The following is a 43,768-nucleotide window of genomic DNA, read 5'->3' as shown; positions in this document are numbered from 1 at the left end:
GTCGGAATCGAAAGATTCCTCCTACTCGATTGATAACCAAGTCTACTATGCATTAAATAATAGCTTTTTATTCGTTGTTGGATGAGGAATTTGAGCTATCTTCTAATAAGCTTTCACCAACACGCTTTAGTTTATTGGCTAAATTCATAATATCGATCACCAGGTCATAGCTGTAGTCTTCTCCTAGTACAGCTGTTGTACTCGCATCCTCAAATAGGCCTTCTTCTTCCATCTTTAAATGTTTAAACCAGTTCTCACTGCCATAGTAGTTAAGAAACAGTTGGAGGTTTGGTAGATATTTTTCAAAATTTTCGAGGGAATCAGACATGACCTCAATTTCTTTAGAAATCCTCAAAAAATTTTCTTCCATCTCATAAAAATTATCAGTATTTTTCAAGTTATCCCCAACTTTCTTAAAGCTTGTCAATTTGACGATTATTTTATTGCACTAATGATGGTGGTTAATATCGGAATGATTGATACGGTACTATAAATTCGGGCAAGAGAAGCAATGGGTTCCTCCCATGAAGGTGGTGCAATTAAAGCAATGCCGTAGAGCATAATAATAAAAATAAGATTTGTTAAAATCCTAGATAAAGCCTCACGCCAGCTTAAATGCTGTTTAAAATTAAATGCTTGCTGCCAAAAATGGATAAGTGATCTCATAATAAAGCGCCTTTCTATAAATGAATAAATAACTAAAAAAATCATAAACTAAAAGTAAATAGGAAGCAACAATATTTTTATGATCACTTATTCACAATGTATTTGCATTTAAATATATAAGGAGTAGAATGATAGATAAGGAGGGATTATGATGACTGACAATAAATTTCTAACTGGTAATGTAGATAACGACAAAAAGCCGTATATTTTAGATATTGAAAAAGAAACGTTAGAGAATACAAATTTTCGTACAACGATGTGGACAGGTAACAAGTTGCAGTTAACTGTTATGGAAATTCCTGTAGGCGGTGATATTGGTTTAGAAGTACATCATGAAAGTGATCAATTTATCCGTATCGAGCAAGGTGAGGGTCTTTGCCAGATGGGCCCTGCTGAGGACGATTTATCCTTTGAACAAAAAGTTGGAGAAGATGAAGCAGTCTTTGTGCCATTAGGTTTATGGCATAATATCACTAATCGGGGGAGCGTACCATTAAAACTTTACACTATTTATGCTAGTCCTGACCATGTACCTGGTACTGTTCATGCCACTCAAGAAGATGCCGAAAGCGATCCAAATGAATAAAATCTATTAAAGTATAAATAATAGTTAAATCAAGAAAACCGATGACCTTAAAGGCGTTATCGGTTTTTTTATGCTAGAAATCAATAAATATATATAAAAAGTTATGCTTTATGATAAATAGTATAGGTGGACAATTCTTAGGAATTTCTGTTAGCACTATTTTGTTATACAAGAAGGTCATGAAATCCTAAAATAAAGTAAATCACCACAATATACTTGAAAGAAGGAAATTTCATGACCTATTCAACTATTATAAAACAACTTTTCGATATTAGCGATAAAAAATATTAGAATCAGTGAGTTACTTGATGAGGAAACTTAAGATTGATCGGCTTAAATTCCTATTCTTTACTAATCTTCAAGAAAGTTTCTTCCATTTCATAAAAATTAAATTTATTATCCAATTTAGCATTAACTTCCATAAAATTTATTACCCATAGCATAGCCGTCTATTCAAGATAAATTAGATAATATCTAATTTAAGTTGAACAGCATATGCTATTGATTACTTTATTACTGCAATTCTTGGATATTGATAGCTTATTACTAAAGCATTCAAAGTAATTTACTCACTTATATAGACATGTTAACATACATTTAGAAAACGCTTTATTTATATAGACTAAATGAATGGAGTGTAAATGATGGATGTCACCCCCTATGATATTAAGTTAGTTGTTGTTGATATGGATGGCACCTTTATGCGGACAGATTATACTGATGATGTGGTAGCGCTTATGCTATGGAAAATGCGTCTGAAGAAGTCAAAGCAGTGACCGATGAATCTGTCCGTCAAATGATAACGATGGGGTTCTTGTTGCTTTAGACTAGCTATTTACTGTAGTTTAGGCTTATATAAAATGACTATTACTGTCGATACTAGGTTTTCTTAGAAAGGGTTGATTGCTGGTGAAAGATGTAAAAATGATATTCTTTGATATTGATGGTACTTTGATTGATATGGAGAAGAAACAAATTTCAGAGCGAATGCTAGAGACGCTAAAAGCGTTAAAAGAGCAGAATATTTTACTTTGCTTAGCAACCGGAAGAAGTCCAATTGCTTTACCGCAATTTGAAGATATTGATTTTGATGCTTACTTAACTTTCAATGGTTCATATTGTTTTAATCAAACAGAAAGTATTCATAAGCATCCAATTCCCACATCAGATATTAAGCAAATTATTGAAAATGCGCAGACTTTGAACCGGCCAGTTGCTATTGCCGCGAAAGATAAAACGATTGCGAATGGGAAAGATGAGGATTTAATTGATTACTTTTCTTTTGCTCACCAAGAAGTCATCGTATCGGAAGCATTTGATGAAACAATTGAAAATGAAAGTATCTATCAGTTGATGCTTGGTTCAACTAAAGAACACTATGATGTCATCATGAATAATACCACTGATTCAAAGATTACGGCCTGGTGGGACCGGGCTGTGGATATTATCCCAGCTTCTGCTGGAAAAGGCGCGGGAATTCGTAAAATACTTGATTATTATGGACTAGACAAGTCTCAAGCCATTGCCTTTGGCGACGGGAATAATGATATTGAGATGCTGGAAGCTGTTGGTTTTGGACTAGCTATGGAAAATGGTTCTGACCAATTAAAAGCAGTAGCTGACGAGGTAATCGGACATGTAGCTGAAGACGGTATTTACCACTTCTGTGTTGAACACGAATTAATTTAATAATAGCTATATTTTGTAATAGGGCACTTCTTATTTATTCTTTATAGAAGTGTCTTTTTGATTAAAAATAAAATATTTTTGATCAGTATTAAATTTAAAGTATTTTATTAGCATTTTAATCATTTTTTCATATATAATCATGTTATGAATCAGATAGGGAGTGTGTTATATGCCATTAGTGAGAATCGATCTTTTAGAAGGTAAGACAGCCGCATTTAAAACACAACTAGGTGAGTTAGTTTATGAAGCTATGCTTGAAACAATTGGCATTCCTGAAGAAGACAAGTTCGTAGTTGTGAATGATTTAAAAGCTGAAGAACTGATATTTTCTACCAATTACCTAGGTGTTGACCGTACAGATGGTATCGTGATCATTCAAATCACCATGAATGAAGGGCGTACAACTGAAGTAAAGAAAGCTTTATACAAGACGATTGCGGATAAATTAAATAGTCAATTAGAAATTCGCAAAGAAGATGTTTTCATCAATTTAATTGAAGTAAATAAAGAGAACTGGTCCTTTGGTAATGGCATTGCCCAATACGCAGAGTAAGCAGTATTACTACAAGTACATAAAAGCCATACCCTAGCTATCCCCATTTTTTTGAGATAGCTAGGGTATCTGTCATCTTAACCCAGGAGGGATTACCATATATTACAAATCATCTTATACCTCACCACTCGGACAAATCACTATCGTGAGCGACGAACAAACTATTAAAGGCCTGTGGTTTGCTGACCAAAAACATTTCGGTAGTCAATACGACTTGCAAACGATGACAGCAGCCGAAACACCGGTGATAATGCAAGTCAAAAATTGGTTGGATGCTTATTTTGCTGGTGAGAACCCTATCCTTGACCCGACTATTCTAGCACCAGAAGCAACACCTTACCGTCAGCAGATTCTGAACGCGTTGATGAATGTCCCTTACGGCCAAACAACTAGTTATAAAGAATTAGCGGATAAAGTTGCGTCAAATACTCCGGGAAAAAGAGGTTCAGCTCGTGCAGCTGGCGGTGCGGTTGGCCACAATCCCATTTCAATTCTAATTCCATGTCACCGGGTTGTAGCTACCAATGGCGCACTTACAGGTTATGCAGGTGGTATCGACCGCAAAATAGCTTTACTGGCTTTGGAAGGCTTTGATCAATCTAAACTAGATAACCATCAAGTATAAGTGGGACGGTCAGGGAAACTGATTCCTTGTTAAATGAAAATAAAAAGAAAAATATTACATATCGGCAAAATAATTTAGGGTGAGATAATGGATAAATTAGCAATTAGGAAATTATACGATACCTTATTGAATGAAATGGGCCCACAAGGTTGGTGGCCTGCTGAATCTAAGGTAGAAATCATCTTGGGGGCAATTCTTGTTCAAAATACCAATTGGCGTAACGTCGATAAGTCCCTAAATAATTTGAAATCAGCAACCGCCTTTTTGCCTGAAGAAATTTTAAGATTACCTGTAGCAAAATTGGAAGAATTGATTCGACCTAGTGGTTTCTACCGCAACAAGGCGCGTGCAATTCAAGCTAGTTTCCAATGGTTTGACCACCATAACTGGGATTATCAAGCTATACAGAATGCATACGGAAAACAGTTACGAAGTGAACTCTTGAAATTGCCTGGTGTAGGGTTTGAAACAGCTGATGTATTTCGCGTATTTATATTTGACCAACCAGCCTTCATCGCTGATGCCTACGCTAGGCGATTATTCAGTTGGTTGACAGACAAATCCTATGCAACCTATCAAAGCCTTTATCAAGATATCGTCTTACCGGATGATTTCACTTATGAAGAAGCCCAAGAATTTCATGGCTTAATTGACGAATTTGGCAAACTATATTTGAACAAAAATGGACAAGTAAAAGAAAATTTTTTATCTAAGATAGAACTACATTAGCGCTGGAAAATTGTAAAGCTAATGTAGTTTTTTTAGGCACAATTTTTAAAGAATAAAGAATCAGGTACTACTAGTTTCGAAAGGATATTTATATATTTTTTTTTAAGTTTTCGTATACCTAATTTTTTTAAAAGATACTAAAAAAACATTAGGTATTAAAGAGAATTTGAATGTTCTATAATGAAAACGGATACAAGAAGGTGGTGATTATCATAGACAGACATCAAATGAGATTGTTGAAAATCATTAAGGAAAAAGAGATTGTTACATATAACGAGCTAATTTCCATTCTTGGATGGACAAGATATATGATAAAGAAATATATTTCAGTAATTAATAAGCAATTTACAGAGGAACAAATTGATTTAAAAATCAATTATGAATCACGCATAGGAATTTATTTAACTGGTGAGGATATTGATGTTGTGTTTAATTCAAATCAAGGCTTAGATATCTTTTTAGACGATGATCGTCAGTTAGAGTTTATATCAATATTAATTAATTCTAATGGATACATTACAATTCAAGAAATTGCAGACAAAATGTTTTTAAGTAGATCATCAGTTGAAAACCTATTGAAAGAGACACGAACCATTTTACAAAAAAATGGACTAGAAGTGATAGGAACTAAAAATGGTATCAAGATAGATATAGATGAAATGGATAAACGAAAGTTAATTTCAAAAATTGTTAATTCATTTAAAAGTAAAATTGTTGCTTCACAAAGCACTAAAAACAAATTTAAGATGTCAATTAAATTTTCATCAGATGCTAAACAATTTATTGATATGGCTACATTGGATAAAGTCGCAGATGTTTTAAATGAATTTATTCATATAACTAATTTATATTTAACGGACTACGAATTTAACTCCTTGGCTATTCATTTAAGTATTTCTATAGAGAGAATTATTAAAGAATTTAAAGTTAAAGAGGTTAAATCTACTTCAGCACTTGAAAAAAATACAATTCGACTGAAGCAATTGATTGAAAAAGAGTTTGGAATCGTCGTTCCTTACTATGAACAAGAGTTTATGAATATCCATATAACTACTATACAGCAGAACCCTTATAATAAATCACATTATAAGGAGGATGTTATGGATATTGAAAGCGAAGGACTAAGCTATTTTACTGAATTAACACAGGGTTTGGTTAAGGATATTTCTGCAGATAGTATTTTAATTCATGATCTTTCTATCCATCTACGTAGTGCAGTTAATAGATTGAAAAATAATTTAGCAATTCGTAATCCTTATTTGGTTCAGATAAAAACTAATTTTATCGAAGCGTTTGAATACAGTAAGAAATTTGTTTCGGAGATAGAAAAAATTTTTAAGATTTCTTTTGATGAAGATGAGATAGCTTATGTTGCAATTCATATTCAATCATTTTTTGAGAGAATCCAAAGACGTAAAAATGTGGAGGCCTATATTGTCTGTAGTAGTGGTTTTGGAACATCCAAACTTTTGGAGCAACGCTTAAATAGTCTATTTGGGAATCAAATTAAGATAATCGGAACTGTTGGAATAAGAGAGATTGATGAAATAGAAATTTTAAACAAGTTGGTTATTACTACGGTTCCAATGACCAATACTCATGGAAATATAGTTTATGTTAGTCCTTTGCTACTTGAGAAAGATATTGAAAATATAAATAATAAAATTTCAGCTTTTAATGTAGATGATAATTCTTTTATCGAATTACTTTCTGAAAGTACCTTCTATCACAGTGAGGATACTTTAGCTACTAGAGATGATGTGATGAATATGATGATTGATGAGTTAGTTTCTCACCAATATGTAGAAGCAGAGATTCGAGAAAGTATATTTAATAGAGAAAAAATGTCTTCAACAGCATTGGGAGATTTTGCGATGCCCCATGGGGATTATCAATATGTAAAAAGATCTAGTATTTCAATCTACATTAATAAGAATGGTGTTGAATGGGGAGAAGAGAGTGTAAAAATTATATTTATGTTTCTATTGTCAAAGGAATTGAAACCAAAACTAAATGATATTTACAGTTTTTTCAATAAGGTCATAAGCTCTGAAAGAACGCTGCAGTTATTAATTCAAGCCGATACCTATCAAGAGTTTATAAAAGTATTACAAAATGAGGTGTATTGATGGAAGATGAACAAATTATTATTGACAAGCAAAATATTATTTTTAATTCAGATGCGAATAGTACAGCAGAAGTAATTCGAGAGTTAGCAGATACTTTATTCGAATGTGGACATATTACTGATATAGAGAAATTTATGGACTCAGTATTTGAGAGAGAGCGTGAGATTCCTACGAGTATAGGAAATGGAATAGCAATACCTCATGGAAAAAGTGATGTTGTTTTGACATCCAAGATATCTCTAGCAGTATTGAAAAAACCTATTGTATGGGATGGTAGTGATGATGAAGTTAAGTATATTTTCTTATTGGCAATTAAGGATGGAGACCAGGGTGATAATCACTTAAGGACATTAGCTAATTTAGCTAGTCGTTTGATGGATGATGAATTTGTAGAAATGCTAAAAGGAGCTACTAATATAAATGAACTTTCCTTTCAATAATTATTAATAAAAACAAAAGGTACTAAAGGGTTTGATAGTGTATTTTTAAGGAGAAGAAAATGAGTAAAAAAACAGTACATATGATTCCGCACACCCATTGGGATAGGGAGTGGTATTTTAATACTTCTAGATCAACGGTTTATTTGCTGAAACACGTAAAAGAAGTTATTGAAGTTTTAGAAAATGATCCAGAATTTAAAACATATATTCTGGATGCACAAAGTTCTTTAGTTGAAGACTATTTATCCTATCACCCAGAGGATGAGAATAGAATTAAGAAATTGGTAGCAGATAAAAGATTATACATAGGTCCCTGGTATACACAAAGTGACCAACTTGTTATTTCACAAGAATCGATAGTTCGCAATCTCTTATACGGATCAAAGAAAGCTAAACAGTTAGGACATTCGATGAGTATAGGATATGTACCTGATGCATTCGGACAAGGGGGTAATATGCCTCAAGTATATAGAAGTTTTGGAATTAAGAATGCAGTGTTTTGGCGCGGTGTTGCGGATTCAACATTTCCAGATACTCAATTTATTTGGAAGGGTACCGATGGTAGTGAAGTAACTGCAAATATTATGAGACATGGTTATAATTTTGGTGGAGAATTTGGTATACCTGAAAATATAGAAGAACAGACTTCTTATATAGAGAATTTTATTGAAACTTTAGAAAAAGAAAGTAATACTGACAATATTTATTTTCCATATGGCCATGACCAAGCACCAATTAGAGAGAACTTACCAGCACTTATAAAAGATTTTAATGAATTAGATTTATATAGAGAATATATTATGGGTGACCCCGAGAACTTTTTTAAAGAATTGAATAACAATTATTCAAAACTTAAAGTACTTGAAGGTGAATTTACTCAAGGAAAGCATAGTAGAATCCATAAAACTATTTTTTCAACCAGAGCAGATTTAAAACAATTGAATAATGAAATTGAGAATTTTATAGTCAATACCCTAGAGCCGGTATTGGTTATTGCAAATGAGTTAGGTATTGACTATCCTCATAGCACAGTTGAAAAAATTTGGAAACTAATGTTTGAAAATGCTGCACACGATAGTATTGGAGGTTGTAACAGCGATTCAACTAATAAGGATATTCTACAACGATATAAGGAAGCAAAGGATATTTCAAGTAATTTATTAGAGATAACTATGCGTAGCATTACGAATAAAATTCAATTTGATAAAGAGTTAAATATTACTACATTTAATCCGTTCCCTTATAAATATACTGGTGTAATTGAGGTTCAAGCGTATGTTCCCAATTTAGAATTTAGTATTTTCGATAGCCTTTCTCATCAGGAAATAGATTACGTAATAGAGGACTATCAAGAGCTAACAGAATATGTATTAAAACAAACAATAAAAATTGATTCAAGCAAACCGATTTATACACCAGATAAAGTATATCTGGTGAAATTGAAAGTTTGGGTAAGTGAATTACCAAGCCTAGGGTATCGTTCATTTTATATTAATCCAGATAATAAACCACAGCTGAATAATATTATGGAAGACACAGATAGTGATTTAATCGAAAATAATAAATATCAAATTAGTTTGAATAAAAATAATACCGTTAGAATAGTAGATAAGGAATCGAAAAAAGTATATGAAAATCAATTATTGTTGATTGATTCTGGAGATGACGGTGATTCTTATAACTTTTCACCACCTAGACAAGATTTAAAGATATCTTCAGAAGATGCAGAAAGAGTTTCGTATAAAATTGAAAAACACGCTAACCTAGAAAGGCTACAATATCATTTGTTAATGGCACTACCTTTCGATCTAGAAGAACGTGCTGAGAAAGTGCAGTCAACAAAGATGCCAATTACTGTAACTATTGATTTATTGAAAGATACCGAAACTATTAATGTAAATGTATCTGTGGAGAATAACGTTTTAAGTCACAAGTTAGTAGTTCAATTAGATACACAAATTCAAAGTGCATTTTCTTATGCGGACCAAATTTTCGGACCAATTCAAAGACCTGTTGAATTACCAGAAATGAACATATGGGAAAAAGAAGGATGGGATGAGACACCTATTTCTATTGAACCGATGCAAAGTTATGTTGCATTGACAAATGAAACAACCAGTTATGCAGTAATTACTGAAGGTGTTCGTGAATATGAAATTGTTGGAGAAAAATTCGAAAAAATTCAGTTAACTTTATTCAGAACATTTAGTCATATGGGAAAAGAGGATCTGCTATTCAGACCAGGGCGTGCTTCCGGAGAAACTATAGTAGAGACACCGGATGCTCAACTATTAGGGAAAATTAATTGCACCTTTGGAATTAATATTATCAATGAAAATTTAAACCAAGTAAACTTATCAAAAATTTCTAAAGAATATCTAACGATTATACCGTCATATCAAAATTCTGAATTCTTAAACGGTAGAATGATCTTCAGTCAAAAAAGACAAGAAAAATGCTTACCAAAAGCGTATTCGGAATTTGAATTGGATGATACAGATTTAGGTATCAGTGCGATAAAGGTTTCAGAATATTCTGGGGAAAAAGTGCTTCGAATTTTTAATCCGTACTATGATAAAAATATTAAAATTCCAGAAATATTAAGAAACAAGCCACAAGTTGAATTGGATGAAACAACGATAATTGAAGCGAAAAATGAATTAACACGGAATAAATTTATCACCATAAAATTAACAAATTAGAAATGGAGAGGATCACTATGAAAATTGTTGCAGTAACAGCCTGTATAGCAGGATTAGCTCACACGTATATGGCAAAATCAAATTTAGAAAAATCTGCGAAAGCAAAAGGGTATGAAATTAAGGTAGAAACGCAAGGAGCAATGGGAGTAGAAAATAGAATTACCCAAGAAGAGGTAGATTCAGCTGATGTAGTAATATTTGCTGTTGATACAAATGTGACAGACCGAGATCGATTTGAAGGGAAAAAGATTATCACAGTAGGTACTAAAGAAGCTATTCGTGATGGGGAATCTGTTATTGCTAAAGCTGAAGATGAAATTTAGAAGGAGATAGTAACATGACAGAAAGAAAAATTGGTAAAGAGATAGTAAATCATTTTCAAAGTGGTGTTTCCTATATTATTCCCTTGGTAACAGCTTCGGGTTTACTTACCTCAATTGCGGTTATTTTTGGTGGGACAGATGTATGGGACCATACGGATACTTTCTGGGGAGTAGTCCGTATGATTGGACAATCAGGATTAGGTTTTATCGTTCCTATGATTTCAGCATACATTGCATATTCAGTAGCTGATCGACCAGGACTTGCGCCTGGATTTATTACCGGATTAGTTGCTAGTTCCATGGGAACTGGATTTTTAGGGGGAATGATTACAGGTTTAGCAACTGGATATTTTGTTCAGTGGTTGAAAAAAATACCAGTCCATCAAAGTATTCAATCTCTTAAATCTATTATTATCATTCCATTTATAGCAACTGCTGTTGTTGGTGTGGCAATGTGGTATGTGGTGGGGCCACCAATCACTGCGCTAACCGTTGCTTTGACAACATGGTTAAATGGTATGACAGGTGCTAATGCGGTATTACTCTCTGCATTACTTGGTGCTATGATGGCGGTAGATATGGGGGGACCTATCAACAAGATTGCTTATGCTTTTGGTACTGCTGCATTTACTTCGGGCAGTTATATTGCTAGTACCGCAATGTTAATCGGTATTGGTCTACCAAACTTTGGTATGTGGTTAGCTACTATGCTAAATAAAGATTTATATAGTGATGCTGAGAGAGATAACGGTAAGACGGCATTAGTAATGGGATTAGTTGGAATCACTGAAGGTACAATACCATTCGCAGTGGCAGACCCAGCTAGAGTTATACCTAGTATCGTGGTGGGGACAGCTGTAGGTGCAGGTTTAAATGGTTTCTTCGGCTCAACACACCCTACGATGTTATCTACGTTTATGGCAATTCCGTTCACAAGTAATATTATCGGATATGTTATATCAGTTTTAGTGGGTGGTGTGGTCATTGCAGTGATGGTTAATTTCTTGAAATCTAGGGATAAGAAAGCAAAATAAAATTAATAATTAAATATTGTAATTATAGAAAAGTAGGTAGTTAAAATACTATCTACTTTTTATTTATGAAATATCAGTTAAATATTGTGTAAAATACTAATAAGCTGGAGTAAAATATTTTATTTTTTGATAAAGATAAAATAGTCTTCTAAAAAACAAGATATAAGATAGATGAGTACATTTTTATTAGAAATAGAAGTTAAAATCATATGTAGAAAATAATTTTTTTATGTGGAGGTATATATTGAAGAAGCATGATATTCAAAATTTATACGATACTTTGTTTGATACAGCATTTCTCATTAGGTATGGCTATTATGACGTTAATATGAGAAAGATTGAATCCAATAATATAAATGATAGATTATTAGAGGAGCATTACGGAAAATCAGAAAATTTTTATCTAAGAATTTTTAATTTACAAGATTTATCAAATTTGGTTAAGAAAAAAGATTTACGTTGTTTTTTTGATTTTGATGAAACTAATAAAAATGCAGATACAGAACCAATTTTATTTAATATTCCCAAGAATAAGTACACTAGAAGGGAATATAAAATGATTAATATTTTTAGTTATTTACAGCTATGTTATTTCATAGAAAAGAATAAGCAGGAATTTATTAATATTTTTATAGATAACAAGTTTTCGACTTCAAAGTATTTTAATCAGTTAGATTTTAACTTTAAATTTACAAAGCAAATTGAACAAAGATTGTTATATGTAGGTAATCGAATGCTAACTCTCGATTTGTCGAACTTTTATCATACACTATATACTCACAGTATTCCTTGGGTAATTACTGGGAAACAACAATCAAAAGCAAAACGTAGAGGAGGATTTGCGAATGATTTGGATACTTTAATTCAGAAGTGTCAATATACGGAAACACATGGGATACCAGTGGGAAATATAATTTCACGTATCATTGCAGAATTATACATGTGTCATATAGATAGATTAATGGAGGATAGAGGATATGTGTATTCAAGATATGTTGATGATATAAAATTTGTTTTTACTACTGATGCAGAAAAAGAAGCTTTTTTAACAGATTTTCATTCCCTCTGTAGAGACTTTAATCTCATACTAAATGATAATAAAACTAAAGAATATATTTTTCCTTTTGAAAATAATATTCAAAAAATAGATATATTTAATTACTTTGATGATTTTAATCAGAAAACAAAGGTTGAAAGTTGGAAAAATAGAATAAATAATTTTATAGATTTCTGTCTAATAGAAGAAGGAAAAGAAAATAAGGGAGCTATAAAGTGTATATTTTCTGTAATTATAAATAAAATGAAAGATTTAAAATTAACAGGAAGTTATATTCAAGAAATTTTACTAACGAGAGAAAATGTAACTCATCAAAATTTATATGAGAGAATTTTAGATATATCTCTAAAAGACTCTAGTTTATCTAATAAATTTCTAAATTTGACTGAAAACTTAGTAGAACTTGGAATTGACAAGAAACAAATAAAGCAGATTGTTAAAGAATATGTTTTAGAGAATGAAAAGAACTTAATTCAAAAATTAGATGATTCAGTTATTAATGGCTGGAATCAAGAAGTTTATCAATTACTTCTATATTCAGTAATATTTGATTTATCTGCTATAGCGACAGAAGAAAAATTAATTGATATTCTTTCTAAGGATCTCGATGATTACTCTAAATGTTTATGTGTAATTCTTTGGTTAAAAGAAAAGTATGAAGTTGAAAAACTTTTATCTATATTAGAGAATGTTCTGTCAGAAATTCACTTGAATTATGATGAAGGTAGCATTAGAATGCAAGAAAGATATTGGTTATTAAGATATTTCATGTATCATTTGATTCAGAATAATCTAATACCAAATCAACAACTAAATAATCATTTTTCAAAATGTAACACTAACAAAAAAAGCCAACTAGTAGAATCAGAGTTGAATAAGGACTATGTTCTCGATATTAACACTAGTATGAAGAAAAGCAAAAGAATGATTAATCAGTTTTATAAACTCTTATTAGATGAAAATGTTGCTCTAGTTGAACTAAGAACTATTGATGATGTGTTATTTGAGTTTATATAATAATTCCAAATATTAACTAACATTAAATACCCTATAATGTATATTTTCTATTCAAAATACATTTAAGGGTTTACATTTTCATTTTATTGCCGTAAGATATCACCATAAACAGTCAAATAAAATCTTCAGGGCAGGGTGTAATTCCCGACCGGCGGTAAAGTCCGCGACCTCCTTTAGTTAGGGGCTGACTCGGTGTAATTCCGAGACCGACAGTAGAGTCTGGATGGAAGAAGAGTAGAAACAAAATAAACGAATACTATTGCTATATAGTTTATTTGTGTGCCCTAGGAATCTAATTTCTAGGGCTTTTTTTCGTCACTCTGACTAGATTTTTTGTTGTTTAGAGAAAGGATGAGTGAATGAAAGACTATATGCAAGAAGCACTTGACTTAGCCAAATTAGGCCAAGGTTGGACAAGGTCTAATCCTATGGTTGGTGCAGTTATCGTGAAAGATGATCAAGTCATCGGCCGAGGTTACCATCAGCAGTATGGTGGTTTACATGCGGAAAGAGAAGCATTAAAGGATGCTAGCGAAAAAGGATATGATGTAAAAGGGGCAACCATGTATGTCACCCTTGAACCTTGTTGTCATTTCGGCAAAACACCGCCTTGTACACAAGCTATTATTGAAGCGGGTATTGAAAAAGTGGTGATTGCTGCAACTGACCCTAACCCACTAGTTGCTGGAAAAGGGATTCAGGAATTAAGAAAGCACAATATTAAAGTAGAAACGGGTCTTTTGGCTGAAGAAAGCGAAGACTTGAACCGTAAATTCAATTATTTTATGACCCACCAACAGCCCTATGTCACCATGAAATATGCCATGACCCTAGATGGGCGGACAGCTGCCTATACTGGGGATTCTAAGTGGATAACGGACAAAACTGCACGAGAGCATGTGCATTATCAACGCCACAGTAATCAAGCCATCATGATTGGTATAGGGACAGCGCTTGCTGATGATCCAATGTTAACTGTTCGAATTGATGACTTTGAAGGCATTAACCCTATCCGTATTGTTTGTGATACTAGCTTGAAGCTGCCCTTAACCAGCCAATTAGTGAAAACTGCTAAGGAAACACCAACAATTGTTGCAACAACCAATCAAAATCCACAAGATCACCAATCCTATCAAGAAGCTGGTTGTCAGTTATTAGTTGTAAAAGCAAAGAATGGCAAGGTAGATTTACTTGATTTAATCACCCAACTGGGCCAGCAAGGTATTCAAAGTATTTATGTTGAAGGTGGCTCAAAACTAAACGCGTCGCTACTTGAAGCTGGTTTAATACAAGAAATCCACACTTATATTGGACCTAAAGTTATTGGTGGTTTTAATCAGTATAGTCCTATCAGTGGTTTTGGTTTTCCAAAGATCAATCGAGCACTCACAAGTGATATCCAAGCAATTACGCCATTAGGTAAAGACCTTTTGATAGAAAGTAGGGTGGATTAAATGTTTACAGGAATTATTGAAGACATTGGCCGTATTGAAAGTATCAAGGCTATCAACAATCGTGCAGGACTTTTTTTGACCATTGCTTCTGAAAAAATAGTAGCCGATGTCAATCTAGGTGACTCTATTAGTGTGAACGGCATTTGTCTGACCGTGATGAATTACACCGATACCAATTTCCAAGTGGAAGTGATGCCAGAAACGATTGCGAAAACGTCTTTAGAAGGCATTACGCGCAATAGCCAAGTGAATCTGGAACGGGCGATGAAGGCAAACGCGAGATTTGGTGGTCATCTTGTAAGTGGCCATATTGATGGTATTGGTAAAATCACCGCAATTGAGGCAGATGGTATCGCTAATTGGTACACGATTCAAACAAGTAAAGACCTAATGCGCTATATCATTATGAAAGGGTCTATTGCGATTGATGGTACAAGTTTAACGGTTGCTGGAGCTGAAGGAGATAGTTTCAAAGTTTCCATTATCCCTCACACGAGTGAACAAACCATTTTTTCAACCTATCAAGTAGGCACTATCGTGAATTTAGAAAATGATATTGTCGGTAAATATATTGAGCAATTTACAGTGAAGGAGCGAGTTTAGATGGAATTTTCAACAGTCGAAGACGCATTAACAGCTTTACAAGCAGGTCAAATTATTATGGTTTTGGATGATGAGAATAGAGAAAATGAAGGGGACTTAATTTGTGCAGCAGAGTTTGCCACAACAGCGAATATCAATTTTATGGCAACTCATGCTAAAGGGTTGATCTGTCAGCCAATGAGCCGAGAAACTGCTGATAGATTAAACTTGTCGCCAATGGTGAATGATAATACAGACCCACATACGACCGCATTTACGGTATCCATTGATCATAAAGAGACGAGTACAGGTGTATCCGCAGTAGAACGCGGGTTAACCATGCGTGAAGTAGCAAATCCGGCTAGTCAGCCTAGTGACTTTAACCGCCCGGGACATGTTTTCCCATTAGTGGCGAAAGAGAATGGTGTGCTGGAGCGAAACGGTCATACAGAAGCAACGGTTGATTTGATGAAATTGGCTGGACTAAATCCAGTGGGAGTTTGTGTAGAAATTATGCGCGAAGACGGTACGATGATGCGCCAAGCCGAATTACTTGAGCAAGCAGAGAAATGGCAGATGCCAGTCATCACCATTAAAGGGTTACAAGATTACAGGATGAAAACTGAGCGTCATACCCACCATGTATCACAAGCTAAAATGCCGACAAAATTTGGTGAATTTACTATCCATACTTTTATCAACGACATAGATAATCAAGAACATGTGGCTTTGGTAAAAGGGGATATTTCAGGTAAGGGACAGGTCTTAACGCGTCTGCATTCTGAATGCTTAACGGGCGATGTGTTGGGATCCAACCGGTGTGACTGCGGAGAACAATTACATGAAGCTTTACGAAAAATCAACGAAGCTGGCCAAGGCGTTCTCTTATATTTAAGACAGGAAGGTCGCGGTATTGGCTTAATCAATAAGATAAAAGCCTACCAATTACAGGAAGAGGGACTGGATACTGTAGAAGCCAACCATGCTTTAGGCTTCCCCGATGATTTAAGGGAATACCATACGGCTGCACAAATGTTGGAAGAACTGGGTGTGACATCTATTGACCTGATGACCAACAACCCTGATAAGATCGCACAATTAGAGGCATCTGGCATCCAAGTAGCGAACCGCGTGAGTATTGAAATGGCTGCTAATCCGGATGATGAAAACTACTTAATCACTAAAAAAGTAAAAATGGGTCACTTATTAGACTTATAAAATACGGAGGAAAAGAAAATGAACATTATTCAAGGAAAATTGTACAACGGAGAAGATATTAAAATTGGGATTGTAATTGCGCGATTCAATGATTTTCTAACGAAGAGTTTACTAAGTGGTTGTGAAGATGGCCTTACACGTTCAGGCGTTTTGACAGAAAATATCGATGTTGCTTGGGTACCAGGTGCCTATGAAATTCCACTCACTGCAGCGACGATGGCAGAGACTGGAAAATATGATGCAATTATTACGCTTGGTGCTGTGATTAGAGGGGCTACAAGTCACTTTGATGTGGTGGTTAATCAAGCGTCAAGTGGGGTATCTCAAGTGGGTCTAACGCATAAATTACCGGTTATCTTTGGTGTTTTAACGGTCGAAAATATTGAACAAGCCATTGAACGTTCTGGTACTAAAGCTGGTAACCTTGGCTTTACCTATGCAACGAATGCTATTGAAATGATTAATTTATTCAAGGAAATTAAACAAAAATAAGTTATTAAGCCATATGAAAACATCTCTAACACCATAAGGCTAGCTTTAATTTTCAATCATGGTAAGATGGGAGTTGGGAAAATAAAGCGCATTCAAGTAATACCCAAGCTTTTTGTTCATTTGCGCAAAAAAATTAAGGAGACTTCATATGACGATTCAATTTAAACAAACATTAGCGCCAACCAAGGATAATTCTGGAAAACCTATCATTTTAAGTGACGCTACCTTCGCTCAACGTAAAGAAAAAGTGCTTCAATTGATGCGAAAATATGACTTCTCATCATTGATGATTTACGCAGACAAGGAACACGGCAGTAACTTTGAATATTTAACTGGTTTTATTCCACGATTTGAAGAAGCTGTGCAAGTAATCAACCAAGACGGGACGTCAACATTGATTTTAGGTAATGAGAATTTCAATAAGACGAGTATGTCACGTACAAAAAGTGAAGGCATTCTTTGCCCATTCTTCTCTTTACCAAACCAACCTATGGATTTTACGAAAACTTTCGCAGACTATCTTAAAGACGCTGAAGTAGATGCTTCTAAACGAATTGGTTTAGTAGATTGGAAGCTTTTATCGAATGATATGAATAACTTCCACGACCATCATTCAGTACCTGCATTTATTGTGGACGGCATACATGAGGTTTTTGGTGCTGATAAAGTTGTGAATGCAACGCAACTATATATGCATCCAAAAGAGGGTGCTCGTGTGACAAACAATGCAGAGGAAATCGCTCGTTATGAATATGGTGCTTCCCTTGCTTCTGATGCTGTTCTTGAAGCAATGAACCAGCTAACTATTGGTCAAAGCGAGTTAGAAGCTGGAAATCACTTAAATCGTGATGGACAATATCCTTCTGTTGTGACCATTGCAGCCTTTGGCGATCGCTTTAAGGGCGCGAACCTTTATCCAACTTATAATACACTAAGTGATGGTGATAAAGTTGCATTAACTGTAGCCTATAAAGGGGGCTTGTCTAGCCGGTCTGGCTATGCAGTGAAAGACGAAAGTCAGCTCGCAGAACGTGATCCAGGATACTTAGAAGAAGTGGTTTACCCATATTTCAAAGCGTATAAGTGGTGGTTAGATCATTTAACTATTGGTACAAAGGGTGGCGACTTCTACCAAGCATTTAGTGAGTTCTATCCGCAAGCGACCTATGGCTGGAACTTGTGCCCAGGGCATTTAGTAGCTGACGAAGAATGGTTAAGCTCACCATTCTATCAAGACTCTGATGCAGTCATTCAAAGTGGCTACATCTTCCAATTAGACTTTATTCCTTCACAAGCAGGGCACAATGGTGTATCGGCTGAATCAACGATTGCGGTTGCGGACGCAGCACTACGCGAAGAGATTAAGATTAAACAACCAGAACTTTGGTCGAGAATCTCTAAACGGAAGGATTATCTAAAAGAAGCATTAGGTTTAGCGTTACCAGAACATTTACTACCTTTAGCGAGTACCTTTGCCTACTATAGACCATTCTTATTAGACAAAAAAACTGCTATCTACTTTGGATAAAAAAATCCCCCTCAAGATTGGTTAACCGGACTTGAGGGGTTTTTGTCTATTTCTAAGTGAATAATGACGGACTATCCTAACGGAATTGCCATAAAGATGTTAATATATGTATAATATTATAAATAAATTGGAGGGTTATGCTCTTGGACGAACAGATTGAATTATTATTTACCATCGATGAAGGCTATTTGAATCCCTTAAAAGTGGCTTTAACATCGATTCGTCAAAACAATCCAGGCCAAGCCATCCGCATCTGGTTGATTCATGAATCAATTGCAACGCATACTATTCGCGAATTGCAGAAGTTAACGGATTATTTACAGTTTGGTTTTGAAGCGATTAAAATTGATGGTAGCCGATGGAATAGCGCTAAAACTGAAGATAGGTACCCAAAAGAGATGTACTTCCGCCTACTTGCGGGTGAAATATTACCTAAAGAAATGAAACATGTGATTTATTTAGATCCAGATATTTTAGTGGTTAATCCCTTATTAGAGCTGTGGCAAACAGATTTAGAAGGTCATATGCTAGCAGCCGCTACACATGTTGGTTTGACGGACGTTTCTACCCGAGTAAACCAAATGCGACTTGACGTTGACCATGCATACTATAATTCTGGTGTGATGGTGATTGATTTAGATAAAGCTAGAGAAATTGTCAAATGGTCAGATATTGCGCGAATGATTGAAAAATATAATCTGTTACTATTCTTACCTGACCAAGATATTCTCAACCATTTGTATGGCAAATATACGAAGGAAATTCCCGAAGAAATTTGGAATTATGATACGCGTAAATATATACGCTATTTTACCAAAAGTTTTACTCAGCATGATATTCACTGGGTGATGTCGCATACTGTAATCCTCCATTTCTGTGGAGGCCCCAAACCGTGGGACGATAAACATGACAACCGCTTTACCAGTCTTTATCTTAATTATCAAAACCAATTGAAGCGTATTGAGGATTTGATAAAGTAGATTGAAATAAGTTTTTTTCATTACCTATGGTGGTTAAATTCTTATTTACTATCGTCAAATCAGTCATAGACACTTTGAAATCTAATAAAAAATCCCTAGAAGTAAACATATACATGCATACTTCTAGGGATTCTTTTTTATAGGATAAATAATCCAATTAATCGACTGATTTTAATGCTTCTAGCATATCGACGTGTTGTAGACGTTTATAAATGATATAGGCTAGAACAGCTGTAATTGATCCGATAATAGCAGCTGGAACAATAAAGCTTGTCGCTGCTAGTGCAGGGTTAAACATTACATCAGCAGGTGGAACGATTCGAATAATATATTGGTGGAGCATTTCACCAATACCGAAACCTACTAGTATACCTAGTGCAGTTAAAACGATCGTTTCACGGTAAATATATAAGGTAACTTCATTATCAAAGAAACCAAGTACTTTGATAGTGGATAATTCACGCATCCGTTCAGAAACATTAATATTCGTTAGGTTATATAGGATAACGATACCTAGTAAACCAGCAACAACAATTAGAACAGTCATGATTTTATCCAATGAATGAACAATTGTATCGATTTGATTCATTAGGGTAGTGTTTTGTACTACACCGGCAACACCGTCTAATTCAATGAATTTTGCAGCTTGATTTTCTGTGTTCTTAATTGAATCATCTTTTAAGTTGACTAGATAAGCATTAGATTGGTAATCCTCACCGTAAATTGATTCATAAACTTGTGGACTAGCGAAGACAAAGTGACCAATATACATTTCTGTAATTCCTGATACTTTCATTTCACGGTCTTTACCGTTCGTATCTTGAAGTGTAATTGTATCACCCACTTCAGCGTCTACTAGGGTAGCTAGTCGTTCAGAAATTACTACACCATCATCAGGTAAGTTTAGCGTTTCATCAGAACCACGTTCAGTTAATTGAATATAGTCTGAAAATTCATCTAAGTTTTCTGGGGAAATTAAAGTGATATCTTGTGTATCATTTTGTTTTCCACCGACAGTTGTTAGCTCTTGATATGCTACTTCACCGAATTGATCAATGTCTTGAGAAGATAAAGTATCCTTAATCTCATCATTTTGTTGATCAGAGACATAGTCATTTTCTGCTACAATCATATCGTAATGGATTAATTCACCAAATTGACGTTGGTTAATTTCACCGATAGATGATTGTACGCTAAGCCCTGAGAATAATAAGGCAGTAGCACCGGCAACACCAAAGATTGTCATTAGCATCCGTTGTTTATAACGGAAGATGTTTCTTGCTGTTACTTTGTGGGTGAAGGACATCCGGTTCCAAATTGGTGTAATTCGTTCTAATAAAATCTTAGATCCAGCACTAGGTGCTTTTGGTAAAAGCAGTTGCGCAGGTTGTTCTTGTAATTCTCTCTTCGCTACTAAATAGGCTGGTAAAACAGCTGCTAATAAGGCTAAAAGAATGGCAACCAAGGAAATTGCCCAGTGGAAGTGTAATTCAATGGCTGGCAAGGTATAGCTTGCACTATAAGCATTGTAAACAATATAAGGGAGTAGGGTGTGTCCTAAGATAATCCCTAAAATAGTACCAGATAAGCTGGCGGTTAAACCGTAGAAAGTAAATTTCTTAATAACGTCTTGGTCATCATAACCTAGGGCTTTCAAGGTACCTGATTTAGTCCGTTCTTCGTCTACAAAGCGTGTCATGGTAGTAAAGGTAACGAGTGCAGCAACGAAGTATAAGAAGATTGGGAAGATATTTGCTAGGGAATCTACAATATTTGAAATGGTACTGTAGATTTTATACCCATCGCTACCTGGAATCTCCCGACGACTATTTACGGAATAAGTTGGTAAGGATAAATTATCCACCATTTCTTGTGCTTCGGCTAGTTCATCTTCTTTTTCTGCTATCTCATCTTCAGCATCCGCTTTAGTTTTAGCGAATTCAGCGGCTTTATCTTCGTATTCTGCCTGACCCTCAGCAAGACTTTCTTTGGCATCTGCAATTTGGGCTTCAGCATTCGCAGATTCAGTTGCTAATTGGTCTTCTGCTTGGGCTAATTCCGCTTCTTTATCAGCTAATGCCGCTTTTGCTTGGGCTAACTTATCTACATTCGCTTGGTATTCCGCTGATTTCTTATCTAATGTCTCTACACCAGCAGTCCATTGTGCTAGACCCTCATAGTAAGTATTTAAACCGTCATTATAAGATTGGATACCGGCATTATATTTGGATAAGCCATCTTGGTATGCCGCTTCTTTTTCTTGTAAGAGGGCTTCATTCTCGCTTAAGCTAGAAGTTGCTGCTTCAATTTGAGCTTTACCATCATTAATTTTGGCTTGATTGCTAGATAATGCTGCGTTACCATCACTTAATTGTTTGTTAGCAGTATCTAATTGTGCTTTAGCACTATTTAATTGTTCTTGGCCAGCATTTAGTTGACTTTTAGCACTTTCTAATGCTGATTTCTGTTGATTTAACTCAGCTTGACTAGCCTCTATTTTTGCCATTCCAGGAGTGTATGTTGAATTCATGAAGGATTCATATTCACTTTGGCTAGCATCTAATTTTTCTTGTAGGTCAGCAATTTGTGCTTGTAGCTCAGCAGTATCAGCTTCATTTAAATCGCCTGCATCTAATTTATTTTGTAGGCTAGTGATTTGTTCGGTTAAAGCTTGAATACCTTTTTCATAATTTGCTTTTCCATTTGCCAATTCTTGACTGTTTTGATCAAGTTGATTTTGTGCGTTTGCTACTTGACTGGCTTTTGCTTCATAGTCAGCTTGTTTTTCCTCAAAAGCATTTAAGTTTTTCGTGTATTCACTATACTTATTGTCATACTCAGCTTGTTTGTTATTGAGCGTTTCTTTGCCTTTGGCAATTTCTGCTTCGGCGCTATTTATTTGGGCTTTCTTCTCAGCTAATTGACTATAGCCATTAGCAATCGCCGTTTGCCCTTGATCTAATTGGCTTCTTGCGGCAGTTAACTGATTTTGACTATCATTTAACTGTTTCTTTGCTTGGTTTAATTTAGCTTTACCATCTTGTAGTTGGTTCCACTTTTCGTCCAATGTAGCTTGCCCATTAGCTAACTGCGCTTTAGCAGCATCTAATTGTGCTTGACTATCATCAATTGTAGCATGGGCATTCGCAATTTGATTGGCACCATCATTAATTTGTGCAGTGGCGTCAGCTACTTTAGTGTCTAATTGATTTTGTGCATCTTCAATTTCAGCTTGACCATCAATTAATTGTTGTTTGGCATCATCTAGTTGTGCTTGTCCATCTGCCAATTTCTTCTTGGCATCATCAATTTGTTTTTGGCCATCATCAATTTCCGATTGATAATCATTTTTAATTGTTTCAAGACGATTTTCTGGTTGGTTTGCTAAGGCATCATCTAAATCATCTTTGTGATCTTGAAGTCTTTCAGTGTAAGTATCTGAATAAGGATCGATATTGATTAAATCATCGAATCTTAATCGAGCCAGCATATAGACATCTGAATCAAACGCAGATTCAGGTACAATCGCGTAACCTTTTAAGGCACCGGTTCCGGCTGTAGAAGCACCTTGGTTTAGATTGGATAAAATTTCACCAGAATAAATAAAACCAACAATTTCATAGGTGTCTTCTTTTAGAACGGTATCACCAGAGGCATCTGCCTGTTCTGACAGGTCAATTTTATCACCTATTTGATATTGATCATCAAAGCTTGCAACTATCGCTATTTCATTACTTGCTTTAGGTAATTGACCTTCCACTAATTCATAATCAGAGATATCTTCTCCCATTGAGAATACACGAATAGCTGTATGGCTATCATCAATAGTGACATCCTTTAAATAGCCATATTCAATATCTGCCAAGCCCGAGGTTTTATCCAAGATTTTAACATCATCATCATCAATACCCATTGAACCAATCACAGTGATATCAGAAACGTTTAACTCGTCAAAATAATGCTCACCAGTTGCTCGCATATCTGGTCCGGTCACTTTTAAACCAATTAAGGCAAAAGAACCTATCAACATTAACCCCATGATAGAGAAAAATCTACCTTTAGATTTAGTGATTGATTTTCGAATATCCTTCCATAACATTTTCTTTTTCATGTTTATTTGTCACCTACCATTCGATATCTGAGATATTTTCAGGTGCATCATTTACTTCAATAGATTCCACTGTAGCGTTACGCATGTGAATAACTCTATCAGCAATAGGTGCAATGGCTGCATTATGTGTCACGATAACTACAGTGGCACCATTCTTGCGACTCATATCTTGTAAAATTTGTAGGACTTGTTTACCTGTTTCAAAGTCTAAAGCACCTGTTGGCTCATCACATAGTAAGATTTTTGGTTTTTTAGCAACCGCTCTAGCAATTGATACCCGTTGTTGTTCACCACCAGATAATTGGGCAGGGAAGTTGTTAATTCTATGTCCTAAACCTACACCCTCTAATACTTCGATAGGATCACTTGCATCTTTTACAATTTCAGAAGCTAATTCCACATTTTCCTTAGATGTTAGATTAGAGACTAAATTATAAAATTGGAAAACAAAGCCCACATCTTCCCGGCGATATTTGGTTAATTGTTTTTTGCTGTAAGTGGCGATATCATTACCGTCAATGATTACTTGTCCTTCATCATTGGTATCCATACCGCCAAGAATATTTAACATAGTGGATTTTCCGGCACCGGATGAACCTAAAATAATAGCTAGTTCGCCTTCCTCAACTGAAAAATTCACTTCATTATTTGCGGTAATCACATTTTCACCCATGTGATAATATTTAGAACTATTAATGACCTCTATATAACTCATTTTCATTTCCTTCCTTATAAATATAAATTAACATGTCCAAACTAATGAACAACGTGTTGATTTATTTACTTAGAGAGTATATGATTAATGTGCAAGAAAATCAATAAACAAAACTCAAAAAAGTGTTGATTTCTCAACGCTTTTAAGAAATCTGTCTATTTTAAGAAAGTAGGAGAATAGATGAATCGAAAGACGGAAACCAAGGAGAAAATAAAAGCAGCCTTTATCGAACTAGTGCACGAAAAGGGTTTTGAAGCGATGACAGTGAGTGATATCGCACGTCGTTGTGATATTAATCGTGGTACCTTTTATTTACATTATGTAGATAAGTATGACTTAATGAATAAACTGGAAGAAGAAGTGATGTATGATTTAGAGGCCATCATTTTAAAAGATCCGGATCAAGATCAAGTGGGAGAAGTCCCACAATTGATTCCTTATGAAGAGATTTTAGAAGCTTTAGTCTATGTAAAAGCTGAATTTAAATTTGTAAAAGCGATTGCCAGCCCAGGTGGAGACCCCAATTTTATGCAAACCCTAAAGTCGATTATCGGGCAACTTATTGATATCAAAATAAAACAATCCAATCGATTAAAATTTGAGAAAATAGATTTACCGGAAGACTATGCGATTGAAATTCTCTTATCATCCATAGTAGGCATTATTACCCTATGGATTAAAAAAGATGGCAAAGAATCACTAGAAGAAATTGCGCACATGATTACTAAAGCGAAACTATTATCGCCATATGAATTGTTATTATAGAGAAATATACCGGATAAAGAATTGAGCATCGTTTTTAATAAATACATATTTTTTCCGATGATAGAAAAGCCAGTAAACTATGATGAACATGATTACTGGCTTTATATGGTTTTTCTAATGCATATGTTTTCTAAAGAAGTCAAGTTGGTCAAGGTTGCATTCCTTAGCAATAGCTGACTTTTGGTCGATATGGAAGACGTGGTTTAATTCAGCCCCGTCTGTATTAGCGTAGATTTTAAAGTAGACTTCATTCCCTTTAGCGATTAAAAACTGGGCAAATTTGATACCAGCTTCTTTAAGGAAATCATGACTTGAAGTCATGACAAAAGCAGGCGGAAAATTGCTAGTAATATATTGTTCCACAGGTAACTGCGCTTTTAGTTGATCAGTCATTTTTTCATCGAGGTAATATGGAAAGTCATCAGCAGAACCGATATTATTGCCAATGTAGTAGGCACCACAATTTAAGCCAACAGCGTTAAATTGGACTTTTGCTACTTCAAAATCGAACAATTTTTGATAATCGGCATTTGAAACTATCGTAGCATACTGCTGCGTCAGTTGACCTCCTGCAGAGTCGCCTAATAAAAATAAATTGTCTAAATCAAATAATATGCTTCGTTGTTTTTAATCACCCATTGTAATACTTGATTGATATCTTCAAGTGGTGCTGGGTAAATATGGTCTGGTGCGAGACGGTAATTGAAATTAATGACTGTAAAGCCTTGGGTAGCTAAAAACATGGTGTAGAACCGATAAAGTTCCTTATCGCCGTAAAAGAAGCCACCACCATGAATATGAATTAAGGTTGGTAATTTTTGACTTGTGCCAATTGGATAGTAAACATCCAAACTATTCTCAATACCATGAGGACCATAAGAAATGTCACGAAACTTCTCAATGGATGTAGGTTCAACTAGACCTGCATCTCTTTTGGCATCGCCTTCTTTAAATTCTTTGCGCATTTTTTCAACATCAATTTTCATGAGGCAGCACTCCTTTTACTTTCATTTCTTTTCGTTTGATCGAAACTGCTTTAATTGTAAGTAAGATGAATAATAATAGAAAACCTGAACCAGCAATTATCATACTAAAAGCGGGAGATATATGTAAAAAGTCTATAAAAATATTACCGATATCATAACGTATCTATCATCTATTGTATAGTTTTAAAGATGACATTTCACTTTCTAAGGGCACATTGAAAGTATACGTTACTTGACAAATTGTTAGGGTACAATGTATGAGTGAAGTGATAAGATGTTAGCAAAAGAAGATTTACCTGTATGTCCAGTGGCGACAACCGTCGATTTGATTGGGAATAAATGGAAGGTCTTAATTATTCGTGAGTTATTAAAGGGGACTTATCGTTTTAATGAATTGCACCGATCGATTGAAGGTATTAATCAAAAAGTATTGACGGAGAACTTGCGTAAACTAGAAGCAGATGGGATTTTTATAAATCACCCTGCATCAAGAGAAGAGATTACTTGGATGGCTGGATTCGCAGTGATTAAATAGTTAAACTTTATAGAAATAATAAATAAGCCGTGATTCCCGGGGTAGTGGGCGTCACGGCTTTTTTGGAGGTAGATATAGTTTTTTTGTTGGTTAGTTTATGACTTTATCTGGATCAAAGTCTGTATAAGTATTTACTGTTTCAGTAGCTTTTTTCTCGTTGTAATTATCTAATAAGGACATGGCAATTGTCGTTAAAATACCGATTACGGCAGCGTCATCCACAAAGCCTAAAGGTCCGAAAATATCTGGTAATATATCAGCAGGGAAGATGGTATAAGCGAGAGCCAATCCAGTAATTGCCTTAATATAAGTCGGTGTTTCCTTATTAAACAAGGCTTTGGCGAACTTGCCTAAGGTCATTTTTGACGTTTGTTTCATTACATACATCATCCTTTCTCATGACTATATATTAATCGGAAAAAGGGTTTATTGTATCCGTCCTAAGACCTAATTTAAACATTTGCTTTCGTTAAGTCTAGATACATTACATGCATATCAACATAGCGACCGTCTTTGACTTGGAATCCGCCTGGAATGGTGCCTACAATTTTAAAGCCAAATTTTTCATAAGTATGGATTGCAGCCTTATTTTCAACGACAACAGTATTGAATTGCATACCTCTAAAACCGTGTGCTTTAGCCTCCTCAATTGACTGTGCAACTAAATCTTTAGCTAAACCTTGACCGCGGAATCCTTTTGCGACTGCATAAGTCCCGTTTGCAACGTGACTAGCTCGGCCTTCATTATTCGGATTAATGAGATAATAGCCAGCGATTTGGCCGTCTACTAACAAGACTTCAACTTGGCTATAAGACGCAAGTTTATTCTCAAAATCTTCATTTGAATAGAGGTCTAATCCTGGGAAAGCAACACCGTCCGTCAATATATCGTTCCAGATTTCTGTTAATGTTTCAATATTGACTTGTGTGTAGTTTACAAATTCTTTCATATATAAGACCTCCTAAAATTTCATTAATTAAGCCTATTTATTCTACCTATACATAGCAAATGCATTCAATATCAGATTACTTTCTATTATAGGTTTTGTTGTATTGTAAGGGTTGACATTCCTTGGAAAGATTGTTTGAATAGAGGTATTCAAAGAGACATTTGGGGTGCTGTGACAGCTGAGATTATACCCATGGAACCTGATACAGTTAATACTGGCGAAGGAAAATGTAGTAAATATTGTCGAAATATGATTTTATTGGCTTTTATGCCTTTCAATTGTAGTTTTGGACGAACTATTTCCCCCCTTTTGTCGAATACTGACAGGAAAGGGGGATTTTTTGTTTTCCAAAAGCTTTCTAGCAAGCTTGTAATCAGCTAGGATTTCTAAACAATATTATTTGAAACATTGAAAGGATAATTGTAATGACAATTGATTTATACACTTTAAAGACTTTACCCAAATTACCCAACCCATTCCCGCTAATCAAGAACCCCTTGATTCAGTGCCTAACGAATACCGTGACAGTGGAATCAGTAGCCAATGCTTTATTGTATGTGGGGGCAGCACCGGTAATGGCAGATCAAGAGGCAGAAATGGCTGTCTTCTTCGACCAAAATGATGGTGCTTTATTAAATATAGGCAGTTTATCACCTGAAAAAATACGCAATATCTTACTTGCAGCAAGAACAGCTGACGAAACGAAGACGCCTTTTGTATTGGACTTAGTTGGGGTATCCGCTAGCCCAATGCGCAATGAGTTAGCCAAGGAAATTAGCAGGTCAAAACCAACTGTTATCAAAGGGAACCTATCTGAAATGCGGACTTTCTGTGGGCTAGGTTCATCAGGACGTGGCGTGGACGCAGGTGAAGCTGACCAAAATGAAACGGCCTTAGTGGAACTAGGACAAGCTATGCAAGCATGGGTAGCTAACCAGCAAGATACTTGCTTATTAGCGACTGGCCCAGTTGATATTGTTGTGGATAATTCTGGTATTTATTATTTAAAAAATGGCGTCGATGCACTTGGCCGCTTTACAGGAACAGGGGACATTGTCGGTGCCTTAGTGACAGCTATCATTGCGAGTGGACAACCGGTATTAGAATCAGTGATCTTGGCAGTTTCATATTTTAATTTATGTGGGGAAAAAGCAGACGTAAAAACGAAGGGTTTAGCTGATTTTAGACAAGCAACATTAAATAACCTTTCACTCTTGTTGGAATCAGATGATTGGCTAACAGCAATTAAAGGAGGTCAACTATGATAGATTATCGATTATACCTCGTGACCAATGCGTTTGATTACCATGAAGACGTTTTTTTACAAGTGGTTGAAGAAGCGATTAAAGCTGGTGTTACCCTAGTGCAATACCGTGATAAGACAGCGACAAGTCGTGATGCATATGCGCTGGCTTTAAAATTAAAGGCGATTACGGACCGATATGCCGTACCTTTAATTATTGATGACCGGGTAGATCTAGCATTGGCAGTGGATGCTGCTGGTGTTCATATTGGTGATGATGAATTACCTGTAGATGTTGTACGAAAACTGATCGGTTCAAATAAAATTTTAGGGGTTTCAGCCAAAACCATAGACAGGGCAAAAGAAGCTTATCAACAAGGGGCAGATTATTTAGGCGTTGGCGCTATATTCCCTACCACTACCAAAGATTCTTCTTTAGTGACCAAGGAAACTTTACGGACGATTACAAGCAAAGTGCCGATACCTATTGTGGCTATTGGAGGTATTCATTTAGACAACATGGATGAACTAAAAGACACAGGCATTGCAGGGATTTCAGTGGTTTCTGAAATTATGTTAGCGGATAGTGTGCCTGACCGAGTAAGGCAATTACGGGCTAATTTAACAGAAATCTTGGAGGTGAACTAAATGGTAAATACAACACCACAAGTGGTGACGATTGCAGGTTCTGATTCAGGTGGTGGAGCAGGCATTCAAGCGGATTTAAAGACCTTCCAAGCACGCAAAGCTTTTGGGATGTCCATTGTAGTCGCATTGACAGCGCAAAATACTTTAGGTGTTCAGTCATCTTTACCGGTACCATTGGACTTTATTGATGCACAATTTGCCTCACTTGTAGCAGATTTTAAGATTGGCGCTGTGAAGACAGGTATGTTATTTAACGGTGCATATGTAGAAAATGTCGTAAATAATTTAAAAAAGGTGGACTTTGGGCCATTAATTGTTGATCCTGTCATGGTAGCTAAGGGCGGACATCAGCTCTTAGACCAAGACGCCATAAATGCGATTCAAAACCAGTTACTATCTATAGCGACTTTGGTCACGCCAAATATTCCAGAAGCTGAGATCATCGCGGACATGTCTATAGAATCAGAAGCGGATATGTTAGTGGCTGGTTTAAAATTACAAGGATATGGCGCTAAAAACGTCATCATAAAAGGCGGTCACGCTAAAGACGCTAGAGCTCGGGATTTAGTGCTTATGGAAGATGGCGAAATTTTATGGTTATCTAGTCCTCGCGTTGAAACAGAAAATACTCACGGGACAGGCGATACATTATCTGCCGCTATTGCCGCTGAATTAGCTAAAGGCAGTGAATTGAAAGCAGCGATTGTGATTGCTAAGCAGTTTATTCAAGGCGCAATCGCAGATAGCATCGATGTCGGTCATGGGCACGGGCCAACCAACCACTGGGCTGATTTGTCAGATGATGTGTTAGTTGAAAGTGAATAATAAGAACAACGAAAGAGACCCACACTGTGTAAAATATATTTTTACGCGAGTGTGGGTCTTTATTATATTTTATGGATTTTCTGCTTGTTATTTCTTCAATTTACGTACTTTAATATCATAGACTGTATCTATGATGAGGAAAGTAATCACCAAGAGATTTGCAATTGTTTTCCAGAGGCTATCTTGAGTAAATAAAGCTGAAATTAAAATAGTGGTTACAATGATTCTGAAGACTACATTCCATATTGAGCTATTGGTAAAGCGACGAAGTTTCTTGTGTAAATGCAACAAATAACTTCCTTTCTAAATAGCGCGAACTTGTAACCGTACGATTAAGCCGTAATCTACCACAACAAAATAGTACTTTCAAGTTATTGAAATATTTATAAGATGCTGAATAAGGGGATTAAATGGAATCGCTGATTGGTCAAGTGCACAAAAATGTCTGTTTATACCCCTATAGTAAAATGCTTTCTTCTGTTCTAATATATATTCATGTAAGCGCAATCAAAGTGTGCATAAATATATATATATAGAGGAGTGACATAATGGAAATGGTAATTCCATGGTATTCAGCAATCATCGGTCTATCAATCGCTACAGCTGCCACTATTATTTACGGCATTTTATAATCAAGAATAAAAAGGAGAAGAAGGTATGAACAAGAAAATACTCGTAGCCCCTGACTCGTATAAAGGTAGTTTAACAGCTTTAGAGGCTTGTGAAGCAATTAGTACAGGGATTAAACGGGCTTTACCGGATGCAGAAATTGTCTCTTTACCAATGGCAGATGGCGGTGAAGGTACCGTACAATTTCTAGTTGATGCCACTGAAGGTACCCTCCACCAACTAGAAGTAGTTGGACCTTTGGGGATACCAGTTACTGTTAGCTATGGCATTTTAGGGGATGGTAGAACAGCTGTCATCGAGATGGCTGAAGCTTCTGGTATCGGCTATGTTAATGAACAAACAAAGAATCCTTTAGTAACAACAACCTATGGTACAGGTCAACTTATTCTAGCTTGTATTGAACAAGGTATAGAAGAAATTATCTTAGGGATTGGCGGATCAGCAACAAATGACGGCGGTGCTGGTATGGCACAAGCTTTAGGCTATCAATTATTAGATAGTGATGGCAATGAAATTCCATACGGTGGTGGTAGTTTAAATCAATTAGCCAGCATTCAAATGAGTCAAGTCCATCCAGCTCTAAAAAAGGTGAAACTAATCGTTGCATCAGACGTTAATAACCCACTTTGTGGACCAGACGGTGCGTCCAATGTTTTTGGCCCGCAAAAAGGGGCAACTAAAGAAATGATTCAAACCTTAGACCAAAATCTCGCACATTACGCTGAAATTCTGAAAAAAGACTTAGCTGTCGATATGATTGATACACCAGGCGCAGGTGATGCTGGCGGGTTAGGAGCAGGTTTATTGGCTTTTACCCAATCAGAAATGCATACTGGGATTGAAATTGTCCTTGAATATGCGAAGTTTAAAGAGTTTGCAGTCGGGTGTGACCTTTGCATTACTGGTGAAGGCGGGATCGATTTTCAAACAAAATTTGGTAAAACCCCTTATGGTGTAGCCCAAGCCTTTAAAGCAGTTAACCCGGATAAAAAAGTGATTGCTTTGGCGGGAAACGTTGGTACAGGGATTGATGAATTATATACAGAAGGTATTGACGCAGTATTTGGTATTGCACCAGGTGCAGCTACTCTGGATGACCTAATAGTAAATGCCAAAGATAACTTACCATTAACAACTGAAAATGTTATCCGTGCCCTATATTAAAGTGCTAATTTCTACCAGTTTTAGCAAATAAAAATCCCTAGGGTTTTCCCCAATCTTTTGCTAGAATAATAAAGCAATTAACGGAGTCACCGCCAATTTTTAGGCAGGTGGCTTTTTTTAGAAGAAAACAACTATAAGAGGTTTTATGAATGAAGAAATTAAATATCTGGATAAAACAGCATTTGCTGTTTGTGATTGCGACCACTTTAGCTTTAGTGAGTGTGGTCTTTGGCCGCTTTGATTTTACCTATATAAAGTATGATGTATTAGTGAGTTTATTTGGTTTGATGGTGGTACTGGCTCTTTTCCAAGCTTCAGGATTACTACGCTGGGCATCGATTAAATTAATTGACTGGTCTAGTAATAGTCAAGTGATTGTCCAATCTATGGTTTTATCCTCATTTTTTGGCTCTTTTCTACTATCTAATGATATTGCCGTCTTGACCTTATTGCCCATTTACTTAAATATCTTGCGTCACTTACCTAAATTCAAAGGCCGCATACTTGGCGCAGCTTTGATTGTAGTGGCTGCTAACTTGGGAGGGGTCTTTTTCCCCTTTTCCAACCCACAAAACCTCATTATCTATTCAGCCTATCAAGTAGATTTTGTAACATTTATGTGGTGGACACTACCTTTAATGGTGGCGGGCTTTATTTTAGTGATGGCAACTACTTTCTTCGTTGAAAAAAAGGTAGCACACACGGAAGTGAAGGAGGAGTCAGTTGACCGGTCAGTCGTTATACAAGCAAGTATTGGGATGATTTTAATGGTTATCGCCATTTTTGGCTTATTGAATATTTTCTGGACTGTAGCCTTTATTACTGCCTATGTTGTCTTAACTAATTGGCGGTATTTATTGCAGGTGGACTACTTGTTGTTGCTGACATTTGCTGCCTTCTTTATTTTAGTAGGGAATATCACAGATCTATCACTTGTCCAATCTTGGTTATCGGCCAATATTTCAAGCGAAGGAATGGCTTACCTAACTGGTTTAGTGGCCTCACAAGCCTTCTCAAATGTACCTACAACGATACTCGTATCACCATTTACTGACCAAGCCTATAGTTTATTGATGGGAGTAAATATTGGTGGTTTAGGGACGATGGTTGCTTCCTTAGCGAATCTAATCGGCTTTACTATTATTAGAAATGCTATGTCTATGAATGCAAAAGCTTATTTCAAAGTTTTTACCATCATAAATGTGATTTTTATCGCGATTTTAGTCTTGCTATTCTTTCCATGGTAACTTTTTCTCACTTTTTTATCATTATTGTTTAATTAAAGCTTGCATTATTGACCTTTTTAGTATAAATTAAAATTATATTAGAAAACGAAAGAGGCATCTCATTATGTTAAACACAACACAAAATAATATGAATATTGTCATTATTATTATTGAATCTAGGACTTAGGGAATTAAGCAGTAGCTAATTTCATATGTCCTATTTGTGTTGAGATACTAAATGGGATGTAAGCTTCCCATTTAGGGGAGCTTTTTTATTTGGTATAACTTTGTTTTTATTATAAAAGCAAGGATTGATGGTTTGTATAAATTGGGTTTGTTTTATAGGAGGAAAAGTATGAATTTTAAGAAATTTGGTTTAACACTATTATCAGCAGCAACGTTAGCTGCATGTGGTTCGGTAACGCAGACATCAAACAGCAGCTCTAGTTCAGCTGATGGAGATTCTGAAACAATTAATATCGGTGGAGACTTTGGTTTAACTGGATCAGCCTCAGCTTATGGTTCTTACATTAATGATGGGGCATCACTTGCTTTTAATGAAATTAATGAAGCTGGTGGAATTGATGGTAAAGAGATCAATTATGTAGTGACCGACAATAAATCAAATGTTCAAGAGTCTGCTAATGAAGCTACGCGTTTGCTTGGAGATGAAAATCTTTCTCTCTTATTAGCTTCTGATATTGCTGCATCAACCGAAGCTGCTATTCAACCAGCGGAGAATGCTCAAGTGCCAATGATCATTCCGTCAGCAACTGTTGACGATTTAACTTTAGATTCACAAGGGAATGTATTTGAATATATCTTCCAAATTGCCTTCCAAATCTCTAATCAAACAGCTGCGCTTGGGCAATTTGCAGATGAAAAAGGTTGGGATACGGCTGCTATTTTACAAGATAACTCTTCAGACTACGGACAAAACTTAGCATCTCAATTTGAAGAAGACTATTCTGGTGATGTTGTCATTAAAGAATCATTCCTATCAGGGGATACTGATTTTAGCTCGATCTTAAACAACGTCAAAGGAAAAAAACCAGACGTATTATTTGTTGCGGGCTATTATCCAGAAGGTGGGGCAATTGTGAAACAAGCGCGTGAAATGGGTATTGATGCAGCAATTCTTGGACCAAATGGATTAGGTAATGATGAATTTATCAACTTAGCTGGTGCTGAAAATGTTACTGACTTTTACTATGCAACAATCTTTGTAACAGGTGAATATGGATCAGATGCAGCCAATGAGTTTGCAGAGAGATACCGTGCAGCATACGATACTGAACCAGATTTATTCTCAGCTGGTGGATATGACGCTGCTAGGTTGGCCGCTGATGCAATCGACCGTGCAGGTTCTACAGATCCACAAGCCATCCGCGATGCACTTGAAGAAACACAAGATTTTGAAGGCGTAACAGGTAATATTTCATTTGATGAAGATCACAACCCGGTAATGGATTCGTTCGTAGTGGGCTATTCAGAAGGTGAAATTTCATCTGTAGAAGCGATAGAAGCAAATTAAAACCATATGCTTTGAGAGAATGCGCATACAGGATAGTTAGCACTATAAATTGGTAAGGATCACGATGGTTTAGTCGTGATCCTTTTTGATATTTTTTTATTATCTTTTGACTGAAAACGCATTTTAATACTTTAAAATAATCACTCGTATCAGGGAATGCAATCGCTGCAAATCAATTCTTGTCTATTTGAAAGGTGCTATCATAACCATAGGATGATAAGAAGAAGTGGCGTATAATATGACTTGTACAATATAATGGATACAGTAAAAATTTTATAAATAGAAAGTGTGGAACGTAATGGTAGAAACAGGTAAATATTATATCTATGCTGACCGTATTATTTTGGCAGATGAAGTTGTAGAAAATGCTTACTTAGAGGTTAATGATGGTCGGTTTGGTTATGCAACACTAGAAAAGCCTTTAAAAGGTGAAATTAAAGATTATACTGGCTATACAGTTGCAGCTGGTTTGGTAGATACGCATATTCATGGTTTTCACGGCGCTGATGTCATGGATGATGATTTTCAAGCTGTACAAACCATGTCTAAAGGTTTGCTATCAACAGGTGTAACTGCTTTTTTACCAACAACATTAACTTCTTCAGCAGACCTATTGACATCAGTTGCTGGTAAAATTGGTGACCACTATAAAGAGGCTGAAGGTGCAAAAATCTTAGGTATCTTCTTTGAAGGACCCTGGTTTACAGAAGAGCATAAGGGGGCACAAAATGCGGCTTATATGGGAGATCCTGACTTGGCGCAATTTGAAGTGTGGCAAACAGCTGCGAAAGGACTCATTCATAAAATTGCACTCGCACCAGAGCGGCAAACAGCCAAAGATTTCACAACAACTATTACAAAAGAGGGTGTTCATGTAGCTTTAGCACACTCCTCAGCTACTTATGAAGAAGCGACGGCTGTAGTGGATGCCGGTGCCAACATTTTTATTCATACCTATAATGGGATGTCAGGTTTACACCACCGCAATCCTGGTATGGTTGGCGCAGCTATGGCAACCGATGATACCTATGCGGAAGTCATTTGTGACGGCAAACATGTCCACCCAGGTGCAATCAAGGCGCTTGTTAAAGCGAAGGGGTGGGACAAGACAGTTCTTATTACAGATGCCATGTCAGCTGCTGGTATGCCCGATGGTAAATATCAATTAGGTGAATTTCCAGTTATTGTCAAAGACGGTGAAGCGCGTCTTGAGTCAGGTAATTTAGCAGGATCTGTTCTAACCTTAAATCAAGCAGTCAAGAATGTGGTGGATTGGGGTATTGTAGATAGTGAGCAAGCCTTACGGATGGCTTCACAAGTGCCCGCTGCCTCTATAGGTTTAGATGGTCGGGTTGGTGTCATTGCGCCAGGACGTGTGGCTGACTTCATTGTGGTAGATGCGGATATGAACTTAAAAGAAACCTATCTAAATGGTGTTTCTGTATTTCAAAACTAAATAAGCATAGAAAAATGGCACCAATCTAGTTGACATGAGCAGACTAGTTTGGTGCTTTTTTGATATGAAAAAGGCAAAATAACCCGTTACTTGTCTAGTCTACTCCATTATACATGTTATATTATATAACATCACCTGTGATAATTGTGAGGAAAATGAACCATATCCTACATCAGTAAGTAAAATATTTTGATAGGTAAAAAGCTTGAAATGACCGCAAAAACGAAATAAGATGAGAAAGTGGTGATAATTTAATACTTGAATATAATTATTTTCCAATCTATAATCTAATCACAAATTAATAAATGTTACATAAGTCACCCTGCGTATTATGAAATGTAACATAAAACGTCATGTTAGTAGCTAGGAAAATAAGAGGTGAAGCAGATGAATCAAGAATCTAACCATCACGCTTTAAATTATCAAGCGTATGCCAGCAAAACGTTTCAGCATTTACATCGTTATCCAGAGATATCCTTTCATGAATATCAAACCCGTAAGTTTATTCGGCAACAACTAGAAAGTTTTGGTTATACCGATATTTCATCTGAAGTTGGTGGTGGGGGAGTGATTGCCCGACTTAAAGGAGGCAAGCCAGGTTTAACCATTGCCTTTCGTGCAGATATGGATGCCCTACAAGTTCAGGAAGAAACAGACCTACCATACAAGTCTGAGATTGACGGGGTGATGCATGCCTGTGGCCATGATGCACATACTACGATTTTATTAACTGCAGCAAAATATCTAATTCATCTTAAAGAAGAAATTGCTGGTACGATTGTTTTTCTATTTCAACATGCAGAAGAGGTGAAACCAGGAGGTGCTAGAGCCATTATGGCATCCGGCGCATTGGATGATGTCGATAAGATTTTTGGTCTTCATGTTTCAGGCGATCAAACCTTTGACGGTACTATATCCTATCATGAAGGTTTTACAACAGCGAATTCCGATACCTTTGCGATTGAAGTTCAGGGGAAAGGTGGTCATGCAGCTACTCCTCAACATAATGTGGATGTGACTTTAACGGCTGCTTACTTAATTCAACAATTACAATCTATAGTGAGTCGTCATAAGAACCCTATGGATCCAGGTGTTGTCACAATTGGCAACTTTCATTCTGGTAATGGTGTTTCGAATGTGATGGCAGATGTTGCTACATTAAACGGTACGATTCGTACCTACAGCTCAGACTTAAGAGCTTTAGCGAAGAAGAAACTATACGCGCTATCTGAGGATATTAGTACAGCTCACGGAGCCACAGTCAAAATTGATTTTATAGATGGTTACCCAGCTCTTTACAACCATCCAAACGAAACCCGAACAGTTGTTGAAATCTTTAAAGCGCGTTTTGGTCAAGATAAGGTGAATGAAAAACCGGCTAGTATGGGCGGTGAAGATTTTGCTTATTACGTTCAAAAAATACCTGGACTCTTTTACTTTATTCCAGCGGGTGCCCATCCAAATGGAAAGAATTATCCCCACCATCATCCGAAATTTGAAATTGATGAAAAATGTTTGATGTTAGGGCTAGAAACGATTTTAACTATTGTGGACCATTATGTCATTGAAAGTGAGGTTAGACCTTATGTTGAGAGCGGATTTAACGAGTATTAGTCAAATTGAAAATGAAGTTAGCCAAGCAACGGCAGCCCTTTTAGCTAAATGGTTAAAATATGCGGCATCAATTGAATCAGAGGTTATCCAAGTGCGGCGCCATCTCCATCGTCATCCAGAATTATCCTTTGAGGAGTCAGAGACGGCTAATTTTATCTATATGGAATTGTTATCGGCAAAGATCTTTGACATCGAACGAAATGTAGGGGGTGGTTATGGGATTGTGGCACGAATTAAAGGGGCACAACCGGGACCAACGATTGCCTTACGGGCGGATATCGATGCTTTACCGATAATGGAAGAGGCAGATGTACCGTTTAAATCTGAAAACCCTGGTGTTATGCATGCTTGTGGTAATGATATCCATACGGCAAGTCTTTTGGGGGTTGCTCAAGTCATTCAGGCGCACCGTGACGAATTTGCGGGGACAGTGGTCTTTATCTTCCAACATGCTGAGGAGAAGAAACCAGGTGGTGCTAAAGCGATTGTCGAAGCGGGTTATTTAAAGGATGTAGATATGGTATTTGGTCTCCACGTTGATCCTTCTAAATCAGCTGGTGTAGTAGGTTATTCCTTAGCGTATGGTTCGGCCGCCTCAGATGCTTTTGAAATCAAGATTCAAGGTCGGGGCGGACACGCTTCTTCACCACATACTACGATTGATTCCGTAGTTATCGCTGCTGAAACGATTACGAACTTACAAACCCTTGTTTCACGAGTCGCCAATCCTATTGAGCCACTTGTGGTTACAGTGGCTGGCGTTGAAGCGGGTATGGGGGCACCTAATATTATTGCGGACACCGCAACGATTGTTGGGACTGTCCGGTCATCTTCACCAACTGGACGGGCAACCATTAGAAAACAATTGATTCAAATTGCTGAAATGACAGCGGCCATGCATGGTGGGACAGCTACCGTTGATTATGACGAAGGTTATCCAGCGATTCAAAATACCACAAGCATAGTGACTGACCTAGTTAGTGCCATTGATTCTTCTGCTATTTTCACAGATTTAATCGAAAATACCGCAGCTACAGGTGCCATGATGAATGGCGAAGACTTTGCCTACTATCTTGAAGACACCAAAGGCGCCTATTTCACCGTTGGTTGTGACTTCTTGGAAAAGGACAAGCAAGGTCGTGCTAGCTATCCTTTACATAACGGAAAATTTGTTGCCAATGAAGCTTGTATGCTAAATGCCATGTCACTATTTCTTGTTATTTTAAGTCAATATTTAAAGGTGGTGCCTCATGATTAAATACTTACGTAAACGCTTATTGTTGATTATTCCGGTTTTATTTATCATCTCTATTTTAGCTTTTGCTATGCTTCAAATGGCGCCGGGTGATATCGCCGATTTATATCAATCACCGGATGCTACACCTGAGCAAATTGAAATGATTCGGGAAAACTTAGGTTTAAATGATTCTATTGTTGTGCAATATTGGCGGTGGCTAAGCAATTTATTTACCGGAGACTTAGGTTTCTCTTTTAGAACGAGAACTGCCGTAACAGGGTTGATTGGGGAAGCCTTAACACCAACTTTACAGTTAATGTTTGGTACCTTGATTGTTGCCTATATTGTAGCTATTCCGTTAGGGATTTATGCAGCTAACCACAAAAATACATGGATTGACCATATGTTCACAACTTTCTCTTTTGCTGGTGTGTCTATGCCAAACTTCTTCTTGGGGATGTTACTTATTTACTTCTTCTCAGTTGAATTGGGTTGGTTACCAATTGGTGGTAGAGAAAACTTGTCAGGTGATATGACGTTTTGGCAAGGACTTTCGTATTATGTTTTACCAACGATAGTACTTGGCGCTTCATACTGTGCCAATATGACCCGGTATGTCCGGTCAACAGTCATTGGTATTAATGAACAAAACTATATGCGAACAGCTGTAGCAAAAGGGTTGAGTGAGGGAAATATGGTTAAACGCCATATTTTACCAAACACCTTGGTTCCTATCTTAACTGTTATTGGTTCAGATATCCCTCGTTTAATTGGTGGGGCAGTGGTAACGGAACAAGTATTCCGTTGGCCAGGAATCGGTTCATTAATGATGGCTTCGATTAATGCCAGAGACTATCCAGTCATTATGACCATCACCTTAATCTCAGCTTTTGCGGTATTGGCTTGTAACTTATTGGTAGATATATCTTATGCTTATGTTGATCCGCGGATTCGTTATGAGTAGGTTGGTTATGCTATAAGGGTAAAAGAATAGACAGGAAGGATTTATATAAAGATTATTCAGAAAAGAGCATTTAAAAGGGTATAGGAGGAAAATAGATGGCTGAAGAACACTTATTTAAAGCTACTTATGCCAGTCCGCAAGATTTTATGGACCAGCATTTAATTGCCCATGATGTAAAAGTGACTGATACATCTGTGAAACAAGTTGGGTATTGGACGATTATTTGGCAGCGGTTTGCCCGCAATAAAGCGGCTGTATTTGGTTTGATATGTTTTACGATTTTACTAGCGGGAACGGTATTTGCGGGGGTTATTGCCCCGTATAATCCGGATGAAATTGTAGGTGGCTTCCTTCAAGCGCCAACGAGTACACACTGGTTGGGGACTGATGAAATTGGCCGTGATGTTTTCTCCAGATTGCTATATGGCGGCCAAGTGTCCATGTTTGTTGGGATTGTATCAGTACTCATTTATGCAACCATTGGGACGAGCTTAGGTTTATTAGCTGGATTCCTAGGTGGTGTTTGGGATTTTGTTATTATGCGTGTAACTGAAGTGATCATGTCCTTTCCTTATTTCTTAGTTGTCTTAGTTGTTGTAGGAATTCTTGGACCATCTATTTTGAATGTAACGATTGTGATTGGCTTATTTGGTTGGGCACCGCTTTGTCGATTAGTTCGGGCAGAAGTAATGAAGCTTAGAGCAGCAGATTATATTCAAGCAGCTGTTGCTTCCGGTTATTCAACAGCCAACATTGTATTTAAGCAAATTGTTCCAAATATTTTATCACCTATTTTAGTCAACATGACCTTTGGTATTTCAACTTCTATTATTACAGAAGCCTCCCTTTCTTTCTTAGGGGTTGGGGTTGTACCGCCAACTGCTTCATGGGGGAACTTACTCACTGCAGCCCAATCGTTATCGGTATTGACTATGCAGTCATGGCGGTGGGTACCAGTTGGTCTAGCCGTTTTCTTAGCTGTTTTATCGATTAACTTTATCGGTGAAGGATTACGAAGTGCAGTTGAAGGCGAGATTTAAGATTGAGAGGAGGGCAAGACAATGAAAGTAAAATTATTAACTCTACTAACCGCTATGACCTTACTATTATCGGCTTGTGGGACGACGGCAGAAAGTACTGGGGGTATAGACGAGGTTAAAGCGCAGGAAACAACTAGTGCAGATCATACACTGGATATTGGGACAACGAATACCATTTCTGGTTTTAATGTATTGAATACAACGGATGTTGCCGGTCAATGGGTTCAACGGTTTATGTATCCATCTTTATTGGACCAGCCAGAAGCTGGCGTATTTGAACCCAATGTTGCTTCGATAACAACTGAAGATAACCTGGTTTATACCGTCACAATAAAAGATGACGTGGTCTGGTCAGATGGTACAGCTTTTACAGCCGATGATGTAGCTTACAATTTAAACTTAATTGCAAATCCGGATGTAGAGACTTCTGGCGCAGCGAATATTAAGTCCATTGAGGGAGTAGATGATTCAGGAAAAATAGCAGATGGAGCAGACAATATTTCTGGTGTGGATGTAATTGATGATAAAACATTGACCATTACCTTAAAATCGCCAACTGATCCGGCCTATGTATATGAAAACATTGGTTTTAAGATCTTAATTACACCTAAACATGTTGTAGAAAAGGAAGATATCTATAACCTAGGATCTTCAGCATTCGCTACGAAGCCCACTGTTTTTGCAGGTCCTTACAAATTTGTTCAATATGAATCAGGTTCATACATCAAGATGGTTGCCAATGAAAGGTATCATAAAGGCAAACCAGCCATTGAAAATGTTATTGTTCATATTATGGATTCAACGGGTATGGTCATTGCCTTACAGGCTGGTGAATTAGACATGACTGCAGGAGGAGGTATCGCTTTGATACCAATTTCTGATATTAAATTCTTAGAACAAAATGAGGATATTGAAGTTTCATCTAGTTATGGTACTTCTGTTCAATTTATGTATATCAACAATGAAAAATTTGATCAACCTACTTTTAGACAGGCATTACTCAAAGCAATTGACCGTGACCGGATGGTTGATGGTCTACTGCAAGGTGAAGGCGAAGTTATTCCAACTACCTATACCTCGATATCAGCTTATAAAGATCCTGATTTAGATCCAGTTGCTTATGACCCAGAACGTGCCAAAGCTTTATTAGAAGAATCTGGTTTCGATACCAGTCAAACAATTAAATTAGCGGTTCCAACAGGTAATATTACCCGGATGAATGCAGCTAATTTGATTGAACAAGATTTAGAGGCCATTGGGTTAAATGTAGTGCAAACTTCAGCAGATTTTACCACGCATGCAGCTAGTGTAACAGCTGGTGATTATGACTTAGCGATGATGGGGCTTGCTTTGAATGTAGATCCAGACCAAAGTTCATATTGGGCAGCAGCTGGAACGAATCAAGTAAACATCAACGACCCTGAATTAGAGCAACTGATTAATCAAGGAGCTGCACAAACGAATTTTGAAGATCGCTATGTCACCTATCAAGAAATCCAGGCTCGTTTCCAAGAACAAGCTTATTTAGTCCCTTTATATTCTGACTACCAATTTACTATCCAAACTAAGGACTTAAATGGTGGTATACAGCCATTCTGGTTTGGTTCACTGACAGATATTCAAGAATGGACCTTTAACTAAAGAAAGGATTTGATTGAAATGCAAACTGACAACATACTCGAGGTCAACCACCTCAAAATTTCCTTTAAGACGCTAAATGGTATCGTACCAGCCCTTCGTGATGTATCATTCACCCTTAAAAAAGGGGAGACACTGGCGATTGTTGGTGAATCTGGATCAGGGAAATCTGTATCCACTAAAGCCATTACCGGTTTATTAGCTAATCATATAACCAATGTTGAAGGTGGCGAAATTCTTTTTGAAGGTCGAAATCTATTAAAAGCCAGCAAAGCTGACTTAACCAAGATTAGAGGTTCTGAAATTGCCATGATTTTCCAAGACCCTATGACTTCACTTAATCCGGTTATGACAGTGGGCATGCAGATTGCTGAAGCAGTGATGGCACATACGAAAGTTGACAAAAATACTGCCATGCGCCAAGCAATTGACTTAATGGAGAAAGTAGAAATCAAAGACCCAGAAACTAAAGCCTACCATTATCCTCATCAATTTTCAGGAGGTATGCGTCAAAGAATTATGATTGCGATGGCACTTGCCTGCAAGCCTAAAATCTTAATTGCTGACGAACCTACTACAGCACTTGATGTGTCTGTTCAAGCACGGATCATAGAGTTGATAAATCAATTAAAAGATGCGTTTGATATGTCAGTTATTTTTATTACGCATGATTTAGGTGTAGT

Annotated in this window: 40 protein-coding genes, 1 pseudogene and 2 riboswitches (1 of these 43 running past the window's edge); of the genes and pseudogenes, 33 read left to right on the top strand and 8 right to left on the bottom strand. The window is 36.6% G+C overall.

From position 1 onward, the window contains the following. Positions 1–67: 67 nt before the first annotated feature. On the bottom strand, positions 68–397 hold the full coding sequence (locus HMPREF3116_RS00915) for a DUF4298 domain-containing protein (protein WP_246819004.1): 330 nt from the start codon (positions 395–397) through the stop codon (positions 68–70). 38 nt (positions 398–435) lie between these two features. Next, positions 436–666, bottom strand: a complete 231-nt coding sequence (locus HMPREF3116_RS08715) for a hypothetical protein (RefSeq protein ID WP_083272700.1) — start codon at positions 664–666, stop codon at positions 436–438. 151 nt (positions 667–817) lie between these two features. Here HMPREF3116_RS08715 and HMPREF3116_RS00910 point away from each other — a divergent pair, with 151 nt between their 5' ends. The 18 genes and pseudogenes from HMPREF3116_RS00910 to HMPREF3116_RS00830 all read left to right on the top strand — a co-directional run bounded on the left by HMPREF3116_RS00910 (position 818) and on the right by HMPREF3116_RS00830 (position 19,804). Then, positions 818–1,252, top strand: coding sequence for a cupin domain-containing protein (locus HMPREF3116_RS00910; RefSeq protein ID WP_070466992.1), 435 nt, complete (start codon positions 818–820; stop codon positions 1,250–1,252). 644 nt (positions 1,253–1,896) lie between these two features. Continuing rightward, positions 1,897–2,028, top strand: coding sequence for a hypothetical protein (locus tag HMPREF3116_RS09265; protein ID WP_256365708.1), 132 nt, complete (start codon positions 1,897–1,899; stop codon positions 2,026–2,028). A 133-nt stretch (positions 2,029–2,161) separates the two neighbouring features. Next, entirely contained in the window at positions 2,162–2,941 is a 780-nt protein-coding gene (locus tag HMPREF3116_RS00905; protein ID WP_070466990.1) for a Cof-type HAD-IIB family hydrolase, read from the top strand. A 169-nt stretch (positions 2,942–3,110) separates the two neighbouring features. Then, a complete protein-coding gene (locus HMPREF3116_RS00900; protein WP_070466988.1) occupies positions 3,111–3,494 on the top strand; it encodes a tautomerase family protein in 384 nt (127 codons plus the stop codon). 97 nt (positions 3,495–3,591) lie between these two features. Further along, complete coding sequence (locus HMPREF3116_RS00895) at positions 3,592–4,119, top strand: methylated-DNA--[protein]-cysteine S-methyltransferase (RefSeq protein WP_070466986.1); 528 nt, start codon at positions 3,592–3,594, stop codon at positions 4,117–4,119. A gap of 87 nt (positions 4,120–4,206) precedes the next feature. Further along, positions 4,207–4,848 (top strand): endonuclease III domain-containing protein, encoded by a 642-nt coding sequence (locus HMPREF3116_RS00890; RefSeq protein WP_070466985.1) that lies wholly within the window; start codon positions 4,207–4,209, stop codon positions 4,846–4,848. A 170-nt stretch (positions 4,849–5,018) separates the two neighbouring features. After that, the gene (locus HMPREF3116_RS00885) at positions 5,019–6,977 is read left to right on the top strand and encodes a BglG family transcription antiterminator (protein ID WP_070466982.1); all 1,959 of its coding nucleotides are present in this window, start codon (positions 5,019–5,021) and stop codon (positions 6,975–6,977) included. Next, positions 6,977–7,417 carry a PTS sugar transporter subunit IIA gene (locus HMPREF3116_RS00880; RefSeq protein WP_070466981.1) on the top strand — a complete coding sequence of 147 codons (441 nt, stop codon included), beginning with the start codon at positions 6,977–6,979 and terminating at the stop codon, positions 7,415–7,417. The genes HMPREF3116_RS00885 and HMPREF3116_RS00880 overlap by 1 nt, the downstream gene beginning before the upstream one ends. 59 nt (positions 7,418–7,476) lie before the next feature. Next, positions 7,477–10,119 carry a mannosylglycerate hydrolase gene (mngB, locus tag HMPREF3116_RS00875; protein WP_070466979.1) on the top strand — a complete coding sequence of 881 codons (2,643 nt, stop codon included), beginning with the start codon at positions 7,477–7,479 and terminating at the stop codon, positions 10,117–10,119. A 17-nt stretch (positions 10,120–10,136) separates the two neighbouring features. Beyond that, a complete protein-coding gene (locus HMPREF3116_RS00870; protein ID WP_070466978.1) occupies positions 10,137–10,442 on the top strand; it encodes a PTS fructose transporter subunit IIB in 306 nt (101 codons plus the stop codon). Positions 10,443–10,456: 14 nt separating this feature from the next. Further along, positions 10,457–11,476 carry a PTS fructose transporter subunit IIC gene (locus HMPREF3116_RS00865; RefSeq protein ID WP_070466977.1) on the top strand — a complete coding sequence of 340 codons (1,020 nt, stop codon included), beginning with the start codon at positions 10,457–10,459 and terminating at the stop codon, positions 11,474–11,476. A gap of 244 nt (positions 11,477–11,720) precedes the next feature. Continuing rightward, on the top strand, positions 11,721–13,550 hold the full coding sequence (locus tag HMPREF3116_RS00860) for an RNA-directed DNA polymerase (RefSeq protein WP_210382467.1): 1,830 nt from the start codon (positions 11,721–11,723) through the stop codon (positions 13,548–13,550). Positions 13,551–13,667: 117 nt separating this feature from the next. Then, positions 13,668–13,789, top strand: a riboswitch (FMN riboswitch). A 120-nt stretch (positions 13,790–13,909) separates the two neighbouring features. Then, positions 13,910–15,024 (top strand): annotated as a pseudogene (ribD, locus tag HMPREF3116_RS00855) (bifunctional diaminohydroxyphosphoribosylaminopyrimidine deaminase/5-amino-6-(5-phosphoribosylamino)uracil reductase RibD). Then, positions 15,005–15,607, top strand: a complete 603-nt coding sequence (locus HMPREF3116_RS00850) for a riboflavin synthase (protein WP_070466973.1) — start codon at positions 15,005–15,007, stop codon at positions 15,605–15,607. The pseudogene ribD and the gene HMPREF3116_RS00850 overlap by 20 nt, the downstream one beginning before the upstream one ends. Then, positions 15,608–16,804: a bifunctional 3,4-dihydroxy-2-butanone-4-phosphate synthase/GTP cyclohydrolase II gene (locus tag HMPREF3116_RS00845; RefSeq protein WP_070466972.1), complete on the top strand. Its 1,197-nt coding sequence runs from the start codon at positions 15,608–15,610 to the stop codon at positions 16,802–16,804. It abuts the gene before it with no gap. A gap of 18 nt (positions 16,805–16,822) precedes the next feature. Beyond that, positions 16,823–17,296, top strand: coding sequence for a 6,7-dimethyl-8-ribityllumazine synthase (gene ribE / locus HMPREF3116_RS00840; RefSeq protein WP_070466970.1), 474 nt, complete (start codon positions 16,823–16,825; stop codon positions 17,294–17,296). Between the two features lie 148 nt (positions 17,297–17,444). Then, positions 17,445–18,824 (top strand): M24 family metallopeptidase, encoded by a 1,380-nt coding sequence (locus HMPREF3116_RS00835; protein ID WP_070466968.1) that lies wholly within the window; start codon positions 17,445–17,447, stop codon positions 18,822–18,824. 137 nt (positions 18,825–18,961) lie between these two features. Next, positions 18,962–19,804: a glycosyltransferase family 8 protein gene (locus HMPREF3116_RS00830; RefSeq protein WP_083272699.1), complete on the top strand. Its 843-nt coding sequence runs from the start codon at positions 18,962–18,964 to the stop codon at positions 19,802–19,804. Positions 19,805–19,961: 157 nt separating this feature from the next. On the opposite strand, the gene HMPREF3116_RS00825 is transcribed toward HMPREF3116_RS00830, so the two are convergent. Together HMPREF3116_RS00825 and HMPREF3116_RS00820 are read right to left on the bottom strand one after the other, a co-directional pair. Next, positions 19,962–23,915, bottom strand: coding sequence for an FtsX-like permease family protein (locus HMPREF3116_RS00825; RefSeq protein ID WP_070466965.1), 3,954 nt, complete (start codon positions 23,913–23,915; stop codon positions 19,962–19,964). A gap of 13 nt (positions 23,916–23,928) precedes the next feature. Continuing rightward, a complete protein-coding gene (locus tag HMPREF3116_RS00820) occupies positions 23,929–24,630 on the bottom strand; it encodes an ABC transporter ATP-binding protein (protein ID WP_070466963.1) in 702 nt (233 codons plus the stop codon). A 180-nt stretch (positions 24,631–24,810) separates the two neighbouring features. Here HMPREF3116_RS00820 and HMPREF3116_RS00815 point away from each other — a divergent pair, with 180 nt between their 5' ends. Continuing rightward, positions 24,811–25,395: a TetR/AcrR family transcriptional regulator gene (locus HMPREF3116_RS00815; RefSeq protein WP_070466962.1), complete on the top strand. Its 585-nt coding sequence runs from the start codon at positions 24,811–24,813 to the stop codon at positions 25,393–25,395. 114 nt (positions 25,396–25,509) lie between these two features. On the opposite strand, the gene HMPREF3116_RS09325 is transcribed toward HMPREF3116_RS00815, so the two are convergent. Both HMPREF3116_RS09325 and HMPREF3116_RS09320 read right to left on the bottom strand, forming a co-directional pair. Further along, positions 25,510–25,956 carry an alpha/beta hydrolase gene (locus HMPREF3116_RS09325; RefSeq protein ID WP_371440292.1) on the bottom strand — a complete coding sequence of 149 codons (447 nt, stop codon included), beginning with the start codon at positions 25,954–25,956 and terminating at the stop codon, positions 25,510–25,512. A 38-nt stretch (positions 25,957–25,994) separates the two neighbouring features. Beyond that, positions 25,995–26,381 carry an alpha/beta hydrolase gene (locus HMPREF3116_RS09320; RefSeq protein ID WP_371440291.1) on the bottom strand — a complete coding sequence of 129 codons (387 nt, stop codon included), beginning with the start codon at positions 26,379–26,381 and terminating at the stop codon, positions 25,995–25,997. Between the two features lie 274 nt (positions 26,382–26,655). Between HMPREF3116_RS09320 and HMPREF3116_RS00805 the strand changes: the two genes are divergently transcribed. After that, a complete protein-coding gene (locus HMPREF3116_RS00805; RefSeq protein ID WP_246819003.1) occupies positions 26,656–26,916 on the top strand; it encodes a winged helix-turn-helix transcriptional regulator in 261 nt (86 codons plus the stop codon). 90 nt (positions 26,917–27,006) lie between these two features. Here the strand turns inward: HMPREF3116_RS00805 and HMPREF3116_RS00800 are convergent, their stop codons facing one another. Both HMPREF3116_RS00800 and HMPREF3116_RS00795 read right to left on the bottom strand, forming a co-directional pair. After that, on the bottom strand, positions 27,007–27,294 hold the full coding sequence (locus tag HMPREF3116_RS00800) for a YkvA family protein (protein WP_083272698.1): 288 nt from the start codon (positions 27,292–27,294) through the stop codon (positions 27,007–27,009). Between the two features lie 74 nt (positions 27,295–27,368). Then, complete coding sequence (locus HMPREF3116_RS00795; protein WP_070466958.1) at positions 27,369–27,866, bottom strand: GNAT family N-acetyltransferase; 498 nt, start codon at positions 27,864–27,866, stop codon at positions 27,369–27,371. Between the two features lie 152 nt (positions 27,867–28,018). Further along, positions 28,019–28,109: riboswitch (TPP riboswitch) on the top strand. 182 nt (positions 28,110–28,291) lie between these two features. Between HMPREF3116_RS00795 and HMPREF3116_RS00790 the strand changes: the two genes are divergently transcribed. The 13 genes from HMPREF3116_RS00790 to HMPREF3116_RS00730 form a co-directional block, all read left to right on the top strand. Further along, complete coding sequence (locus tag HMPREF3116_RS00790; protein WP_070466956.1) at positions 28,292–29,131, top strand: hydroxyethylthiazole kinase; 840 nt, start codon at positions 28,292–28,294, stop codon at positions 29,129–29,131. Beyond that, a complete protein-coding gene (gene thiE / locus HMPREF3116_RS00785) occupies positions 29,128–29,757 on the top strand; it encodes a thiamine phosphate synthase (RefSeq protein ID WP_070466954.1) in 630 nt (209 codons plus the stop codon). Before HMPREF3116_RS00790 ends, thiE begins: the two co-directional genes overlap by 4 nt. Next, positions 29,758–30,582 (top strand): bifunctional hydroxymethylpyrimidine kinase/phosphomethylpyrimidine kinase, encoded by an 825-nt coding sequence (thiD, locus tag HMPREF3116_RS00780; protein ID WP_070466953.1) that lies wholly within the window; start codon positions 29,758–29,760, stop codon positions 30,580–30,582. 657 nt (positions 30,583–31,239) lie between these two features. Continuing rightward, positions 31,240–32,376 (top strand): glycerate kinase family protein, encoded by a 1,137-nt coding sequence (locus HMPREF3116_RS00775; RefSeq protein ID WP_070466951.1) that lies wholly within the window; start codon positions 31,240–31,242, stop codon positions 32,374–32,376. Positions 32,377–32,525: 149 nt separating this feature from the next. Continuing rightward, positions 32,526–33,623 (top strand): SLC13 family permease, encoded by a 1,098-nt coding sequence (locus HMPREF3116_RS00770; protein ID WP_070466950.1) that lies wholly within the window; start codon positions 32,526–32,528, stop codon positions 33,621–33,623. A 334-nt stretch (positions 33,624–33,957) separates the two neighbouring features. Further along, positions 33,958–35,136, top strand: a complete 1,179-nt coding sequence (locus HMPREF3116_RS00765) for an ABC transporter substrate-binding protein (RefSeq protein ID WP_070466948.1) — start codon at positions 33,958–33,960, stop codon at positions 35,134–35,136. 298 nt (positions 35,137–35,434) lie between these two features. Next, on the top strand, positions 35,435–36,592 hold the full coding sequence (gene nagA / locus HMPREF3116_RS00760; protein WP_070466947.1) for an N-acetylglucosamine-6-phosphate deacetylase: 1,158 nt from the start codon (positions 35,435–35,437) through the stop codon (positions 36,590–36,592). A gap of 387 nt (positions 36,593–36,979) precedes the next feature. Next, positions 36,980–38,206 (top strand): M20 metallopeptidase family protein, encoded by a 1,227-nt coding sequence (locus HMPREF3116_RS00755; RefSeq protein ID WP_070466945.1) that lies wholly within the window; start codon positions 36,980–36,982, stop codon positions 38,204–38,206. Continuing rightward, positions 38,178–39,464: a M20 metallopeptidase family protein gene (locus HMPREF3116_RS00750; protein ID WP_070466943.1), complete on the top strand. Its 1,287-nt coding sequence runs from the start codon at positions 38,178–38,180 to the stop codon at positions 39,462–39,464. Before HMPREF3116_RS00755 ends, HMPREF3116_RS00750 begins: the two co-directional genes overlap by 29 nt. Then, a complete protein-coding gene (locus HMPREF3116_RS00745; protein ID WP_070466941.1) occupies positions 39,457–40,407 on the top strand; it encodes an ABC transporter permease in 951 nt (316 codons plus the stop codon). Before HMPREF3116_RS00750 ends, HMPREF3116_RS00745 begins: the two co-directional genes overlap by 8 nt. A gap of 95 nt (positions 40,408–40,502) precedes the next feature. After that, positions 40,503–41,447, top strand: coding sequence for an ABC transporter permease (locus HMPREF3116_RS00740; RefSeq protein WP_070466939.1), 945 nt, complete (start codon positions 40,503–40,505; stop codon positions 41,445–41,447). A 21-nt stretch (positions 41,448–41,468) separates the two neighbouring features. Then, positions 41,469–43,088: an ABC transporter substrate-binding protein gene (locus HMPREF3116_RS00735; protein ID WP_070466937.1), complete on the top strand. Its 1,620-nt coding sequence runs from the start codon at positions 41,469–41,471 to the stop codon at positions 43,086–43,088. 18 nt (positions 43,089–43,106) lie between these two features. Beyond that, on the top strand, positions 43,107–43,768 hold the 5' portion of the coding sequence (locus tag HMPREF3116_RS00730; protein ID WP_070466935.1) for an ABC transporter ATP-binding protein. 520 nt of this gene lie beyond the right edge of the window; only the first 662 of its 1,182 coding nucleotides appear in the window; it begins with the start codon at positions 43,107–43,109; the stop codon falls past the right edge of the window.

Origin of the sequence: Aerococcus sp. HMSC10H05, assembly GCF_001806975.1 — a bacterium.
In the GTDB taxonomy this organism is placed as follows: domain Bacteria; phylum Bacillota; class Bacilli; order Lactobacillales; family Aerococcaceae; genus Aerococcus; species Aerococcus viridans_B.
Note: the sequence above shows the minus strand (reverse complement) of the source record. Positions and strands in the feature narration are given on the sequence as shown.

What these genes read in the sequence shown, in the direction of transcription:
- HMPREF3116_RS00750 (WP_070466943.1), top strand. Translation starts at nt 38,178, where the DNA reads ATGTTGAGAGCGGATTTAACGAGTATTAGTCAAATTGAAAATGAAGTT.
- HMPREF3116_RS08715 (WP_083272700.1), bottom strand. Translation starts at nt 666, where the DNA reads ATGAGATCACTTATCCATTTTTGGCAGCAAGCATTTAATTTTAAACAG.
- HMPREF3116_RS00740 (WP_070466939.1), top strand. Translation starts at nt 40,503, where the DNA reads ATGGCTGAAGAACACTTATTTAAAGCTACTTATGCCAGTCCGCAAGAT.
- thiD (WP_070466953.1), top strand. Translation starts at nt 29,758, where the DNA reads ATGGTAAATACAACACCACAAGTGGTGACGATTGCAGGTTCTGATTCA.
- HMPREF3116_RS00735 (WP_070466937.1), top strand. Translation starts at nt 41,469, where the DNA reads ATGAAAGTAAAATTATTAACTCTACTAACCGCTATGACCTTACTATTA.
- HMPREF3116_RS00765 (WP_070466948.1), top strand. Translation starts at nt 33,958, where the DNA reads ATGAATTTTAAGAAATTTGGTTTAACACTATTATCAGCAGCAACGTTA.
- HMPREF3116_RS00805 (WP_246819003.1), top strand. Translation starts at nt 26,656, where the DNA reads ATGTTAGCAAAAGAAGATTTACCTGTATGTCCAGTGGCGACAACCGTC.
- HMPREF3116_RS00745 (WP_070466941.1), top strand. Translation starts at nt 39,457, where the DNA reads ATGATTAAATACTTACGTAAACGCTTATTGTTGATTATTCCGGTTTTA.
- HMPREF3116_RS00865 (WP_070466977.1), top strand. Translation starts at nt 10,457, where the DNA reads ATGACAGAAAGAAAAATTGGTAAAGAGATAGTAAATCATTTTCAAAGT.
- HMPREF3116_RS00890 (WP_070466985.1), top strand. Translation starts at nt 4,207, where the DNA reads ATGGATAAATTAGCAATTAGGAAATTATACGATACCTTATTGAATGAA.
- HMPREF3116_RS00795 (WP_070466958.1), bottom strand. Translation starts at nt 27,866, where the DNA reads ATGAAAGAATTTGTAAACTACACACAAGTCAATATTGAAACATTAACA.
- HMPREF3116_RS00830 (WP_083272699.1), top strand. Translation starts at nt 18,962, where the DNA reads ATGCTCTTGGACGAACAGATTGAATTATTATTTACCATCGATGAAGGC.
- HMPREF3116_RS00885 (WP_070466982.1), top strand. Translation starts at nt 5,019, where the DNA reads ATGTTCTATAATGAAAACGGATACAAGAAGGTGGTGATTATCATAGAC.
- HMPREF3116_RS00790 (WP_070466956.1), top strand. Translation starts at nt 28,292, where the DNA reads ATGACAATTGATTTATACACTTTAAAGACTTTACCCAAATTACCCAAC.
- HMPREF3116_RS09265 (WP_256365708.1), top strand. Translation starts at nt 1,897, where the DNA reads ATGGATGTCACCCCCTATGATATTAAGTTAGTTGTTGTTGATATGGAT.
- HMPREF3116_RS00825 (WP_070466965.1), bottom strand. Translation starts at nt 23,915, where the DNA reads ATGAAAAAGAAAATGTTATGGAAGGATATTCGAAAATCAATCACTAAA.
- HMPREF3116_RS00755 (WP_070466945.1), top strand. Translation starts at nt 36,980, where the DNA reads ATGAATCAAGAATCTAACCATCACGCTTTAAATTATCAAGCGTATGCC.
- thiE (WP_070466954.1), top strand. Translation starts at nt 29,128, where the DNA reads ATGATAGATTATCGATTATACCTCGTGACCAATGCGTTTGATTACCAT.
- HMPREF3116_RS00845 (WP_070466972.1), top strand. Translation starts at nt 15,608, where the DNA reads ATGGAATTTTCAACAGTCGAAGACGCATTAACAGCTTTACAAGCAGGT.
- mngB (WP_070466979.1), top strand. Translation starts at nt 7,477, where the DNA reads ATGAGTAAAAAAACAGTACATATGATTCCGCACACCCATTGGGATAGG.
- HMPREF3116_RS00900 (WP_070466988.1), top strand. Translation starts at nt 3,111, where the DNA reads ATGCCATTAGTGAGAATCGATCTTTTAGAAGGTAAGACAGCCGCATTT.
- HMPREF3116_RS00815 (WP_070466962.1), top strand. Translation starts at nt 24,811, where the DNA reads ATGAATCGAAAGACGGAAACCAAGGAGAAAATAAAAGCAGCCTTTATC.
- HMPREF3116_RS00910 (WP_070466992.1), top strand. Translation starts at nt 818, where the DNA reads ATGACTGACAATAAATTTCTAACTGGTAATGTAGATAACGACAAAAAG.
- HMPREF3116_RS00770 (WP_070466950.1), top strand. Translation starts at nt 32,526, where the DNA reads ATGAAGAAATTAAATATCTGGATAAAACAGCATTTGCTGTTTGTGATT.
- HMPREF3116_RS00835 (WP_070466968.1), top strand. Translation starts at nt 17,445, where the DNA reads ATGACGATTCAATTTAAACAAACATTAGCGCCAACCAAGGATAATTCT.
- HMPREF3116_RS00800 (WP_083272698.1), bottom strand. Translation starts at nt 27,294, where the DNA reads ATGAAACAAACGTCAAAAATGACCTTAGGCAAGTTCGCCAAAGCCTTG.
- HMPREF3116_RS00850 (WP_070466973.1), top strand. Translation starts at nt 15,005, where the DNA reads ATGTTTACAGGAATTATTGAAGACATTGGCCGTATTGAAAGTATCAAG.
- HMPREF3116_RS09320 (WP_371440291.1), bottom strand. Translation starts at nt 26,381, where the DNA reads ATGAAAATTGATGTTGAAAAAATGCGCAAAGAATTTAAAGAAGGCGAT.
- ribE (WP_070466970.1), top strand. Translation starts at nt 16,823, where the DNA reads ATGAACATTATTCAAGGAAAATTGTACAACGGAGAAGATATTAAAATT.
- HMPREF3116_RS00775 (WP_070466951.1), top strand. Translation starts at nt 31,240, where the DNA reads ATGAACAAGAAAATACTCGTAGCCCCTGACTCGTATAAAGGTAGTTTA.
- nagA (WP_070466947.1), top strand. Translation starts at nt 35,435, where the DNA reads ATGGTAGAAACAGGTAAATATTATATCTATGCTGACCGTATTATTTTG.
- HMPREF3116_RS00880 (WP_070466981.1), top strand. Translation starts at nt 6,977, where the DNA reads ATGGAAGATGAACAAATTATTATTGACAAGCAAAATATTATTTTTAAT.
- HMPREF3116_RS00870 (WP_070466978.1), top strand. Translation starts at nt 10,137, where the DNA reads ATGAAAATTGTTGCAGTAACAGCCTGTATAGCAGGATTAGCTCACACG.
- HMPREF3116_RS00820 (WP_070466963.1), bottom strand. Translation starts at nt 24,630, where the DNA reads ATGAGTTATATAGAGGTCATTAATAGTTCTAAATATTATCACATGGGT.